This is a genomic window from Alteromonas salexigens, assembly GCF_025628895.1.
Taxonomy (GTDB): Bacteria; Pseudomonadota; Gammaproteobacteria; order Enterobacterales; family Alteromonadaceae; genus Alteromonas; species Alteromonas salexigens.
The window spans coordinates 1-57,671 of the sequence record NZ_JAOTJC010000002.1 but is presented as its reverse complement, the minus strand read 5'-3'; the positions used below and the strand labels follow the sequence as shown (position 1 = coordinate 57,671).

Annotated in this window: 46 protein-coding genes and 1 pseudogene (1 of these 47 running past the window's edge); 26 read left to right on the top strand and 21 right to left on the bottom strand. The window is 53.4% G+C overall.

Translation table 11 applies throughout. The features are described 5' to 3' along the window. From OCL06_RS00240 to OCL06_RS00230, 3 genes are all read left to right on the top strand, one after another. Positions 1-135, top strand: the end of a protein-coding gene (locus OCL06_RS00240; protein ID WP_262991711.1) for a hypothetical protein. Its footprint begins 795 nt before the window's first position; 135 of the gene's 930 nt are visible here — the last part of the coding sequence; its start codon lies off the left edge, out of view; the stop codon is at positions 133-135. A 167-nt stretch (positions 136-302) separates the two neighbouring features. Next, complete coding sequence (locus OCL06_RS00235; RefSeq protein ID WP_262991710.1) at positions 303-1,397, top strand: PepSY-associated TM helix domain-containing protein; 1,095 nt, start codon at positions 303-305, stop codon at positions 1,395-1,397. Positions 1,398-1,462: 65 nt separating this feature from the next. Further along, positions 1,463-3,586 carry a TonB-dependent receptor gene (locus OCL06_RS00230; protein WP_373318417.1) on the top strand — a complete coding sequence of 708 codons (2,124 nt, stop codon included), beginning with the start codon at positions 1,463-1,465 and terminating at the stop codon, positions 3,584-3,586. 203 nt (positions 3,587-3,789) lie between these two features. Here the strand turns inward: OCL06_RS00230 and OCL06_RS00225 are convergent, their stop codons facing one another. Continuing rightward, a complete protein-coding gene (locus OCL06_RS00225; RefSeq protein WP_262991708.1) occupies positions 3,790-5,187 on the bottom strand; it encodes a PhoH family protein in 1,398 nt (465 codons plus the stop codon). 488 nt (positions 5,188-5,675) lie between these two features. On the opposite strand from OCL06_RS00225, the gene rapA reads away from it, so the two are divergent. From rapA to OCL06_RS00195, 6 genes are all read left to right on the top strand, one after another. Beyond that, on the top strand, positions 5,676-8,501 hold the full coding sequence (gene rapA, locus OCL06_RS00220; RefSeq protein ID WP_262991707.1) for an RNA polymerase-associated protein RapA: 2,826 nt from the start codon (positions 5,676-5,678) through the stop codon (positions 8,499-8,501). A gap of 11 nt (positions 8,502-8,512) precedes the next feature. Next, entirely contained in the window at positions 8,513-9,223 is a 711-nt protein-coding gene (gene rluA, locus OCL06_RS00215) for a bifunctional tRNA pseudouridine(32) synthase/23S rRNA pseudouridine(746) synthase RluA (protein ID WP_262991706.1), read from the top strand. An 88-nt stretch (positions 9,224-9,311) separates the two neighbouring features. Next, entirely contained in the window at positions 9,312-10,172 is an 861-nt protein-coding gene (locus tag OCL06_RS00210) for a DUF3530 family protein (protein WP_262991705.1), read from the top strand. Positions 10,173-10,320: 148 nt separating this feature from the next. Beyond that, the gene (locus tag OCL06_RS00205) at positions 10,321-10,644 is read left to right on the top strand and encodes a hypothetical protein (RefSeq protein WP_262991704.1); all 324 of its coding nucleotides are present in this window, start codon (positions 10,321-10,323) and stop codon (positions 10,642-10,644) included. A gap of 72 nt (positions 10,645-10,716) precedes the next feature. Continuing rightward, entirely contained in the window at positions 10,717-12,078 is a 1,362-nt protein-coding gene (locus tag OCL06_RS00200) for an AmpG family muropeptide MFS transporter (RefSeq protein ID WP_262991872.1), read from the top strand. 120 nt (positions 12,079-12,198) lie between these two features. Next, entirely contained in the window at positions 12,199-14,385 is a 2,187-nt protein-coding gene (locus OCL06_RS00195) for a response regulator (RefSeq protein WP_262991703.1), read from the top strand. Between the two features lie 4 nt (positions 14,386-14,389). On the opposite strand, the gene OCL06_RS00190 is transcribed toward OCL06_RS00195, so the two are convergent. From OCL06_RS00190 to rppH, 9 genes and pseudogenes are all read right to left on the bottom strand, one after another. Then, the gene (locus OCL06_RS00190) at positions 14,390-15,349 is read right to left on the bottom strand and encodes a sensor domain-containing diguanylate cyclase (RefSeq protein WP_262991702.1); all 960 of its coding nucleotides are present in this window, start codon (positions 15,347-15,349) and stop codon (positions 14,390-14,392) included. Continuing rightward, positions 15,346-16,371: a response regulator gene (locus OCL06_RS00185; protein WP_262991701.1), complete on the bottom strand. Its 1,026-nt coding sequence runs from the start codon at positions 16,369-16,371 to the stop codon at positions 15,346-15,348. Before OCL06_RS00185 ends, OCL06_RS00190 begins: the two co-directional genes overlap by 4 nt. A 9-nt stretch (positions 16,372-16,380) precedes the next feature. Beyond that, positions 16,381-17,214 carry a thymidylate synthase gene (locus OCL06_RS00180; RefSeq protein ID WP_262991700.1) on the bottom strand — a complete coding sequence of 278 codons (834 nt, stop codon included), beginning with the start codon at positions 17,212-17,214 and terminating at the stop codon, positions 16,381-16,383. Positions 17,215-17,231: 17 nt separating this feature from the next. Beyond that, positions 17,232-18,038, bottom strand: coding sequence for a prolipoprotein diacylglyceryl transferase (gene lgt / locus OCL06_RS00175; protein ID WP_262991699.1), 807 nt, complete (start codon positions 18,036-18,038; stop codon positions 17,232-17,234). Positions 18,039-18,041: 3 nt separating this feature from the next. Further along, a complete protein-coding gene (locus tag OCL06_RS00170) occupies positions 18,042-18,848 on the bottom strand; it encodes a sulfite exporter TauE/SafE family protein (RefSeq protein ID WP_262991698.1) in 807 nt (268 codons plus the stop codon). A gap of 70 nt (positions 18,849-18,918) precedes the next feature. Continuing rightward, on the bottom strand, positions 18,919-19,416 hold the full coding sequence (locus OCL06_RS16185; protein WP_373318421.1) for a methyl-accepting chemotaxis protein: 498 nt from the start codon (positions 19,414-19,416) through the stop codon (positions 18,919-18,921). A gap of 24 nt (positions 19,417-19,440) precedes the next feature. Next, positions 19,441-20,211: pseudogene (locus tag OCL06_RS16180) on the bottom strand (PAS domain-containing protein); the annotation flags it as partial. Between the two features lie 150 nt (positions 20,212-20,361). Then, entirely contained in the window at positions 20,362-22,653 is a 2,292-nt protein-coding gene (ptsP, locus tag OCL06_RS00155) for a phosphoenolpyruvate--protein phosphotransferase (RefSeq protein WP_373318420.1), read from the bottom strand. 35 nt (positions 22,654-22,688) lie between these two features. After that, positions 22,689-23,219: an RNA pyrophosphohydrolase gene (rppH, locus tag OCL06_RS00150; RefSeq protein ID WP_262991696.1), complete on the bottom strand. Its 531-nt coding sequence runs from the start codon at positions 23,217-23,219 to the stop codon at positions 22,689-22,691. 105 nt (positions 23,220-23,324) lie between these two features. Between rppH and mutH the strand changes: the two genes are divergently transcribed. Continuing rightward, positions 23,325-23,999, top strand: coding sequence for a DNA mismatch repair endonuclease MutH (gene mutH / locus OCL06_RS00145; RefSeq protein ID WP_262991695.1), 675 nt, complete (start codon positions 23,325-23,327; stop codon positions 23,997-23,999). Positions 24,000-24,018: 19 nt separating this feature from the next. Here the strand turns inward: mutH and OCL06_RS00140 are convergent, their stop codons facing one another. After that, positions 24,019-25,131, bottom strand: a complete 1,113-nt coding sequence (locus tag OCL06_RS00140; RefSeq protein ID WP_262991694.1) for a DNA mismatch repair protein — start codon at positions 25,129-25,131, stop codon at positions 24,019-24,021. A gap of 39 nt (positions 25,132-25,170) precedes the next feature. Beyond that, on the bottom strand, positions 25,171-26,676 hold the full coding sequence (locus tag OCL06_RS00135; protein WP_262991693.1) for a CYTH domain-containing protein: 1,506 nt from the start codon (positions 26,674-26,676) through the stop codon (positions 25,171-25,173). A 233-nt stretch (positions 26,677-26,909) separates the two neighbouring features. On the opposite strand from OCL06_RS00135, the gene OCL06_RS00130 reads away from it, so the two are divergent. Beyond that, positions 26,910-27,512: a TIGR04211 family SH3 domain-containing protein gene (locus OCL06_RS00130; RefSeq protein ID WP_262991692.1), complete on the top strand. Its 603-nt coding sequence runs from the start codon at positions 26,910-26,912 to the stop codon at positions 27,510-27,512. A gap of 96 nt (positions 27,513-27,608) precedes the next feature. On the opposite strand, the gene putA is transcribed toward OCL06_RS00130, so the two are convergent. Continuing rightward, the gene (gene putA / locus OCL06_RS00125) at positions 27,609-31,409 is read right to left on the bottom strand and encodes a bifunctional proline dehydrogenase/L-glutamate gamma-semialdehyde dehydrogenase PutA (protein ID WP_262991691.1); all 3,801 of its coding nucleotides are present in this window, start codon (positions 31,407-31,409) and stop codon (positions 27,609-27,611) included. A gap of 445 nt (positions 31,410-31,854) precedes the next feature. On the opposite strand from putA, the gene OCL06_RS00120 reads away from it, so the two are divergent. The 10 genes from OCL06_RS00120 to rpoS all read left to right on the top strand — a co-directional run bounded on the left by OCL06_RS00120 (position 31,855) and on the right by rpoS (position 40,207). Then, positions 31,855-33,564: a TIGR03545 family protein gene (locus tag OCL06_RS00120; RefSeq protein WP_262991690.1), complete on the top strand. Its 1,710-nt coding sequence runs from the start codon at positions 31,855-31,857 to the stop codon at positions 33,562-33,564. A gap of 128 nt (positions 33,565-33,692) precedes the next feature. Next, positions 33,693-33,983 carry a cell division protein FtsB gene (ftsB, locus tag OCL06_RS00115; protein WP_262991689.1) on the top strand — a complete coding sequence of 97 codons (291 nt, stop codon included), beginning with the start codon at positions 33,693-33,695 and terminating at the stop codon, positions 33,981-33,983. A 3-nt stretch (positions 33,984-33,986) separates the two neighbouring features. Beyond that, complete coding sequence (gene ispD / locus OCL06_RS00110) at positions 33,987-34,682, top strand: 2-C-methyl-D-erythritol 4-phosphate cytidylyltransferase (protein WP_262991688.1); 696 nt, start codon at positions 33,987-33,989, stop codon at positions 34,680-34,682. Between the two features lie 20 nt (positions 34,683-34,702). Further along, a complete protein-coding gene (gene ispF, locus OCL06_RS00105; protein WP_262991687.1) occupies positions 34,703-35,188 on the top strand; it encodes a 2-C-methyl-D-erythritol 2,4-cyclodiphosphate synthase in 486 nt (161 codons plus the stop codon). Further along, on the top strand, positions 35,179-36,246 hold the full coding sequence (gene truD, locus OCL06_RS00100; protein ID WP_262991686.1) for a tRNA pseudouridine(13) synthase TruD: 1,068 nt from the start codon (positions 35,179-35,181) through the stop codon (positions 36,244-36,246). The genes ispF and truD overlap by 10 nt, the downstream gene beginning before the upstream one ends. 12 nt (positions 36,247-36,258) lie before the next feature. Further along, positions 36,259-37,002 (top strand): 5'/3'-nucleotidase SurE, encoded by a 744-nt coding sequence (surE, locus tag OCL06_RS00095; RefSeq protein ID WP_262991685.1) that lies wholly within the window; start codon positions 36,259-36,261, stop codon positions 37,000-37,002. Positions 37,003-37,058: 56 nt separating this feature from the next. After that, positions 37,059-37,694 (top strand): protein-L-isoaspartate(D-aspartate) O-methyltransferase, encoded by a 636-nt coding sequence (locus OCL06_RS00090; protein ID WP_262991684.1) that lies wholly within the window; start codon positions 37,059-37,061, stop codon positions 37,692-37,694. Beyond that, positions 37,691-38,269, top strand: a complete 579-nt coding sequence (locus OCL06_RS00085) for a YqaA family protein (protein ID WP_262991683.1) — start codon at positions 37,691-37,693, stop codon at positions 38,267-38,269. The genes OCL06_RS00090 and OCL06_RS00085 overlap by 4 nt, the downstream gene beginning before the upstream one ends. A gap of 10 nt (positions 38,270-38,279) precedes the next feature. Then, positions 38,280-39,134: a peptidoglycan DD-metalloendopeptidase family protein gene (locus OCL06_RS00080; RefSeq protein WP_262991682.1), complete on the top strand. Its 855-nt coding sequence runs from the start codon at positions 38,280-38,282 to the stop codon at positions 39,132-39,134. Positions 39,135-39,265: 131 nt separating this feature from the next. Continuing rightward, positions 39,266-40,207: an RNA polymerase sigma factor RpoS gene (rpoS, locus tag OCL06_RS00075; RefSeq protein ID WP_373318419.1), complete on the top strand. Its 942-nt coding sequence runs from the start codon at positions 39,266-39,268 to the stop codon at positions 40,205-40,207. Positions 40,208-40,358: 151 nt separating this feature from the next. Here the strand turns inward: rpoS and OCL06_RS00070 are convergent, their stop codons facing one another. The 5 genes from OCL06_RS00070 to rplU form a co-directional block, all read right to left on the bottom strand. After that, on the bottom strand, positions 40,359-40,589 hold the full coding sequence (locus OCL06_RS00070; RefSeq protein WP_262991681.1) for a hypothetical protein: 231 nt from the start codon (positions 40,587-40,589) through the stop codon (positions 40,359-40,361). A gap of 22 nt (positions 40,590-40,611) precedes the next feature. Continuing rightward, positions 40,612-41,106, bottom strand: coding sequence for a type 3 dihydrofolate reductase (gene folA / locus OCL06_RS00065; protein WP_262991680.1), 495 nt, complete (start codon positions 41,104-41,106; stop codon positions 40,612-40,614). 13 nt (positions 41,107-41,119) lie between these two features. Further along, entirely contained in the window at positions 41,120-42,280 is a 1,161-nt protein-coding gene (gene cgtA / locus OCL06_RS00060) for an Obg family GTPase CgtA (protein ID WP_262991679.1), read from the bottom strand. 298 nt (positions 42,281-42,578) lie between these two features. Next, positions 42,579-42,836, bottom strand: a complete 258-nt coding sequence (gene rpmA, locus OCL06_RS00055; protein ID WP_262991678.1) for a 50S ribosomal protein L27 — start codon at positions 42,834-42,836, stop codon at positions 42,579-42,581. A gap of 15 nt (positions 42,837-42,851) precedes the next feature. Further along, positions 42,852-43,163, bottom strand: coding sequence for a 50S ribosomal protein L21 (rplU, locus tag OCL06_RS00050; protein ID WP_262991677.1), 312 nt, complete (start codon positions 43,161-43,163; stop codon positions 42,852-42,854). 486 nt (positions 43,164-43,649) lie between these two features. Between rplU and ispB the strand changes: the two genes are divergently transcribed. Both ispB and OCL06_RS00040 read left to right on the top strand, forming a co-directional pair. Then, positions 43,650-44,624, top strand: a complete 975-nt coding sequence (ispB, locus tag OCL06_RS00045; RefSeq protein ID WP_262991870.1) for an octaprenyl diphosphate synthase — start codon at positions 43,650-43,652, stop codon at positions 44,622-44,624. 221 nt (positions 44,625-44,845) lie between these two features. Further along, positions 44,846-46,894: a S9 family peptidase gene (locus OCL06_RS00040; protein WP_262991676.1), complete on the top strand. Its 2,049-nt coding sequence runs from the start codon at positions 44,846-44,848 to the stop codon at positions 46,892-46,894. 38 nt (positions 46,895-46,932) lie between these two features. Here OCL06_RS00040 and pepQ read toward each other — a convergent pair whose 3' ends face one another. Both pepQ and OCL06_RS00030 read right to left on the bottom strand, forming a co-directional pair. Beyond that, entirely contained in the window at positions 46,933-48,252 is a 1,320-nt protein-coding gene (gene pepQ / locus OCL06_RS00035) for a Xaa-Pro dipeptidase (protein ID WP_262991675.1), read from the bottom strand. Positions 48,253-48,502: 250 nt separating this feature from the next. Next, positions 48,503-50,524, bottom strand: coding sequence for a transglycosylase SLT domain-containing protein (locus OCL06_RS00030; protein ID WP_262991674.1), 2,022 nt, complete (start codon positions 50,522-50,524; stop codon positions 48,503-48,505). A 469-nt stretch (positions 50,525-50,993) separates the two neighbouring features. On the opposite strand from OCL06_RS00030, the gene fadB reads away from it, so the two are divergent. From fadB to OCL06_RS00015, 3 genes are all read left to right on the top strand, one after another. Further along, on the top strand, positions 50,994-53,144 hold the full coding sequence (gene fadB, locus OCL06_RS00025) for a fatty acid oxidation complex subunit alpha FadB (protein WP_262991673.1): 2,151 nt from the start codon (positions 50,994-50,996) through the stop codon (positions 53,142-53,144). Positions 53,145-53,162: 18 nt separating this feature from the next. After that, on the top strand, positions 53,163-54,326 hold the full coding sequence (gene fadA / locus OCL06_RS00020) for an acetyl-CoA C-acyltransferase FadA (protein ID WP_262991672.1): 1,164 nt from the start codon (positions 53,163-53,165) through the stop codon (positions 54,324-54,326). A 125-nt stretch (positions 54,327-54,451) separates the two neighbouring features. Beyond that, on the top strand, positions 54,452-55,369 hold the full coding sequence (locus OCL06_RS00015) for a cupredoxin domain-containing protein (protein WP_262991671.1): 918 nt from the start codon (positions 54,452-54,454) through the stop codon (positions 55,367-55,369). Positions 55,370-55,420: 51 nt separating this feature from the next. On the opposite strand, the gene OCL06_RS00010 is transcribed toward OCL06_RS00015, so the two are convergent. Next, positions 55,421-56,389, bottom strand: coding sequence for an integron integrase (locus tag OCL06_RS00010; RefSeq protein WP_262991670.1), 969 nt, complete (start codon positions 56,387-56,389; stop codon positions 55,421-55,423). Positions 56,390-57,671 lie beyond the last annotated feature (1,282 nt).

Genomic DNA, 57,671 nt, shown 5'->3' with positions numbered 1-57,671 from the left:
ACCTTAAAACACAACAACCGTGACTTCGTGCTGTTTGACCCCACCGGCCCCGCGCAGTTGCCGTTCGGCCAGGTCTCCCCCGATACCGTAATGGCAGTACGCAACCAGCGTTACGTACTGGAAGCCATTCAGTAACCCCTTTTTAGAGCAGAACTGCGTACATTGCGATCCCGCAGGCCAAACGCTGATGAAAGTCAACGGCTCAAACACGCAAATGAAAACAATTACCATTAACATTTGTATCAGTTTCTGTATAGTTGGAGCCGATAACACCGCTTATTTCAACTAACTCAGAGTCTCTTGTGAACGCAAAAGTTATTGTCAGAAAGTTTCTGCGTCATTGTCACCTATGGATTGCATTAACTACCGGATTATTTGTCATTACCCTTAGCGTCACTGGCGCATTACTTATTTACGCCAAAGATATTCAGGGCGAGATTAATCCCCACTACTGGACCGTGCCCACCCGCTCGGCGACGATGAATGTTGATACGCTGATAGAGAGGGCCGAAGCAGTCAAAGGCTCCCCGGTAGCAGCCATCAGCCTTGAACCCGACCGCGAGAACTGGGCCTGGCAGTTCAGGTTTCAGGACGGCGAGTACGCCAGCGTGAATCCTTATACCGGCAGCGTATTATTAACCTACGCATTCGAAGACCAGCTGTATGGCTTTCTAATGGCCACTCACCGGTGGCTGTTACTGCGTGACGATGGGGGCGCGACTCCGTTGCGTGATTGGGTAAGCGTCATCGCGGTACTGCTTATGTTCGAAGTGCTGGTGGGTTTCGTGTTATGGGTGATGCCTAAAAAGCGACTGAAAAGATTAACTGTCAGGTTTTCAGCCAAGGCGAAAATAGTCATCTATCAGCTGCACACGGTAGCGGGCGTGATGCTGTTTGTGCCTTTACTGCTAATCAGCTTTTCAGGGATCGCGTTTAACTGGAAAGTCCCCACCACAGCTGTAGTAAATACGTTATCGCCGGGTACGATTGCACCACGCCCCGCGCCGCCACTCATTGACAGTGGAACAAAACCCAATATCGACCGGGCCGTCAAAAACGGGCTTCAGGCCTTACCGCAAGCCGAATTATTCCGTATCTATTTGCCTGCTACCCCTACTGAGCCGGTCGGACTCAGGGTCAAAATGCCGCAAGAATCACATGCCTACAGCTGGATTTGGAGCGACCCGTATACCGGCGACACTCTGCCAGTGTACGACGCCTCACAAACCTCCGTTGCCACACAGGTATGGAACTTTAAATACAAATTTCATATTGGCGACTTCGCCGGCCCGGTAGTGCAGGTGGTATGGCTACTCATCGCGCTATCGCCGGTATTTTTTCTTATTTCAGGGGTTTATTGCTGGGCCAAGCGAGAATCTGGCCGTAAAAAGAAATAGATGCAATTGATAATAGTTATCATTTGAATTACCATTACGCTATTCCCTCTTCAGGAAATAGCATAATGAAATCAACAATAAACCCCTTAAACATACGAGTGTTTGCCCCCCTGCTTTGTAGTGCTTTCATAGCAAACGCTATGGCAAATGAGAACGTAGAGCGCATCGTGGTCACCGGCAGTCGTGTGGTTGAGAGCATTGATGAAGTGCCGGCTTCGGTGACAATTATAAGTGCGGAGGAAATTCAGGAGCATTTACGGGTTACCCCGGAGCTACAGAGCTTACTGGCCATCTATGTTCCCGGTATGGGCCCGGATACTGGCAGCTCCAGTAATACGGGGCAAACATTGCGAGGCCGCGCGCCGCTCATCATGATTGACGGCGTACCCCAGTCTACCCCACTGCGTAATGGGTCGTTGGGCGTAAAAACGCTGGATCCCAGCGCTATTGAACGCATCGAGGTCATTAAGGGTGCGACGTCTATTTTCGGCAACGGCGCGGCTGGCGGAATTGTTAACTACATCACTCGCTCCTCACAGACAGAGGATGGCATATCAGGTGAGGTGGCTGTATCCAGTCGGTTCAGTGCCGTGCGGGCAGATGAAAGCGCAGGAGTACGGGTTGAGGCCGCTGTAACTGGCCGAAGCAACAGGTGGCAGTATCTGTTTACCTCCAGCGTTGAGGAAAACGGTGTGCAACGGGATGCTCAGGGAGATATTCTGGGGCTGCAATATGGTTTGTCTGATACCGTTTCACAAAACTATTTCGCGAAAGTCGGCTTCGATATAGATAACGATAAAACATTTCAGGTTGCCTACAACTATTATCGTTCCCAACAGAAAACCGACCTGGGAGACGTCAACGACGGCCACAAAGATCTCGCCATACACGTTGCCAGTCCTTTACAAAAGCAGGGGGAACCACAAGGACCAGATGGCAATACCAACCTGATGGTCACGTACGAAGATTCAGACATCTTTACGAATACCGAGCTGGTAGTCGATTATTACCAGCAGAATATTGAAAATGTGTTTTTCTACTCCCCTAGTCTGGCCAACCCTGCCGAAGGGTACGATGGCGGGCAATCCGTCATAAAATCTCAGAAAAAGGGACTGCGCGCCACCTTCAGTAGCCAGCTTGACTACAGCGGTGTCGAAGCCACATTTATCTATGGCATAGATGCTCTGAACGACGTTACCTCTCAGCCACTGGTAGATGGGCGGGTGTGGGTGCCCGAAATGGATATGCAGAATCTGGCTGGCTTTCTGCAATCTAAATGGCTGTTCGCAGATGATTTTATTCTTAAAGCGGGGATCAGAAACGAACACATAACATTAGGTGTAGATGACTACACTACCCTGCGGTTATGCCGGCAGGCAGACCAGTGTTCAGTCTCTGTAGCGGTAGACGGAGGCGAAATTGACTATCAGGCGACCACCTATAACCTGGCGCTTAAATACCAGCTGAACGATGCGTTTCACCCCTTTATCAGCTATTCCCAGGGTGCCGATATCTCCGATACCGGCCGATTATTACGAACTGCTACCGTCACGGATATAACAAATATAAGAACGGAAGCCTCTGTAATCGACAACTATGAGGCTGGCTTTACCTCCCAACTGGGCGCCGATTTGCGCGTTGAATTCTCCGCTTACTTCAGTACATCGGAACTTGGCACGTCTACACGATTCGATGCAGAAACCGGCGTTTATCTGCCCGTTCGTGCACCACAAGAAATCTGGGGCTATGAAGGGCTGGTAAATTATCACTTTTCGTCTTCGATTGACGTAACCGCTACCTACAGCTACGTGGAAGGGAAAGATACACAGGAGGACGTGTATCTGGGCGGGCGAACAATTAACCCGCCAAAGGCCACAGTGATCGCTAACTGGCGGCCTGACGACCGCACCAGACTCGCCGTCGAATACCTGTTCGTGGGTGATCGTGACCGGTTCGAACCCGACACAGAGGGTAACTACAGCACCGATCAGGCACCGGTTCATAGTTACCATGTGGTTAACCTGAATGGTCACTATACCTTTGCAGATAACTTGCGGGGCTTCTTCGGTGTTCAGAATTTACTGAATGAAGATTACTTTCCGGCCAGGGCACAGGCCTACACGTATGGCGGATACCGTGTTAAAGGCTTAGGCACCACGGTGAACCTGGGGATGGAATACAGCTTCTGACAGTAGGCGGGGTGCCCCCGGGTAGCGGTGAACGATGACTGGCCAGTGCGTGCTGCATAGCTGAGTGCGACCGGCAGCTGTGTGGCCCTGTTGCAGTCCCCCATGCAAGATATCGGGGGCAGTGGTGCCGCCCCCTTATTTACTGTTACGTCGTTATACTGCTGCCCGGGTGCAATTGCACTCCCCCGGGCAGCAGACCCGATCTACAACTGCTGTTCCGCAAACTCCGCCAGCCGCGAACGCACTACGCCATCCAGGTTGATGGTGGCACTGCCGGAAAAGTCCTTAAACTTCTCTACCAGATATGTTAAGCCTGAGGTCACCGCAGACAGATAATTACTGTCAATTTGCGCCAGGTTCCCCCCCACAATCAGCTTGGTGCCTTCACCACACCGGGTAATGATGGTTTTCAGCTGGGAGGCCGTCAGGTTTTGTGATTCATCCAGGATAACAATGGCGTTCTGAATACTGCGTCCCCGCATGAAGTTGACCGATTTATACTGAATGTTGGCTTTCTCCATGATGTAACTCATCGAGCCTTTGGTATTTTCATCGTGCTTGTGCAGCACTTCCAGTGAGTCGGTTATCGCGGCCAGCCAGGGCAGCATTTTTTCTTCTTCGGTGCCCGGCAAAAAGCCAATCGACTCGGCAATTTCCGGGGTGCTGCGAGTCACGATAATTTTATCGTACATGTTACGTTCGACTACCATTTCCAGCGCTGCCGCCAGCGCCAGCAGTGTCTTCCCACTGCCCGCCGGGCCCGTGAGAATGACCAGGTCAATGTGCGGGTCAAGCAGCGAATGCAACGCCATTGCCTGGCCTATATTTTTTGGCGTGATCCCCCAGGCATGCCGGCCCATCAACCGTTCATAACCTAAGTCCAGGACTTCCAGAGAGTCACTGGAAGCCGACTCAACCAGCCCTGCAAACTGCTCGGTGTCATCCAGCAGGAACTCGTTTACGTAGGCTTCGGGCAGCACATTACGGGGAATAGTATGGATAGTGTCGCGCCCCTCGGAGCGACTGTCCACACTCTTGACCTGTTCCCAGAAGTTTCCTTCAAACCGGTGATAGCCACGGGACAGGTACTTGATGTCACTGATTAACTGATCGGTGCGGTAATCTTCCACATGCGCGAGCCCGGCGCCTTTGGCCTTTAGCCGCATGTTGAGATCTTTGGTGACCAGTATCACCTGTTGTGGCGCGTAGGTTTTTTGCAGATGCAACGCCACATTGATAATACGGTTGTCGTTCTCGTTGCTGGTAAATACCTGCTGCGACTCCACCATATTGAGATCGGTGAAAATAGACAGGCTACCGGTAGGTGCGGTGTCACCGGCGCCGATGCCTTCCATAGAGACACCCGCCAGCATGTCCTCGGGGGTGGCATCGTGCAGCAAGTCTTCCATTGCGCGAATGGATACCCGGGCATCACGCGCCACGTCCTTCTTACTGTCTTTGATGTAGTCGAGCTCTTCGAGTACCGTCATCGGCACTACCACGTCGTTTTCTTTAAACGACAAAAATGCGTGCGGTTCGTGTAGCAAGATATTGGTGTCTAGGACGTAGATTTTGGTTTCGGTTGATTTTTGTCTTGGCATCCGTCGCTCCAGTAGGTAAATCAGGCCCGCCTAATTGCTGACGTGCAACGAGGAGTCACGCTCTGGAGCAGTTGTGGGTCGATCCGGACAACCACTCCGTGTCGCGTCGACTTACAATTTCACCATAATCTAGTTTGTGCCGATGCGCACTTTTTTTCTGCAAGTTTTTTTACACGCGCCGGGCGACCCCACACTCCCGAATAGCTGCCAGCAATAAAGTGCTCGGCTAACCGCATAATGGTAATACGGGTGAATGTTCAGCCCCTGTGCTCCCTGGGGTCGAACCACTCTCAGCCTTCCCGCGTATGCTACACTAGCAGTAACTGGCGTCCTGCCTGTGCTGCTGAGCAAAAAGCAGGCTGGGAGCCGCTGACCCGCGGCAGTCACCCGGCCAATTTAACCCGAATCAGACATGGCTGATAATCAGCGCTTTTCAGGCTTGGCGGCAATGCGTACAATACCGCCCCCATTTATCAGGTTGGTGAGATATGAGTGTAGATAATTCGTTTTCAGTGGGTCAGCGCTGGTTGAGTAACACTGAAACAGAGCTGGGGCTGGGTGCTGTCATCAGCGTCGATTTTCGTTCCGTTGAAATGCTATTCCCGGCAACCGGTGAAAGCCGAATCTACACTAAGCAGGAAGCGCCGCTGACCCGACTGACGTTTGAGGTGGGTGAAACCGTAAAAAGCCAGGATGGCTGGACAATGACGGTCACCGACACCGAAGAGACCCAGGGCGCACTGATCTATCACGGCCTGCGCGAAGATACCAAAGCCGACGCACGGCTGTCTGAAGCCCTGCTCGACCCGCATATCCGCCTTAACCAACCGGAAAAAAGGCTGTTTAACAACCAGCTGGATAAGCCCAAATGGTTTGATCTACGCCTGAATTCGCTGAATCATCAGTATGAATATCAGCGCTCCTCCACCATTGGACTTGGCGGTGCGCGTATCTCGCTTATCCCCCATCAGCTTCACATTGCCTCAGAAGTAGGTAATCGTCACGCCCCCCGGGTGCTGCTGGCAGATGAAGTAGGACTGGGTAAAACCATCGAAGCCGCACTTATTCTGCACCGGCAGATGAAAACCGGCCGAGTCTCCCGCGCACTCATTGTAGTGCCGGACTCCCTGGTGCATCAGTGGCTGGTGGAGATGCTGCGCAGAGTCAATCTGGCGTTCTCTATTTATGATGAAAGCCGCTGTGAAGCACTGGACGAGGAAGGTGAAAACCCGTTTGAAAATGATCAGCTGGTGTTATGCAGTATTGATTTTCTGAGCAATAACCCACAGCGTCACGAGCAGGCGATGGCAGCCGGCTGGGACATGCTGATTGTCGATGAGGCTCATCATTTGGCCTGGTCCGCCGACGCACCGTCACCGGCGTACCAGTGCATTGAAAGCCTGGCCACCGCCACGCCGGCAGTACTGCTGCTTACTGCGACGCCGGACCAGCTGGGTCATGAAAGCCACTTCGCCCGTCTGCGCTTACTCGACCCTGCACGTTTTCACGACTATAACGCCTTCCTGGACGAGGAATCCCGTTACAGTCAGCTGGCCGATGCGGTCGCACCGCTGTTGTCGGATACCCAGCCAGATGCCCATCAAATGAAAGTGCTCAACGACTTTGCCCCTGACGTGATGGCGCACACCGACTCTCTGGATACTGGCGAGGCTCGCTATGCCCTGTTGCACCAGCTCATTGACTGTCATGGCACGGGCCGGGTGCTATTCCGTAACCGCCGGTCAGGCATTGACGGGTTTCCTGAGCGTCATCTGTCGTCCTATCCGTTACCTGCTCCCCAGGCTTATGACGGGGCCATTCACGGCGGCGATTTAACCGACGCCCTCTATCCGGAGCGCCAACCCAGTGTGGTTTCTGACTGGACCAGTCTGGACCCGCGGGTAGACTGGCTACTGAACTTTTTACCCGAGGTTAAACCGGAGAAAGTCTTACTTATCTGCGCCAGCGCAGTGACCGCGCAGCAACTCGGTGAAGTTATCCGCCAGCAGTCGGGGATCCGGCACAGTGTATTCCATGAAGGCATGAGTATCGTCGAGCGGGATAAAGCTGCCCACTATTTTTCTGAAGAGGAAGACGGCGCACAAATTCTGCTGTGTAGCGAAATCGGCAGTGAAGGACGTAATTTTCAGTTCGCCCACCACCTGGTGCTGTTCGATTTGCCCCTTACTCCTGACTTGCTGGAGCAGCGCATCGGACGCCTCGATCGCATTGGCCAGCTTCAGGATGTGAATATCCACGTGCCGTACCTTGAACATACCGCCCAGCACGTGTTGCTGGACTGGTATCACGAAGGGTTAAACGCGTTTGAGGAAACCTGTCCTACCGGCGCGGGTGTGTACGAGCAGGTCGCAGACATGCTCACCCATGCGTGCCTGTCTCCCGATGACATGCTGGCCAGCGCCGAGCTGGTAGAAACCAGTCAGACGCTTAACCGACAGCTGAAGAGTCAGCTTGAAGCCGGGCGGGACCGCTTACTCGAACTCAACGCCTCCGGTGAAGGACGGGTTGAACAGTTATTAGAAGACATTATTGAGCTGGACAGTTCGCAGGACCTGTCCCGGTTCATGGGGCGCCTGTTCGACGCCATTGGTGTGCAACAGGAAGAACAGGGGAACGACTGTTTTATTCTGCGCTCCACCGAGTCTATGGTATCGCAGTTGCCTGGGCTGGATCCCGAGGGCATGACAGTGACCTACAAACGGCGCGCAGCCACCACGCTGGAACACGTCCACTTTCTGAGCTGGGACCACCCGCTGGTGCATAACGCCATTGATATGATCCTGACCGATGTGCATGGCAAGGCCAGCATTGGCTTTATTAAAGATGCCACACTGCCCAAGGGTGCCTACTGGTTAGAAGCCTTATTTACCCTGGAGGCCAATGCACCGAAAAGCCTGCAGCTGGGACGCTTCCTGCCCCAGACGCCTATTCGTATCTGTCTGGATGCCAACGGCAAACAGGCCGACCACAGCTTTGATGTACACCGGCCAGCCGGGCGCAAAGTCGCCCATCAGTTGACCAAAGCCCTGCATCAGCCACTTACGCTGCAACTGGAAACGGCCCGCAAGCTGGCCCACCAGCAGGCCAACCAGATCCAGCACGACGCCCTGACGGCGATGCACAGCACTCTGAATGGTGAAATCCAGCGTTTGCAGGACCTGCAAAAGCGTAATCCTGCGGTGCGTGACACTGAGATCGCCTTCATTGAGCAGCAGCTGCAGGCGCTGGACAAGGTCATTCAGCAGGCCGATGTCCAACTCGATGCACTACGCGTTGTTGTAAACAACCCATAACGGAGAGCCAAATGCCGTACAATCCGGATTTTGTTTACCAGCCGCCCTACTCGCCCTACCTCACCCTGGTTTATCAGGATGATCATATCGTGGTCGCCAATAAGCCCAGTGGGCTATTGAGTGTGCCCGGCCGAGCGGAAGCGCACAAAGATTCACTGGCCCGCCGGGTGCAACAGGTATACCCGACTGCCACCGTGGTTCACCGGCTGGACCTGGCTACCTCGGGTATTATGATCATGGCCCTGAACAAAGCAGCGCACCGCCATATCTCCAAGCAGTTTGAAACCCGTAAAACGCGCAAACGTTACTATGCCCGGGTTTACGGGGAAATGAAGGTCTCTCAGGGTGAGGTCGCCAAGCCACTGATAGTAGACTGGCCAAACCGGCCTAAGCAGAAGGTTGACCATAAGAACGGTAAGCCATCACTGACCCGCTACGAGCGCATTGACGGCAATGATAAAGAAACTACCGTTGCGTTATATCCGGTCACCGGTCGCTCACATCAGCTGCGGGTGCATATGCTGGCTATCGGCCACCCTATTCTGGGCGACCGTTTATATGCCAACGAGGAAGGCAAAGCTATGGCTTCCCGCCTGCAACTGCATGCTGAGAGTTTGCAGATTACCCACCCGCATACTGGTGAAACCATGCTGTTCACGGCCCCCGTGCCGTTCATGGACACCCAGCCCGAACCACTGCCTGCCACCTCACCTTTTTGTTAAGCTGACGGTCGCCTCAGCGCTACAGGATTTCGACGGCCGGGCGATAACCTGTCACAGTAGGGTAAGTAATTAACTGACCGTGAAGAGTATGAACAGGCGACTCACACAACTAGCTGGCGCACTGGCGCTAATCCTGACAGCACTGGCCAACACCGCCGGTGCCAGTGTGCGTGCTGCTGATGTAGCCCGGCAGTTTTTTCCCGGCGAATACCAGACGGTCCTGGCCGGTGAACAAACGGTACCGGTGTTATTTTCCGAAGCTTCCCTGCCACTGGTGCGCGGCGTGATCATTATTCTGGTAGAGGAAGGCACGCAGAACCTCAACCTTGCCTCAGCCCGGGAACTGGCGTTTGCCCTGAACACGAAGGGCTGGCATACCCTGGTGAGTCCGTCGTTGCTGGTAACAGGCGCCCCGGCGACGCAGACGACAGAGACTACCGGCGAGACCGCCACTCAGCCTCACCCGATGTCGGCGTCAGTCACACCCGCGGTCAATTATGCAGCCTCGCAGGCGCAACTGCTGCAGCTAATGACCGCGCTCAATAATTATCTGACCTCCTACAAAGGCTACCGGCTGGTGGTTGCCAGTGGCATGACCGCCGCGCAGTTATTGGCATTGTCCGCATCAGACACACTCGCACCGCCAGACTCCATGATCACTATCGCCCCCTTTTGGCCACAACGTGAATACAATCATGAGCTACCTGGCCTGATGGCACAGACTGGCTTTCCGCTGCTTGATATCAGTACCAGCATGGCTAATCCCTGGCAACGGGACACCGCCACCAAACGCCGCAATGCGGCACGCACCGCACTTAAGCTTCAGTACCGTCAGCGTCAACTCCAGGCGGTTAACACGGCCAGTGCCGACGGGCGCTCTGCGAACGCCCCCTTTGTTAACTGGCTTAGCGGTGAAATATACGGCTGGATCAGTTACTTAGGCTGGTGACCCTCCCCCCATAGAGCGCATGCTGGTAACAATTTATTTTTTTATTTCGTGTTTTCCTGAGTCTCATACTAATTTTACGGTGTGATAACGCAATCCCTGGCGTTGCAGACTATAATTAACCGAACTGAGGCACACAGGTAGTTTTATTGTGAAAGTCGAACCCTTCATTGCATTAAAAGCCCGGCAGCTCTGCTTCTATCTTCGAAACTTCTGGTCTGGTGACCTCCCGTTTGCTGAGCTGGATCTGTTTTTCTGGGACACACTGGAAGAATGGGCACAGGTTCAATACACCCTCGAGCACCCTTATACGCAAAAAGAGCGGGTATTCTGGCATTTGCTCCACCAAACCCACTACTGGCCGGAAGATAAGCTCAGATACGACACCTACCTGGTGGAAGAAATGACCACCTGCATGCTTTATCTCGAAGATAAGGGAATTTGCCCCTTTGACTGTATAGGCATTCGTCCATAACCCTCGTCAGGGTTGCACCCTCTGCGGATACATGATCCAATAGCGCAAACCTTTTTTCCAGGCTGAGTTGTGTTGTTATCTACCCTGCGTGCGTTTCGCGACCGCCGTCTTCTGAGTATTTTTCTGTTCGGCATTGCCAGTGGCTTTCCCTGGGTAATGATTGGCTCGGTATTATCCGCGTGGCTAAAAGATGAGGGTCTGTCCCGGTCGGCTATTGGCCTGTTCGGGGCTATTTTTGCTGTCTATTCGGTGAACTTTTTGTGGTCGCCGCTGCTCGACCGTATACGCCCGCTATGGTTAGGTCAGCGCCGTGGCTGGATTAGCCTGATGCAGTTAGGGATTGCGCTATGCTGCCTCATCATGTCCCAGCTCAGTGCCCAGAGCGCGCTATTTTATCTGGCGTTCACCGGCTTGCTTATCGCCATTTGTTCTGCCACTCAGGACATAGCCATTGATGCGTACCGCATCGATGTCATTGAAGAACATGAAAAAGATAAATTGTCAGCGGCGTCCTCACTGGCCACGGCCGGTTGGTGGACCGGTTACGGCGGACTCGGGGCTATCCCGTTTTTCCTGGCCGACACGGCCAGCTGGTACTGGCCGGATATTTACCTGGTGTTGGCTGGCACCATGCTCGTGCTGGTGGTGGCTACGTTACTGGCAAAAGAGCCTGATATAGACCGTGAGCAGGCTCATAAGGATGCCATGCTGCGCTACGAACACGTACTCGGCGAGAACGGTGATAAAGCCATAAAACGGGTCTCTGCGTGGCTAATGGTCACCCTGGTAGAGCCCTTCCGTGATTTCTTTACCCGCAACGGAGTACGGATTGCCCTGTCCATGCTGCTGTTTATTTTTCTGTTTAAAATCGGCGAGGCATTTCTCGGCCGCATGAGTATTGTGTTTTACAAGGAAATCGGTTTCAGCAATACCGATATCGGCACCCTCTCTAAACTGCTCAACTGGTGGGTCACGATTGTGTTCTCGTTAATTGGCGGGATGGTCAACATCCGTTATGGAATTTACCGGGGGCTGATGATAGCCGGGATCGCCATGGCCGCGTCAAACCTGATGTTTGCGGTAATGGCACAGGCCGGTCCTAATAAGCTATTGTTTGCCGCTACGGTGGTCGTCGACGGCTTTACCGCTGCCTGGAGCGCGGTCGCCATGGTGGCATTTATATCGCTACTGTGTAACAGGGCGTTCAGTGCCTCACAGTACGCATTGATGGCTTCGCTCAGCGTGGCAGGCAGGACCTTGCTTGCCTCTGGCAGTGGCTTTATCGTGGATGGTCTCGATGGTAACTGGAGTGCATTTTTCATCTTAACGGCGCTGATGGTGATCCCAAGCCTGTTGTTTTTGCGCAGCATCCGTCACCACGTCATCCGGCTGGAGCAGGTTAATACCCCCAAAAGCCCCCGCAACCCGGCGTAATCTGCCGGGTTACCAGCCACCTGCACGCATAGACAAGTACAAATATTCACCGCATTTTTATTGCCAAGTCCCTGCGATCCGGTCTATTGTTGAGAAGATGTATTGGCATGGACAGGCTACATGGACGCCCCCGACCCGCTTCGCAGAAAGGTTACCCGAACCTACGTTATCGCGCTAAGCGTTATCGCCGTGGTAATGACGGCATTCGTGCTTTTTTTCCAGTACACCCACGTTGCCAAAGAGCCTTTGCCCGCGCTGATTAATATAGCCGGCAAACAGCGTATGCTCTCCCAGCGAATTGCGCTGCTGCAGCATAATGTGGTGGAAAGCTCCGTTATCCAGTCTATTACCCCGCTCCAGAACGAATTACGCACACTCACCGAAGAGTTCCTTGCTAATCATGCCGTATTATCCGGCAGCCGGACATTCCAGGGTCGTCTTGTCAGTTTGTCTGATGCCCAGCATGAACACTATTTTCGCGGTTTGTTGTCACTGGACAACGTGGTCAATAACTATGCTGCACGGGCGCTGGAAATCGCAAACCGCGACCCTGCGTCACTGACATTAGTCAAACTCCCCCGTATTACCGAAACCCGCCGACTACTGGAAAGACTGGATCGAGCGGTGGATTTATACGAAGAACGGCTGAACACGCAGTTACACAATCAACGCTGGTATGAGGCCACTATGTGGATCACCCTGATAGTCTTGATGTTGTTGTCGGTATGGTTGCTGTTCAGGCCGCTGGAAACCATTATTTCGCGGCAGTTTTCTGAATTAAATACGGCCCGGCGCAATGCTGAGCGGGAACGTCAGAACACGCTAATGGCGCATCGTACGAAGGTCGATTTTCTGTCGAAAATGAGTCATGAATTTCGGACGCCTATCAGCGCCATCATTGGCGCCCTTGAGCTGATACCCAATATGCGTTCGAAGCAGGAAACCCTGATCCAACAAGCGGAACAGGCCAGCTTTCGGTTGCTGGCAATGACGAATAATCTGCTGGATATCATTGATGTCAGTAGCGCCAACCACAAGCCGGTAGAAGAGCAGTTCGACCTGATAAAACTGATGGAAGAGTGCTTTGCTCCCATGTCTTCCGCCTGTCGCCAGAAAAGTCTCGACTTCACGATGCGCTGCGAAAGCCAGTTGCCCCAGTTTGTCACCGGGCATCCGTCGAATATCGGTAAGGCCATTAAAAACGTGCTCGACAATGCGGTTAAGTTTACCGAGAAAGGCTTTGTCAGCGTGCTGGTTACCCTGAAAGTTGAACAGGGTAGTTTTCTGTTAACCGTGAAAATCACCGATACCGGAATTGGCATTGCAGAGTCTGAGCAGGAGCAAATTTTTAAACGTTTCTACCAGGCTGATGCCGGTGAAACCCGCCGCTATGCCGGTGCCGGCGTGGGCCTGACCCTGGCGCAGCAGCACCTGGAAGCCATTGGCGGCACGATCAGTGTGTCCAGCCAACTGGGGGTGGGCAGCGAATTTATGCTCACCATTCCCCTGCACCGCAGCACGGCGGCGCCCACGCCCCGGGTAGAACAAAGCGATGCGGTTTTTGCGGTGGTCGATGATCTGGAAATCAGTCGTCTCTACGTGGGAAATATTATTGAAAGCGAAGGTTTTCGGGCGGATACCTTCAAATCAGGCTCTGAGTTACTGGCGCGTCACGATGACATTGCCCACTACGCGGGGATCATCGCCGACTTCTACATGCCCGGCATCAGTGGTATCGAACTGGCGCGCACCATCAGTGCGATGTTCGGCAAAAAGACTCCGCCACTCATTCTGATGAGTGCCACTCCGGATATTGCCAACATTGTGGCAAATAGTGAGGTCTCGGCCTGGCAGGTGTTTATTAAGCCCCTCGACCGCTCCCGGTTTATCGACACCCTTCACCAGCTGGCATTACCCGACCGCGACCTGACGGTGCGTCTGTTTGGCAAACGCATTCTGATTGTTGAAGACGAGCCCATTAATGCAGAAATTATTAATACCATGGTGAGTAATCTGGGCTATCAGCCTGACCTGGTATTCACCGGGGATGATGCGCTGAACGCTTTACGGGAAAATGTCTATGATGCGGTTTTACTGGATATTAACCTGCCCGATATCAGTGGTCTGGATGTGGCGCGAATTGTGCGGGAAATGGGCATGACAATTCCCATCATTGCCACTACTGCCAATGCCTTCGAGTCTGACAAGGAAAAGTCTTACAACGCAGGGATCCGCTATCATCTGGTTAAGCCCATCACCTATCAGGAACTGAAAAACACCTTGCGTCTGGCGCTCACCGTAAGCTGACAGGCTATGCTTTGCCGTGCACCCGATACTGATTACGGCCGTTCTGTTTGGCGGCATACAATGCCTGGTCGGCCAGCTCCAGCCACGCCAGTGACGAGGGATGTTGTTGGTTAAATTCAGCCAGCCCGAGACTGACCGTGAAACGGATGTGCTGCCCGTCATGTTCAACGGTTAGCGCCTCTGCCTGCTCGCGGATACGCTCGGCCACCTTGGTGGCATTGTCCAGGCTGGAGTCGGTCAGTATCACGGCGAACTCTTCGCCGCCGTAGCGTCCGGCCAGATCCGTTTCCCTGACACTGTTTTTGACTACCTGAGCCAGAGCCTGAATAACTTTATCCCCGGCCTGATGGCCATAGGTATCGTTCACGGCTTTAAAGTGGTCGATATCCAGCATCATGGCCGTGGTAGGTTTATTACGGCGCTGCGCGAGCTTGAAGGTGTAGTCGAACCGCTCCTGCCAGTAGCGGCGGTTGTACAACCCCGTGAGCCCGTCTACCCGGCTCATCACCTTAAGTTCTTCATTCAGTCGTTCAACCCGCCGCTTGCCCATCGCCTGGTCGGTCACGTCATACACCAGCATACACAAGCGCTCCACTTCACCCGTTGTGGAGGGCAGCGGGAACATAGTGACATTCTGAAACATGGTTTCAGAGTCTGAAGTAATTGGTCGGGTGCTGCCGAAACGAAACAGGTACTCCCGCTGTTCCCAAATCAGAAATACCGGGGTTTTCAGTGAAAACACCGGGTCCGCTTTGGCCCGCAGCCAGGCTTCGTCGATTTCAGGAAAATGGGAAAACAGTGGCGTATTGCAAATGCGGCTGGGCAGCAGTCCGGAATGGTTTTCCATGAACTGGTTCCACACTTCCACTGTGAAGTCTTTGTTCAGCACCACAATGCCCACTTCGATGGAACTGAGCAGTTCATGTTGCCAGTGCAACTGAGAAAAACCGGTCGCATCACTCATGATAATGGCTCCTCGGATGCCACCAGCCGACTATAGATATGCTCCATCGCTTCGTCAGGAAACAACAGCAGTAAATCGAAGCTGATATCACGGCTTTTGATGGCGTAACCTATTTCCACCGCCATGATTTTATTCCAGCGGGATACATGGCCATGCAGAAGTGCATCTAGGCCCTGATGACGCCCCAGCAGGATTGGGTGGGAATGACTGAAGTGTACGTTGAGCTGATCAGACAGCGCGTTCAGACATGCGCCAATCAGAATATTAGACACATCCATGAGTGCTTCCAGTTCCAGCTGAGCTGAGGGTTGCCGGGTATCGTAACCCAATAACTCCACGATGTTCGCGGCATTGGTGTCATTGAATATTACCAGCGCCTCCCCCTTAATGCCGGCGTTCATAAACCCTTTGGACACCGCCGAGACACTGTCATTGTGATTAATTTCGGCAATGGCCATATGCAATTCATTGCTTTCAATGACATTCACATTGGGGATGGGTAAGTCAATAAACTCCCCCAACAACTTAGCCAGGTTTTCTCCCGCACGGCCCATGGCCACGTTCACCAGCTCACGGTATGCATCCAGTTTGTCATCTTTACCTAAGGCGGCATCGCTGGCTGGCAGGTTTTGACGGGCATTCGCCTGACTGTCTCCACTGTAAATGCCGTACTGATTAAGTAAGGTTGTCAGCGTGGCGTTATCAATGGGTTTACGGATAAAGTCCAGCGCACCCAGCGCTAACATGCGCTCCCGCGCTGCCGGCTGTACGTCCCCCGACACCACAATCACCAGACAGGGTAAATCCTGTTCGCGGATCACCTGCATGGTCTGGTAGCCGTCCATTACCGGCATGTTGAGGTCCAGAAACATAATGTCCCCCTTGCCCTCGCGGATCAGGGTGAGCGCTTCTTCGCCGTTGCCGGCAAAGGCAATGTCGACGTCCCAGCCATCCGGAATAGACCGCGCCATCTGGCGGCGGGCGAAGCCAGAGTCGTCGCAGATAAGCACGGGAGTAGTCATAGGTAGCTCCTATACGGCAACCGGGGCTTTAATGGGAGGGTGCGACTGATAGCCTTCCAGCGTGAAGTCATCGTAGGTAAAACCGAAAATATCCCGCACCTCGGGGTTCAGCTTCATAGTGGGCCTGGGGAAGGGCTCCCGGGCTAACTGGGTATTCACCTGCTCCAGATGGTTAAGGTACAGGTGAGCATCGCCTAGGGTGTGAATGAACTCGCCCGGCTCGAGGTCGCAGACCTGCGCCACCATCAGGGTTAACAGAGCGTAGCTGGCAATATTGAACGGCACGCCAAGAAAAATATCCCCGCTGCGCTGATATAGCTGACAGCTTAATTTTCCGTTGAGTACATAGAACTGAAACAGGGTGTGACACGGCGGCAAGGCCTGTTTACCATTTGCGGCATTCTGCTTGGGGCTGTCGTCAGCATCGGGCAGTACAGAGGGATTCCATGCACTGACCAGTAAGCGCCGGGAATCAGGGTTGGTTTTAATTTGCTGAATCACCTCAGCAATTTGATCCACGACAGAGCCGTCGCCAGCATCCCATGACCGCCACTGGTGACCGTACACCGGCCCCAGTTCGCCATCTTCCGTGGCCCATTCATCCCAGATAGACACACCATGTTCCTTCAGATAGGCAATATTGGTATCGCCTTTCAGAAACCACAGCAACTCATGAATGATCGATTTCAGATGGCACTTTTTGGTGGTGACCAACGGAAAGCCTGCGGCCAAATCGAAGCGCATCTGATACCCGAACACACTCAGGGTGCCGGTACCGGTGCGATCTTCTTTCTTCACGCCGTTGTCACGGACATGTTGCATCAGTTGCAAGTATTCTTTCATACTGGAAATCTTTCTTGTTATTGTTTTTTAGTGGCAGCAGGGGTGCTTCGGTAAGCACGCACCAGCAGCCAAATGCCCAGTGCAATCATGGGTAGACACAGTAGCTGCCCCTGGCTCAACCCCATTTGATAAAGGCCGATATGGGCATCGGGCTCGCGGAAATACTCCACAATGAACCGGAAGCAACCATAGCCTAGCAGGAACAGACCACTCACCGCTCCCACCGGACGGGGCTTAGCTGAATATAACCATAAGATGGCAAATAAGACTACCCCTTCCAGCGCAAACTCATACAGCTGAGAGGGGTGACGGGGCTCGCCACCGGCGCCGGGAAAGATAATCGCCCAGGGAACGTCGGTGGTGCGTCCCCACAGCTCCGCATTCAAAAAGTTACCAATGCGGCCGGCCCCCAGACCTATGGGTACCAAGGGCGCAACAAAGTCGCCCACTTCCAGAAAGCGGGCTTGCATGCGCTTTGACTGCCAGTACAGCGCGGCAATGACGCCCAGCAGGCCACCATGAAACGACATGCCGCCGCTCCAGATTTTAAACAGGTACAGCGGATTATCCAGAAACATACCAAACTGGTAGAAGAGCACATACCCCAGACGGCCACCGACAATCACCCCCACAAAGCCCCAGAACAGCAGGTCGCTTAGCTGATCCTTACTCCAGTTGGTGTTTTCCAGCCGCTTATGGGCCAGTAAATAGGCGGCGATGAACCCCACCAGATACATCAAACCGTACCAACGCACGCTCAGTGGCCCGAGACTGAATATCACCGGGTCGATACTGGGAAAAACCAGATAACTGCTGTCTGTCATGAACTATTCCAATCCTGAAATCATACGGATACTCACCACTACCAGCAGGGCAGCCAGTATCCACTTTAACACCCGCGTATTGGTTTTCTGGCCAAGTTTGGCCCCCCAGTTCGCGGTAAATATAGAAGTTGCTACAATACCAAAGGTGGCAGGCAAATAAACATAGCCTACCGCGCCTTCCGGCAGTGCCGGGTTACCCCAACCGGCCAGCACGAAGCTGGCGGTACCAAATAACGCAATAAACAGGCCACTAATGGCTGCACAGCCTATGGCATGGCGCATATTAACCTGGAAAAATATCAGCAAGGGCACCAGTAATGCGCCGCCGCCAATGCCCATCAGCGCGCTGATCACCCCGGTAAATAACCCCACTATTGCCAGAATGGGCCGGTTGGCGGGAAACCGGGAGGCTTCCCGTTTATTAAATATCATCTGCGCCGCAATTAAGATAACCAGTACGGCAAAAATATTTTTCAGTAACAAACCGGAAATACTGCTGGCGACCTGCGCGCCGATTATCGCCCCAAGGGCGATGGCCACGCCAGTGGTAACAACCAGTTCTTTTTTCAGATTTCCCAGCCGATAGTGGGCCAGTGCAGAGGAGCTACCGGTAAAAATGATGGTCGATAAGGAGGTGGCCACAGCCACCGGCATAACGATGTCTGCTGACAGAGGGAGCAGATGTATCAACAGATAGGACAGTACCGGCACAATGATGAGGCCACCGCCAATCCCCAGCATGCCGGCAAGCAAGCCGACAACCGTTCCCAAAGCCAGGCAGCTGAGGAAAATGATTGTGATGGGTTCCATTAGCGCGTCCTTATTATTTGCCCGTAGCGTACCACAAAGCTACCGGCAAATAATCGACTTTCGCTGTGGATTACTGAATAAGCTGCTTCACCGCGTTGACGAGTTTATTCACGCCGTGTTTCACCTGTTCAACGCTGGCTGACACCGACGAGACCGCTTGCTGACCGTCGGATGCACTCTTATCGATATCCTCCATTTGGATATGTATATTGTCGATAAGCTGCGCGTTGATGGCCACCACATCTTCTATGTCTTCGGTGGCCGAACTGGCTCTTCCCGCCAGTGTGCGCACTTCATCGGCAACCACCGCGAACCCACGCCCGGCTTCACCGGCCCGCGCCGCTTCGATGGCAGCATTCAGGGCCAGCAAATTCGTCTGTTCGGCAATGCTGCGGATGGTGCCGACGATGTTGCGGATATCGGCAGACTGAGCAGCGAGCTTTTCGCTGCTGGTGTTGGCCTGGGTGACCTGTTCGCGAATGGCGTCAGAAATAGATTCTGCCGTGTTCAGTGACCCGATGGCGTCTTCGGTATTTTTCGCAGACGTCACCGAGGTATCTGTCGCCATCTGGATCGCATGTTGCGCAGCCTCCACCCGGGAGGTGATATCTGTGGCGAACTTTATAACCTTGGTGACCTTTCCGGTCTCATCCCGGACCGGGTTATAGGTCGCTTCCAGCCACACCGTTTTACCCTCGCCATTAACGCGTTGATATCGGCCGGTCTGGAAATCGCCGCTGGCAAGCTGTTGCCAGAATTGCGGGTTTTCACGATAAAACTCATCACTGCAGAACTTACGGTGGTGTTTACCTTTGATCTCATTCAGTGAGACTTTCATGGTGGTCAGAAAGTTTTCGTTCGCATCCAGAACATGACCGTCTGTGGTAAAGGAAATCACTGCCATGGACTGATCCAATGCGGCCAGCAGCGCCTGGTTATCGGTTGCCTTTACGTGTTTTTGGGTGATATCAGTCGCCAGTTTGACTACCCGTAACACCTTGCCATGGTCATCTATTACCGGAAAGTAGGTCGCTTCCAGCCAGAGCGTGTCACCCCGTTTATTGACCCGCTGGAACTGGCCGCTGAATGACTTACCGGCGGCGAGGTCGCGCCAGAACTGTTGATATGCGGTGGAGGCCACCAGACTTGGCGGGCAAAACTGCTTATGGTGTGTGCCCAGCACTTCATCCCGGGTGTAACCTACCGCTTCAAGAAAGGCCTCGTTTACATCCAGCACCTCGCCATCCAGACTAAAGGCAATCATTCCCATATTGGCGACAATGGCACTGAAGTTTTCCAGACGCTCTTTGGTGAGTGGATCCTTCACCGGCTCAATGTCCAGCTTCCTGCGTGAAAACAGCATTACGACTCTCCCTTTCATAATCGGCAAGTATTCTTATAGCACACCCGGGGCAACCAACAAGGCAGGGCAGCACTTTAATTAAGATTCGCTGTTATCGGCGGGCAGGTTGGCCCCTTGAACAATTTTCAACCAAGCTTGTTGAACAGAAACTCAGGCGCCGGCGCGGATGAGGCCACCCAGACCTTTGCGTTCAAGGTATTGATTGATATGTCTGAACACATCGTCCTGCGAATGGGCGGTGAGCGCACAGGCCAGCAGACCTTTACTTTCCTCCAGACTGACATTGCGGATCAGCCAGTTTATTTTGCGTATATTAAACGCGTTCATACTCAGCTTACGATAGCCCATGCCCATCAACAGAATGGCGCCACCGGGTTCGCCGGCAATTTCTCCGCACACGGTCACCGGCACCTCTGCTTTGTTAGCCTGCTGCACAATATCGTACAAGGCGCTGAGTACCGCCGGGTGGTAGGCATTGTAGAGGCTGGCTACCCGGGTATTATTACGATCCACCGCCAGCAGGTATTGTGTTAAATCGTTGCTGCCTACCGAGAAGAAATCGACGTAGCGCGCCAGTTGAGGCAGCAGGTACAGCACCGAAGGCACTTCCAGCATGATCCCAAGCTTGGGCCGGATGAGGGTTTGGTCTGTGCCCCGGATTTCGTCACTGATTTCATAAAAAGCCTGCTCTATGAGCCGGCGCGCCTCCTGCACTTCGCCCACTGAGGAGATCATGGGCAACATCATCTGCAAGTTCCCCAGCCCGATACTGGCCCGTAGCATGGCACGAATTTGTACCAGGAAAATTTCCGGATGATCCAGGGTCAGGCGAATCCCCCGCCAGCCAAGAAAGGGGTTTTCCTCGTTAATCGGAAAATAAGGCAGCGGCTTGTCGCCGCCCACATCCAGCGTGCGCATGGTAATTGGCAGTGTAGGCGCCGACTCCAGCACCTGGCGGTAAATTTGAACTTGCTCCTGCTCGGAGGGGAACCGCTCCCGTAACATAAAGGGTATTTCGGTTCGGTACAGCCCGATACCGTCGCCACAGGCGCCGGCGTGCAATTCGATTTCGGCAGACAGGCCAGCGTTCATATACAGGGCGATCCGGCAACCATCAGAGGTTTCACAGGGCTTGTCACTGTCGGCATTAATCCGCTCGGAAATGGCCTCTTCTTCTTCAATCAGATGAATAAACTCATTGCGGATATTACGTTCCGGGGAAACCACCACTTCGCCGGAATACCCATCCAGCAGAATTTCCTTGTCTTCTACCAAACCCGGCGACACGTTCTGACAGCCCATCACCGCAGGCACCCCCATGGCGCGGGCGAGGATAGCCGCGTGGGAGTTATTCGAGCCACGAATAGACAAGATGCCTTTCAGTTTATCCCGGGGAAATTCAGCCAGCATGGTGGCGCTGACTTCCTGGGCAACCAGAATACTATCTGCGGTGGGCTGCCGCTCAACGATAGTGTGGCCGCGGGACTCAATCAGAATATTAGTGAGGATACGGTTAGAGAGGTCGATAATATCGATGGCCCGCTCGCGCATGTAGGAATCGTCCATGGCCTCAAAACGGGAGGCGTACACTTCTACCACCATTTTCAGCGACGAGGCCGCATCCCAGCCCTCGCGAATTTTGGCTTCCACTTCCCGTCCTAAACTATTGGCATCGAGCAGGTGATGATAAAGCTGAAAAATGGACTTCACATCGTCGGGAATATTTTCATCCAGCCGCCCTGACAACTCATCCACATGGCTGCGGGTAACTTCCACGGCTTTACGGTAGTGGTGAATTTCGGTGTCGATGTCGTCGGTATGCCGCACCATCCAGTCGCGCAGGTCGATTTTGCGGTCAGGGGCATAACCAATACCAATGGCCAGCCCCGGAGAGCCGGCGACGCCACGCACGTTCTTCTGTGCCGGCACGGTGTTTACCGCCGAAAGATTCGACAGTGCACCGCGAATTTCCGCATTGGTAATTTCCAGTGCAAGCTGGGCCGCCAGGGTAACTAAGAACGCTTCTTCATCTTCACTGAAGCGCCGCATGTCCTGCTGCTGCATGGTGATCACGCCCAGCACCTTGCGCTGATTGATAATCGGCGTGCCTAAAAACGCGTTGTAATTGTCTTCGTGAACTTCAGGGTAGTGTTTAAAGCGGGGGTGCTCGTGGGCGTTTTCGATATTCAGCGGTTCTTCACGCTGCCCCACCAGACCAATCAGGCCCTCGGAGAAACCAATGCGTACCTGTTCCACCGCATCCGGATGCAGGCCGTCAGTTGCCTTAAGCACGAATTCCTGGGTGTCGTAGTCGGCCAGGTAGATGGAGCAGGAATTCACCTGCATGGTTTGTTTTACGCGGGTAGCCAGGCGGAACAGCGCCTTGTCGAGCTGCGGGATTTGGGTAATCTCCTGCACGATGCTTTTTAGCGTCGTCAGAATACTCCCTTTGCCGGCTTGCTGTTCCACCCTGCCCCCTACATACGTCTGCGCTTTCGCTGACGCCTGTTGTGCTGATGCGGTTGCCGTTGTACGGCTGGCATGGCGGTCCCCACGAATTCTTTCATTACCCGTCGGTACACGTCACGCTTAAAGGACACCACATTACGTATTGGATACCAATAACTTACCCAACGCCAATCGTCAAATTCAGGATGGCCTGTTTTCAGTACATCGACATCACTGTCGTTGCAGTCCAGTTGCAGTAAAAACCACTTTTGTTTTTGTCCAATACATACCGGGTTACTACCCTGGCGGATAAGCCGCTTAGGTAGTTTGTATCGTAACCAGTTGCGCGTTACGTTGAGTATGGTTACGTCTTTTGGCGTTAACCCTACTTCCTCATGGAGCTCCCGATACATCGCTTGTTCTGCAGTTTCCCCGTCATCAATTCCGCCTTGAGGAAACTGCCATGAATGCTGACCATAACGCCTTGCCCAAAATACCTGACCCATTTTGTTGCAAATCACTATGCCCACATTCGCACGGAATCCGTCGGCATCTATCACATAGACTCCCGGGCACGATAAACTTTTCTATTCTGGCATTTGACCATAAACTGTTGCCCTTTCAAAGTATTAATACTTACCCATTGGTAAACACGAAGGTGACTTATGCAGCCCCCTCACACGCCGCCTACCTCTGCCGACGACTTGCTGGCACGCTGCCAGGCCATAGCCGGGCTGTCTCTGGGGGAATTAGCCAGCCTCGCAAACGTGGCCATTCCGGCTAACCTGCAGCGTCACAAAGGCTGGCCGGGGATGCTGATTGAAAAGTGGCTGGGCGCCACCGCCGGCTCTAAACCGCAACAGGATTTTCCTGAATTGGGTATAGAACTGAAAACTATCCCCATTGATGCGGCCTTCCGCCCGCTGGAAACCACCTATGTGTGCTATGCGCCGCTGGCCGGGCAAACCGGGGTAACCTGGGAAACGTCAAACGTGCGCAATAAACTGCAACAGGTGTTGTGGCTCCCCCTGGAAGGCGACCGGCAGATCCCGCTGGCTGATCGCCGGGTGGCCAGCGGTTTTTTGTGGTCGCCCGACGCAGCAGAAGATCTGGAACTACGACAGGACTGGGAAGAGCTGACTGAAATGATCGCGCTGGGCAAGGTGGAGGCTATCACCGCGCGTCAGGGCAATGCGTTGCATATCCGTCCCAAGGCCGCCAGCGGCAAAGTGCTCACAGACGCCTTAAATGAAGATGGCGAGCGCATCCAGACCCGCCCGCGCGGCTTTTATCTGCGCAAGTCTTTCACCGAAGCCATTCTGGCGCGGATGTTCGGATAACACCGCACTGAACGAAGACTTACTCGGCCACCGCCTTGGTAGTGCTCGTTGCCTGCGGGCTGCGACCCGGGTCAGGATCCTGTAAATGCCGGGCCAGCGCATCACAGAGCCGTTGGTCTTTATCGATGCCTAATCGCCTTGTCACTCGAGACAGACGGATATCTGAGCGCAACAACACTTTTTTGGCATATTCGAAGCGGTAGTGAAACACCCACGCGCGAAAGCTTTTTTGCTGCTGCACCCGCAGTGCCACCGCCAGCATAGTCGGATCCACGTCTGCCGCCTGACAAAACTGACGCAGGGTAAGGCCTAATGGCTTATAGAGTTTATCTTCAATAATGGTGCGCTCGGCTTTTGCCAGCGCAGCGCGCATGGCATGTTGATCAGCCTCACTGGCTTCCAGCACCGTATAATCAAGGGGACTCGGAGAGGATACATGCGAGGCCGTCAGACTAAACAATACCCCGATTGACCCCCCTGCCATCACCAGATGATTCAGGGTTTGCCAGTTAGCCAGCGGCAAAAAGCCGAAAGCGGCCGCGGTGACCACCAGAATACTGACAAATGCCAGCCCGACACTTAAGCCTGCGGCTGTTGTCAGGCCGCGTATGCGGTAGCGGTGAGTGTCCACGACCTGATGATTCAGATAATGATGGTACTGCTGCACCAGTTCGGTCATCAGAATGCCGTACAACAACACAGCGAAACCACTGGCCATATTTACCATATACACCGGCCACCAGCTCAATGGTTGTCCCACCGGTGAGGTGTCCAGCCAGCCTTGCCGTGCTTCAAGAGGTATGAAAATGGTGGCCGCCTGGAGTAACACAGTTATCCATGCCGGGATCCACAATCTGGCACGTTGACTTACCGGCCGCGCCAGTACCAGCAGCTTGGTTGCGCGGTAACCGCATGCCATCACCAGCGGCGCGATAAAATCGCTCAGTCCCAGCAGCCATGCCAGTTCGCTGAGCTGATGATACCTGAGCCACTCATCGGCTAACAGCAGAGGCCATAACAGCCCCGCCACTAATAACCACCTGCGCCCGGGCAGCTGCTCATGACAGACCCAAAACCGAATCAGCACCACCACATACAGGGTGGTGCAAATGAACAGTGTGTAGTGAACCATCCGTGTGCGTTCCTATGTTGTCCTAATTGATGATTCAATCTACCAGTACATATCACCCTGCATCGCCACCTGCCGGGTTTGTTCCATGACCTTAAGCAGGTTTGCCATTTTTTCATTTATCCAGTTTTCCAGTTCAAGCATACCTTCAGGCTCAGCTTCCCGCACTGTGGTGCGCAGCATCAGTAAGGCCCGGAGTTCGTCGATGCCCGTCAGTAAGTCGAGCCAGGGTGCCCGGAAGGTCCCTCGTTCTTCCACAAACAGGTCAGCCAATAAGAAGCCGTTCCACAAGGTTTGCCGAAGCATAATTTCAATAGAGGTGTAATTGGTCGCGGTCATATCACGGTTGGCGGGCATGCTTTGCTGCACGGTTTGCCAGCCCTGCGACAGCCACCCTTTCGCATGCTCCATCACAGGCATGTCGTAGCCCTGAGCATCACTGCGCCACGGGCGGTTATTCAGGATAGCCGAGGCCGACAGTTTGACCGCCGTGCCGTGCGTACCGAAAAACAGCGCTTGCGGGTCGTGTGCCTGCAACAGTCCGGCCTTGCGGCCTTGCAGGTAACTCATCAGGGACGGGTGGCGAGCCAGGGTTTTATTAAACAGACTCTTTTTCGACAACAGATACCGCAGGCTTTGGAGATCATCCTGCCATAGCCATTCCTGCGCATAGTTTAACAATTGCTTGTGCAGCGACAGCATGGCCGGACATTGCAGAACCGGCAAAAACAGGGATACGCTTTGCAGCATCAGGCGCAGACTCTTTGCCACCTCTGCCAGCATTTTAATTGAGCCGGTAGCCATAAACAGATGTTCGTGGGTTTGCCAGTGTGACAGCGCGCAGTGCAGTGCGGCAGCAAACGCGTCTTCGGTGGAACAGTTACGGCTAAGCGGCAGAAAGTCAGGCAGCGGCTTAACCTGAGGCCGGATACCGTGCAGTAGCTGATAGCCCTGGGCGGCTTTCGACACATCACTTAAGCGTACGGCCAGGGCATCGTTAATTGCCCGGGCAATCCCAAACAGGCCGCTGACATCACCTGATTTCAGCTCCAGCTCGATTTCATAAATCGGGGCATCCGCTTTGCCGGTAGTCACCTCGCCCTCATCCAGCACCACTTCCACCACGGTATTCTCCACCGTGACATCGTAAGCCGTGCGGTTAAAGTCGGTGGTAAACTGACGAGTCAGGGTGCCCGTCACCGAACTTACATCAAATCCCGCCGGCCAGATCCTGTCATCGAACAGGGTCAAATCCGGCTGACTGTTGCGCAGCGGCACATTGTATTCCGCCCGCTCGTGCAAGCCACCACTGACTTCGCCGTGAGTTTTCAGGGTTTGTTCGAACTCGCCATCGTTGCCGCGCACCCGAAAGCCCATTTTACGCGCCTGAAAATCATGTTCCGGGGTGTCGTAATAATCGTTTTGCAGGCGCATCTGCCGGGCTGCGGAAACCTGCATCCCCTGTCGCTTAAGTTCAGGAAGCACCTTGTCTTTGAAAGGCGCAGTGACACTTTGCTGGGTAACAAACTTTAACTCTATTTCTGCCATGCCGGGACTGTCATTACTTATGTTGCGCTAACCTTACCGCTGTCGCCGGGGATTAGCAACGCCGGCGCCCCCGGCCTGCGTGCCCACCCTACCCGCTGTTTCTGCCCCCATTAAGGGTAGAAATACGCCTGTGCAGAGGCCCTGAATTCGCGCGGCAGACAACGGCAGACTTGCCTTTAGCGCAGGCAAGCCCTACCATCGTCAGTGATTTTTTCTTAGCGTATGGATTAACTATGATTCGAAGGTGGCTTTCGGTCGCACTGATTGCGATGTCATGTCAGGCATTTGGCCTGCAGGATACCAGCAATTTAGAGGCGTCCTCTTCTCACTATATCCGGGACGATCTTTTTGTGTTCATGCACGCGGGACCCGGCCGCAACTACCGTATTCTGGGCTCGATTGAAGCCGGCACGCCGATTACGGTGCTGCAACGTAACCAGGAACAGGAATTTACTCAGATCACCGATGATGAAGGTCGTGAAGGCTGGGTAGAGACCAAGTATGTCAGTAATACCATGTCGATGGCCGAACAGTTGCCCATGATCAGTGAGCAACTGGCTGACAGTCAGGCCAGCCTGCAGGCAGCGCAACAGGAAACCACCCGGTTACGGCAACAACTGAATGAAGCCCGCCAACAGGTGGCGCGGTTAACTAAACAAACCGATGAGCAAACTGAGGAAATTACCCAGTTGTCCACCAAGCTCGATCGTGCCGATCAGGATGAACTGGTGCGCTGGTTTACCCGCGGGGGGCTGGTTGCCGGGGTAGGCATTATTCTGGGTGTATTACTGACCTTCATACCGAAGAAGCGTCGCCGTAACGACCAGTGGATGTAATGACGTAATACTGCTGCCGTGCAGATGGTTTCATTAGCAATAAAAAAGCGCGACTGAGTCGCGCTTTTTTTGTTTCAGCCTGCGGTTAAGCGGGCATTATTCATCGTCTTCCACCAGCGTCATCAGCGAGGTGTTACCGCCGGATGCCGTGGTATCAATACTGATGGTTTTTTCCGTCATCAGTCGCTGAATAAGCTTGTCGTTATATTCCGCGGTAATCACCGGCAATATAGCGCCTACCCGTGACGACAGCATGGCAGAGATTCTGGCTGTCCGTTCGGTGCTGGAATCTACCACCACGCCTGACAGGTTCTCGTCCATCAACAGGGCGTCGAAGTATGACAGCTTGGCCACCTGGAAAATACCTTTCGGTGCGCCGGTGGCTTCCAGATTACTCTGGAATTCCAGGGCCTCTTCATAGAAGATTTCCGAGACCACTGACACCACCACGTTACCGGTTGCCAGTGCAGTGACGATGGAAAGCATCCAGTACTCGAAGGTCACGTCTTTATCGGCGAAACACAACAGCACGCCACGGGGCTCCAGGTAGAGTTTATTCGACTCACCGGTTGGCCCTGGCAGCTCGGTTGGCTTAGCCAGACGGCGCTCGATAGAGGTCAGCTGCTGACGAGATGTAGCCAGGGTGCGATTCAAATCGTCCGCCAGCTCGTCCATGATGTCCACTTTGGCGACTTTGGCGAGCAGCTGACGCACCATGGATAAGCGGTCGTTAAGTGGCGTATGACGCCATTTGTCTTCCACCTGCATGGCATTTTTCATCAGTTCTGCGGCCTGGTCGGACACCCGGTCGTCACCCATCAGTGCCGTATCTTCCCCTTCCACATCGTCAAGCTGGGTAGGTTTAGGTGTCGCACGTTCCATCATCAGACGAGGCAGGTAGTTGGGACCACCGGCCTTCGGCCCGGTACCCGATAACCCGCGCCCACCGAAGGGCTGCACACCTACAATGGCACCAATCATATTGCGGTTAATATATACGTTACCGGCGCGACTCTTCGCGGCCAGTTCGTGGCCCCGCTCTTCAATCCGTGAATGCACACCCATGGTCAGGCCGTAGCCGGTACTGTTGATTTGCGCAAGTACATCATCCAGTTCTTTGGCCTTGAAGCGGACGATATGCACTACCGGACCAAACACTTCCTTCTCCAGCACATTGATGTTGTCAATTTCATACAACGTGGGGGGGAAGTAGGTGCCATTATTGGCGGTTTCCGGGAGGTCCGCGCGGTACAGCAGTTTGCCTTTGCCTTCCATGTACTCTACATGGTCGGTCAGGGTGCCCAGAGCCTTACCGTCGATTACCGGACCAATGTCGGTATACAGATAAGCCGGGTCGCCGACATGCAGCTCTTTCATCGCGCCAATCAGCATTTCGGTCAGCTTATCGGCAATGTCTTCCTGCACGAACAGCACCCGCAGGGCAGAACAACGTTGTCCGGCACTCTGGAAACCAGAATGCACCACGTCATCCACCACCTGTTCAGGCAGCGCAGTGGAATCCACGATCATGCAGTTCTGACCGCCTGTTTCGGCAATCAGTGGTACCTGCTCACCACCGCGGTTTGCCAGGGTTTGTGAAATCAGCGTACCGGTTTGGGTTGAGCCGGTGAACATCACCGCCTTAATACGCTCATCCGGCAGCAGGGTTTCACCCACGCCTTTCCCGGGTGAGATGATCAGTTGCAGCGCATCTTCCGGCAAGCCCACCGAATGCATGATCTCTACCGCACGTTTAGCGATGATACTGGTTTGCTCGGCTGGCTTGGCCAGAACCGTGTTACCGGTCACCAGGGCCGCTGCAACCTGCCCCATGAAGATCGCCAGTGGGAAGTTCCACGGGCTGATACACAGGGTGGCACCACGGGGTAACAAGCGCTGATCTTCTGACAGTTCCTGCGCACGTACGGCGTAATAGCGGCAGAAATCGACGGCTTCGCGCACCTCGTCAATGCTGTCCTGCGCCACTTTACCGGCTTCCCGCACACAAATGGCGATAAGCTCAGCCATGTGGCGTTCAAGGGCATCCGCAGTGCGGTTAAGAATTTCAGCACGTTCTTCCACCGCACGTTTTGACCATGCCTGGAAGCCCTCGTGGACTTTGTCCAATGACGCCAGCATGTCATCTTTGGTGGCATAAATATGATAACCCACAATATCACTGTGGTTAGACGGGCTGCGTACCGGCGTCGCCCCTTCAGGCAGCTCGCTTTCTTTTACCTTGTAGAAGTCTTTCCAGCGCGCCAGCTCATGTTGTAACGCATGAACCGCATTCACGTCAGTCAGGTCCAGACCACGGGAATTGTCCCGCTCCGGCGCATACAAACCGCGCGGCGTCTTAATCAGCTTGTTGTAACGTACTTTAAGACGTTGGGTTTTCTCTACCGGGTCTTCCAGTAGCGACTCCACCGGTTTTTCGTCATCTACAATGGCGTTAACAAACGACGAGTTGGCGCCATTTTCCAGCAACCGGCGAACCAGGTATGCCAGTAAGTCTTCGTGCTCGCCTACCGGTGCATACACCCGGCACTGAATTTTTTCTTCGGTTACCACCTGATCGTACAGGGTATCGCCCATGCCGTGCAGACACTGGAATTCAAACCCTTCTTTGTCGTCACCGGCCAGTTCGATGATCACCGAGGCGGTGTACGCATTGTGTGTCGCGAACTGCGGGTAAATAGTATCGCGGTAGTCCAGCAGACGGTTGGCGCAGGCGTGATACGACACGTCGGTAGACGATTTGCGGGTAAATACCGGGAATTCTTCCAGTCCGCCCTGTTGCGTCAGCTTAATTTCGGTATCCCAGTACGCGCCTTTCACCAAGCGTACCTGCAAGGTCCGGCCAACCCGCAGGGTCAGCTCGCGTAGCCACTCAATCACGTGAATCGCGCGTTTTTGGTATGACTGTACCGCCAGACCAAAGCCGGACCAGCCGTCTAAGTCATCGTCGCTGAAGACTTTTTCGATAATGTCCAGTGACAGATCCAGGCGGTCGGCTTCTTCTGCATCGACGGTCAGGCCAATGTCGTACTCTTTGGCCATCATGCACAAGTCTTTCAGCCGCTTGGGGATCTCTTCCATCGCCCGCTCGCGCTGCAGAAACTCAAAGCGCGGGTGAATGGCGGATAGCTTCACCGATATACCCGGTGAACGTTTGGGACCACGTCCTTTTGCCGCTTTACCGATGACCTTGATGGCTTTCACGTACGCATCATAGTAACGGTCGGCATCCTTCATAGTGCGGGCACCTTCGCCCAGCATGTCGTAGGAATAAACGTAGCCTTTCTTTTCCTTTTCCTGAGCGCGATCGACGGCGTCTTCAATGGTTTCACCCATAACGAACTGACGTCCCATAACGCGCATGGCAATGTTCATTGCCCGGCGGATCACCGGCTCGCCGAGCCGACCCAGAGTTTGCTTAAGCAGACCGAACTGTTCTTTTTTGCGCTTATCGGCATAGTTCACCATGTTACCGGTAAGCAACAGGCCCCACGCCGAGGCGTTAACAAACAGAGATTCTGAGTTGCCCAGATGGGGGGTCCACTGGCCTTTTGATAATTTGTCCCGGATCAATTCGTCCTGGGTTTCCTGATCTGGCACCCGCAATAATGCTTCGGCCAGACACATCAGTACCACACCTTCTGCGGTGGACAGAGAATATTCATGCAGCAGGGCATCTACGCCGCCGTGACCTTCCTGATCACGACGGATCTGCAGCACCATTTTACGGGCCCGTTCCCAGGCACGGCTGCGTGCACGAGGGTTTACCTCGGCAATCGGAAGGATCTGGTCAATGGCTACTGACTCGCTGATTCGATAGTAGTCGCGTATCCGTTGCCGCAGAGGCGTTGTTGTATAAAGATCGTCGTTCGTGAGCATTGCAACCCTTATGTGTTAAACCGGTTTGAAAAAATGCTTCCCTGTGGAAACCGATAAGTGCCATCGTGGCAAGGTTTTCGCCACGGTAGCGGGTAAAAAAATTGTCGCGGGCAGACCGCGTCCTAACCCTTTTAACTACCACTACCAACAGGAAGATCAAGATAGCGCTGAATTGTCGCGGATACTAGCACAGTCGCGGCATCTGGGAAGCCCGTTGTGTCAACTTTTGCGGGCAGTTTGCCGCAAACATTAAATCGTATATTAAGCGGTGATCTGAGAGGATCCCATTGCTGTGGAAGACGAGCTTATATCAGCGTGACTGGCCGTGGTCTGAATGATCACTTTCCCCGGCCGTCCGGTATATGTAATCACCGGCTATTTTACTGCGTCAGAGCAATCGCATACACTGAGAATCGCATTGTGCGAGCAGGGTTCAGGAGGAACTATGAGCGGAAAAGTTAAGCGTCGTTATATTGTACTGGCAGTCATTATTCTGCCGGTGGTTGCCTATTGGCTGTTTGCCAACGTCATTATTAAAAGTATTGTGGAAGGCAAGCTTTCGGAATCTTATGGCGCGGAAGTCAATATTGCTGAGTTTGATCACTCCCTGTACCCCGCCGAAGTGGAAATGCAGGGCATCGGCCTGACCGATGCCGCCACGCCTTCCCGCAACAAAGTGCTGGTGGGCACCGCCCGCGCTGATGTTGAACTGCTGCCCTTATTGTCAGACCGGGTCATTGTCAATAATCTGGACTTGCTGGATGTGCAGTTTGATCAGCCCCGCGAGACCCCGGGAGAGGTGTATCGCCAGCCCACTAACTCACTCTCTTTCGACGAGATAAAGGCCAAGGCTCAGGAGGCGATCCCGACCGTGGACGAATTGCTGGCGCGCAACCCGCTTAAAACCTCCGCGGCAGTTGAGCAGGCACAGCAAACTTACGCCAAGTACGCCGACGGTCTGAAAGAAAATTATGAAGCATTACCCGACAGCGAACGCCTGGATTACTACAAGACCCAAATTCAGCAACTAAAAGACACCGATCCCAAAGATCCACAGGCGCTTCTCCAGGCCCGGGAAACCCTCGACAAGCTGAAAGAGGAAATTCGCGCAGACAAAGCGCAAATTAGTCAGTTCACCACGAACGCCAGTGAAGCCAAAAAAGCCCTGCGGGAAAGCGTGGCAAATCTGAAAGCAGCGCCTGCTCAGGACTACGAGTTGCTGAAAGGCATTGTAGCCGGCGATTCCGCCGCGCTGGAGCAGGTAACTCAGTTCGTGTTCGGTGACAAAGCCGCCGAATATACCGAATACCTGATGGCTGCTGTGCAAATTGTGCTGCCCCTGATTCAGGAAAAAGAGGGCGCTGCGGAAGAACCCACCGACCTGCCCTCGATTCTGGTGCGCCAGGCTGATGTGACCGTAAAGTGGAAGGAAGAAACCATTTCAAGCGTTTGGCAGAACATTACCAATACTCACCCCCTGGTCGGCGAGCCCACTACCTTTAGCATTGCGGCCGCTGGAGAACTGTTAAAACAGTTCGAGTCCAGTGGTCAGTTCTGGATAGACAGTGACGGTGTGGATGCTGCACAGGAATGGTCACTGGCCGGCGTCAGCCTGGCGGATATTTCGTTTAGCCAGAGTGAAAAACTGTCCGCCATGTTGCAAAAAGCCCTGATGGCAACCTCAGGCTCTATGACAGTGACGGATAACGCCCTGACCGGCAGCGGCAATATCGATTTGCGTGAACTGGTAATGGAGGCCTCCGGCAATAGCGAGATCACCCGGGGCATCGCACAGGCATTGCAGTCACTCAGCAGTCTGGACATTAACATGCAACTGAACGGCACCCTGGCTGACCCGGACTTCAGCATTAAATCGGATCTGGATAACCAACTGGCCCAGGCCGCGCTTTCCCAGCTCACCGCTTCCCAACAGGACAAGCTTAATGAGCTGAACAGCAAACTGAACGCCATGGTCAGTCAGCAACAGGACGCTGCGGCCGCACAACTGGTGGATGTTAATGCCATGCTTAGCGCTGCTCAGGGCGACTCGGAAGCGCTGGAAGCCTTGCTGGAAACGCAACTGACCAGCCTGATCGATGCCCAGAAAGGCAAACTGTTCGACAAACTGAAAAGTAAACTGGGAAACAACAACTAACCCGGCAAGTGGTTCTGTTTGCATTGACCGCACATCGCGGCATAATAGCCCTCATGCAGGCGCAGAAGGCACTGCGTCTGCGTTGTACTTCGCATTACACCACTTTCTGATTACAACAGGTGAAAGCCGTGTGGCAAGATAAATGGGTTACCATAGTATTAGTGCTGTTGCTGGTATTGCTGCAGTATCGGCTATGGTCAGGCAAAAACAGCATCCCCGACTACCTGGCACGTAAACAGGAAGTACACGATCAGTCTCTTCAGAACGCCAATCTGGTGCAGCGCAATGCTCTGCTCAAGGCCGACATTAACGACCTTAAAATCGGTCTGGAAGCCATTGAAGAAAGGGCCCGCAACGAGCTGGGACTGGTCAAGGAAGGAGAAACCTTTTATCGTATTCTGCCAGCCGAAAATGAATAACTTATGAGCACCAAACCCGCCATTTATGCTGTTATCCCTGCCGCTGGCATTGGCACCCGCATGCAGGCAGACCGTCCGAAGCAATACCTGACACTGGCTGGTAAAACCATTCTCGAACATACCCTGAACGCGCTGGCCTCCCATGCAGCCATCAGCGAAGTGATTGTAGCGTTACATCCAGACGACCCCTACTTTACCGACCTGCCAGTAGCCGGCAGTCCGTGGCTGACCACAGTCACCGGCGGTAACGAGCGGGCCGATTCAGTACTCAATGCCCTGCGGGCCTTATCGGATGACAGTTGGGCGCTGGTACATGATGCTGCCCGCCCCTGTCTGGATCATGAGGATATCGATCGCCTGCTTACGGTCACCGATCGCGATGATGTAGCCGGCGGGATCCTGGCCACGCCGGTGCGGGACACCATGAAACGGGCTCATGCCGGTCAGGCTACCGTGGCCCACACAGAAAGCCGCGACGACTTGTGGCACGCCCTGACCCCGCAGTTATTCCCCACTGGCCTGCTCAGACAGGCGCTGACCGATGGTCTGGCAGCCGGGCAGCCGATTACCGATGAAGCATCGGCAATGGAACTGGCCGGGTTTGAGGTTGCGCTCATTGACGCCAATCCGGCGAACATCAAAATTACCCGCCCGGCCGATTTGCCGCTGGCGGCATTTTATTTACAACAACAGACTTAGCGAATCACACAGGTTATTTAATGCGAATAGGACACGGTTTCGATGTACATAAGTTTGGCGGCGATGGCCCCATCACCGTAGGCGGTGTACAGATTGAACACAGCCAGGGCTTACTGGCTCACTCCGACGGTGACGTACTTCTGCACGCACTGTGCGATGCGCTGTTAGGCGCCGCGGCCATGGGTGATATTGGCAAGCACTTCCCGGACACTGATGACGAATTTGCCGGCGCCGACTCCCGGGGACTGCTCCGTCACGTGATGGGTTTGCTTGGCGAGCAAGGCTATCAGCTGGTAAACGCCGACATGACCATCGTAGCCCAGGCGCCCAAAATGGCCCCTTTCATCGACACCATGCGCGCACGCATTGCCGAGGACTGTGGCAGCAGCTTGGATGCAATTAATGTGAAAGCCACCACCACTGAAAAGCTCGGTTATACCGGCCGTAAAGAAGGCATTGCCGCCCATGCGGTGGTGCTTATCCAGAAGGAGGGCTCATGGAGCTAACTACCCAACACTGGGAATACCGATATGGCCATCCGGTATCCACCGGTATCTTTAAGTTTCAGGCCGATGACTTTCAGGTCACCGAAGATCTCGGTTATCAGCCTTCCGGCGAGGGCGAACACCAGTTCATTTTTGTAGAAAAAGAAAATACCAATACCGCTTATTTAGCCGAGCAGATCGCCCGCCATACCGGGTTACCGTTGCGTCAGGTGACCTATGCCGGACGCAAGGACAAATATGCCGTGACCCGCCAATGGTTCGGCCTGCACGCCCCCGGCCAGGATGACTTTGATTTTTCCGGTTTCAACCTGGAAGGAGTACGGGTATTGCGTCACACCCGTCATCACAAGAAACTTAAAACCGGGCAGTTAAAAGGCAATGCATTTCAGATTCAGCTTCGTCAGGTTATTAACCCCGAAGCCGTCGAAGAAAAGCTGCAGCAAATCAGTACCCAGGGCGTACCGAATTATTACGGCGAGCAGCGCTTTGGTGTGATGCGGATGAACGATCAGGGCGAAGTCATGCGTGGCGGCAACCTGGTGTTAGCTGAGCGTATGATTGCTGGCGAAACCATTCGTCACCGCAACAAGCGTTCAATGGCCTTGTCGGCGTTGCGCAGCTGGTTGTTTAATGAAGTCATTTCCCACCGGATTGCTACTAACACCTTCGACACCGTGCTTCCCGGCGACGCGGTTATGCTACAAGGCTCCAACAGCTTTTTTGTCAATGATGGCACCGACAGCGAATTGCAGGCCCGCTATGAAGAGGCCGATCTGTCTCCGACCGCCCCGCTCTGGGGGGACGGCGAGCTGCCCTCCCAGTCGCAGGCCCGGACCATGGAAAGTAATCTGGCCAGCACTTATTCCCATGTCTCTGACTTTTTGCAGACCACCGGCTTTGAACAGGAGCGCCGCCCTATAAAAATCTGGCCGCAGCAGCTTGAATGGGTAACTAAGGGTGATACATTAACGCTGTCTTTCAGCCTGCCCAGCGGCTGCTTTGCCACCTCTGTACTGCGTGAGTGTATTGAGACAGTAAACCCGATCAACAGCGTGTAAACAGGTAAGCGAATGAAAATTTTAATGAGTAACGATGACGGTGTCTTCGCCAAAGGTTTGGCGGTGTTACACGAGACCATCGCCAGCGAGCATGACGTCACGGTAATTGCGCCGGATCGCAACTGCAGTGGCGCGTCTAATGCCCTGTCATTACATCAGCCCTTGCGCATCCAGCGCATGGAAAGCGGCTTTTATTCGGTAAATGGCACGCCCTCTGACTGTGTCCACCTGGGGGTAAACCGGTTTTTAAAAGAAGATCCTGAATTGGTTGTCTCCGGCATTAATCACGGCGCCAACCTGGGTGACGATGTGATTTATTCAGGCACTGTTGCAGCAGCCACCGAAGGCCGGTATATGGGCCTGCCTGCCATTGCCGTATCCTTGGTGGGCAAAGAAGGTAAACATTTTGAAACCGCTGCCAGAGTGGTGCTGGACATTATTGCCAAACTGCAACGGCATCCGTTACCGGCGAATCAGATTTTAAATGTGAATGTCCCGGATATTCCCTACGAGGAATTGCAGGGCATTAAAGTGACCCGTCAGGGCCGCCGCCACCGTGCCGAAGGCATGGTGGAAGATACCGACCCGTTTGGCCGGCAAATTTTCTGGTACGGCCCGGCTGGTGCTGAACAGGACGCCGGTCCCGGCACCGACTTTGAGGCGGTAGCCAGCAATTACTGTTCAGTTACACCGCTAAGTGTTGATATGACCGCGTACCAGAGTCTGGACGATATGAAAGCGTGGATGGCCAAGTAAGGATACAGGCCGCCGCGTACACCGACTGGGTTTAATAAGGAAAACGATAAAAAACCATGAGAACATCGAGAAAAGGCCAGGCTTTGGCAGAGCTATTGTATGCGGAAGGGATAAGAAACCAGAATGTGCTGAACGCCATTGCTGGCACACCCCGTGACGCCTTTTTACCTGACGCCCTTAAGCACAAGGCGTATCAGAATACCGCCCTGCCGATTGGCCAGGGGCAGACCATCTCCCAGCCCTATATAGTCGCGAAGATGACAGAGTTACTGCTGGGTGCGCCCAACCCGCCGCAACGGGTACTGGAAATTGGTACAGGCTCGGGCTATCAGACCGCTATTCTGGCCCAGTTGTTTGATAAGGTGTTCTCAGTAGAGCGCATAAAAACTTTGCAGTTTCAGGCCAAACGACGCATGAACCAGCTTGATTTGCACAATATTGCGATGAAGCATGGCGACGGCTGGAAAGGCTGGCCCTCGAAAGGGCTGTACGATGCCATTATCGTGACCGCAGCGGCCAGCAGTCTGCCGCAGGATCTGTGCGATCAGCTAAAAGAAGGTGGGCGCCTGGTCATTCCGGTGGGGGATGAACAACAATCATTGCTGTGTATCGACCGCACCGACGGCGAGCTTATCACCGAAACCGTAGAAGCCGTGCGCTTCGTACCGCTGGTTGCAGGAGACCTGATGTGAAAATTTTCCAGCCTTGCTACGACATGGCTATCCGTTGGTCCCGCCACCGACATGCCAGCCGCTACCTGGGCGGTCTCAGTTTTGCTGAGTCCATGTTCTTCCCTATTCCCCCGGATGTCATGCTGGCGCCCATGGCGCTCTCTCAGCCCTCCCGCGCGTGGTATTTTGCGCTGCTGACTACGCTGACCTCAGTGCTGGGCGGTATTGCCGGGTACGTGTTGGGCTATTTCGCCTTTGAGGCCTGGTTGCAGCCGCTGATTGTGTCGGCGGGCTACCAGCCCAAGCTGGATCAGGCCATGCACTGGTTCACCGAGTATGGCGTGTGGGTGATATTCCTGGCGGGCTTCTCACCTATTCCCTATAAAGTGTTCACTATCAGCGCCGGCTTTTTGCAAATGGCCTTTCTGCCCTTCGTGCTGGCCTCTGCGGTGGGCCGCGGTGCGCGGTTCTTTTTAGTGGCCGGTCTGATGCGATGGGGCGGCTCTGCTATGGAAGCTAAGCTTCGCCAGTATGTGGAAGTGCTCGGCTGGCTGGTGGTGGCGTTGGCGATACTGGCCTACCTGTTACTCAGATAAAGGCCTGACCATGAAGTTCGCAGGAGGCGTCGCATACACCAGTATTTTACTGGCCTTACTGGCTCTGAACGGGTGCGGTAGCACACCGCCCGCGCCCGTGGTTATTCTGGATAGCCAGCCTGAAGAAGACCAGGGCTATACCGACAGTACCTATCAGGTGCAAAAAGGCGACACCCTGTACGCCATTGCCTGGTACACCGGCAGCGATTACCGCGATATTGCACGGTATAACAACCTCAGCCCGCCGTACCCGATCTATCCGGGCCAGACCCTGCGAGTGACCCCGCCACCGAAAATTGCTAAAAAAGCAAGTTCAGCCCCTAAAAAAACAGGTCAGACCACGACTAAAGTATATACAAATACTGTTGACCGGCCAAAAGAGCAGGCGTATGGTGAAAGTGAAAAAATTGTTAATAGCCAGCCACTTAAACGTGCCAAAAAGCCGTCTAAAAGCGTCAAAAAACGGTCGACAAAGGGCTTCCCGAGCAAGGTAGAACGCTGGGTGTGGCCGACCACCGGAAAGTTGGTAGCAACGTTTAGTAAGCAGGAATCCGGCAATAAAGGTATAGATATTCAGGCCGCCAGAGGCACAGCAATTCTGGCTGCCGCCGATGGGAAAGTAGTCTACTCCGGCAATGCGCTGAGAGGGTACGGAAATCTAATCATAATAAAACATACCGACACCTTCTTAAGTGCATACGCGCACAACGACAGCGTCGCCGTGAAAGAACAGCAATGGGTGACCGCCGGTCAGCAAATTGCCACCATGGGAAATAGCGGAACAGATTCGGTAAGGCTTCATTTTGAAGTGAGATATCGTGGCAAGTCATTAGATCCACTGCGGTATCTGCCAGCACAACGCTAACATAACAATAAACAATAATAAGAAATGAAAGGAGATAACGTCATAAGGTAACCAATTAAGCAGGAGATGCAGTTGTGGGTCATATTAAAAATGCTGTAATCGAACCAAAATCTCGCGATGAGTTAGATGAAATGGAAATGTCAGCCCAATTGAAAGCTGGCGAAACCCTTAACGAAGACGCTGAAACCGATAACGAGGACATCGTCGTAACCCCCGAGGAACTTCCCAAGAACCTCGACGCCACCCAGCTGTATCTGGGTGAGATAGGCTACTCGCCACTCCTGACCGCAGAAGAAGAAGTGTATTTTGCACGTCGGGCACTACGCGGCTGTGAAGCCTCCCGCAAGCGCATGATAGTCAGTAACTTGCGCCTGGTGGTAAAAATTGCCCGCCGTTACAACAATCGCGGTCTGGCACTCCTTGACCTCATTGAAGAAGGCAACCTTGGCCTGATCCGGGCCGTTGAAAAATTCGACCCCGAACGCGGGTTCCGGTTTTCTACCTATGCAACCTGGTGGATCCGGCAAACCATCGAGCGGGCGATTATGAATCAGACACGTACCATTCGTCTGCCCATCCATGTCGTAAAAGAGCTGAATATTTATCTGCGTGCCGCCCGTGAATTGTCCCAGAAACTGGACCACGAGCCCACTGCCGAGGAAATTGCAGACGCGCTGGAGAAGCCGGTAGAAGACGTTAGCCGTATGCTGCGACTGAATGAGCGTATTACGTCGGTGGACACGCCAATTGGCGGGGAGAACGACAAGGCGCTGCTGGATATTCTGGCCGATGAAAAAGAGTACGGCCCGGAAGAAAACCTGCAGGACTCCGACATTAAATGCAATATTGTAAAATGGCTGAAAGATCTCAACCCTAAACAACGGGAAGTACTGGCTCGCCGGTTTGGCCTGATGGGTTATGAGCCGTCCACACTGGAAGATGTGGGTGCGGAAATTGGCCTGACCCGGGAGCGGGTGAGACAAATCCAGGTGGAAGCGCTGCGACGTCTGCGCGACACGCTGGGTCATCAGGGACTGACGCTGGAAAACCTGTTTGCCAGAATGAACGGCTAACCGGTTTTACACTCACGCGGTTAACTGCACGCGCTTAGATGAGCGCGGGCGGGAAACTGTGTAAATGGAACCTGCTTACTACCTTTACTGAGCCGCGGTCGTCGCGGCTTTTTTACATGTGAATTTTGACGGGCGCACCCGTGCCGATGGCTTAACTCTCGCGGTTACCGAACAGCGCATTGAGCGCGGCCTGAATAAAACCTACGGTAAGATACTCGCCGTTACTTCGGTCGCTACGGGCGGGGGTAATGTTGCCAACCCCCTCCATGTCGTCACGTTGTTTCTGAGCTGCATTTTCTACCGTTTCGTAGACCAATTGCTGAGGGGTAGCGCTGCAGCCGGCCAACACCAGCACGCCAACCAACACCATTTCCTTATGCATGTGTTTATCCTGAACTTAACGGCTATAAGCGTTTTAACGTCACAAAGCGACAGGCGTACTCATTACGCTCATCTGCCGCCCGGTGCTCACTGGCGACTTCCCGCCACTGGCCAACGGCTTCATAGTCGGGGAAACGGGTGTCGCCCTCAACATTAGCCTCGATGTGAGTGAGGTACAGGGTATCGGTGTAAGGCATAAACGCCTCATAGATGGTGCCGCCACCAATGATCATCACTTCATCAGTCTCGGTGCGCTCAGCCAGAGTGAGCGCCTTGTCCGGATCACTTACTATCTGCGCATCCGCCAGCTGGTAATCAGGCTGGCGGGTGATGACGATATTAGTGCGGCCGGGCAGCGCCCTGCCGATAGACTCATACGTTTTGCGCCCCATGATAACCGGTTTCCCCATGGTCACCGACTTGAAGTGCTTCAAATCCGCTGGCAGATGCCAGGGCATTTCATTATTTGCACCAATAACCCGGTTGGCTGCCATAGCGGCAATCATCGCAATGCGCATGATGTCTCCCTGTTTACTTCCGGTATTCTACTTCAACGTCGTAATCGTCTTCATCCCAGTCATCGTCGTCATCATCGAAGTCTTCGGTGTTTTCGATGGGCTGTTGCGGGCTGGTATCCCATTTGAAGTCTACATTGCCTTCTTCCTGCTCGTCTGCCTCTTCAGCGGGCATGTTCTCCAGGAAGGTCATGATTTCATTACACAAGGGATCTAACCCTATCTTCTGGAATGCAGAGATTTGATAAACCGGGCCTTCCCAGTTCAGTGCTGCTACCACGTGCTGAATTCTTTCTTCTACTTCGTCTTCAAGCAGCAAATCTACTTTGTTGAAAACCAGCCAGCGCGGCTTGCCAGCCAGCTTGGGGCTGTATTTTTCAAGTTCAGCAGTGATGGCTTTGGCATTGTCAGCCGGGTCGCTTTGATCGGCCGGCAACAAGTCGACTATATGCAGCAATATGCGGCAGCGTTCAAGGTGTTTAAGGAACTGGATCCCCAGGCCTGCACCTTCGGCCGCGCCTTCGATAAGACCGGGTATGTCGGCTACCACGAAGCTGCGTTGCGCCGTTTGTCTTACTACGCCAAGGTTAGGCACTAACGTCGTAAACGGATAATCTGCCACTTTAGGTTTAGCCGCCGATACCGAACGAATGAAGGTCGATTTACCGGCATTTGGCATCCCCAGCAAGCCAACATCCGCCAACAGCATCAGTTCAAGCTTCAGATTTCGGATTTCACCGGGTGTGCCATTGGTCTTCTGGCGAGGAGCACGGTTAGTACTGCTTTTAAAGCGCGCGTTGCCCAGACCGTGAAAACCACCTTGTGCGACCTTCATTTTTTGCCCGTGACGGGTTAAGTCGCCCAGTACTTCGCCGGTTTCCACGTCGGTCGCCCGGGTGCCTACTGGCACGCTTAACGTCAGATCAGCACCAGCACGGCCTGTACAGTCGCTACCCTGGCCATTCTTACCACGCTCTGCGCGGTGGAAGCGTTCGAAGCGATAGTCGATCAGGGTATTGAGGTTTTCATCGGCTTGCAGGTAGACGTCACCGCCATCACCGCCGTCGCCGCCATCAGGGCCCCCTTTCGGAATGTATTTTTCTCGCCTAAAGCCAACTACGCCGTTGCCGCCGTCGCCAGCTTCAACACGAATTTCAGCTTCATCTACAAATTTCATCTATCGCTCCGCGTCATAATGACTGTGAGTTTGTTGCCGACCGCGCCGGCGCATGAGTCATACCCAATTCATCTGGTGACCTGGTGTTTTCACCACATGACCTGCACGACACTGCCTGTGCCTGCGAATTATTTAAGGGGTATGCATATATTTTACACCATTGGCCCGATGTGAGCACAAGGTTTTAGGCCGTTTCTGGTAATCGTGCCAGTACCGGCGGTGCGAGCCATTGTACAAAAACAAAAAACCCCGCGAGTGCGGGGTTTTTTCAAAACCTGTTCGGTGAGTGCTTTCGCGCTTACTCAGCTACGATGCTCACGTACTTACGATTTTTAGCCCCTTTCACGTCGAACTGGACTTTACCGTCTTTCAGTGCGAACAAGGTGTGGTCTTTGCCGATACCCATGTTGTCACCGGCGTGGAAACGCGTACCACGTTGGCGAACAATGATGTTACCCGCAAGCACAGACTCACCACCGAAGCGCTTCACACCAAGGCGTTTACTTTCGGAATCGCGACCGTTTTTGGTACTACCACCAGCTTTTTTATGTGCCATGTGTTCGTGCTCCTATTATGCGTTAATGCCAGTGATCTTCACTTCAGTGAACCACTGACGATGACCCATTTGTGAACGAGAGTGCTTACGACGACGGAACTTAACGATTTTTACTTTATCGCCACGACCGTGAGTAATCACTTCTGCTGTCACTTTACCACCTGCAACGATAGGCGTGCCGATTTTTACATCGTCACCGTTGCTAACCATTAATACTTTGTCGAATTCAACCGATTCGCCTGGTGCGACTTCGATTTTTTCAAGACGAACGGTTTGGCCTTCGGCCACACGGTGTTGTTTACCGCCACTTTGGAAAACCGCGTACATACTAAACTCCGCTCTGCGCCACTTGGCGCTTCAATTCAAAAAACAGGGCGCGAATTGTACGTGAAACATCCGGGGATCACAACCCTGAAAACCATAAAAACCGATTATTTTTCACCCGTTGTGAGAATTTCGTCACGAGGGGCCTGAAAAGTCAGTTCTCATATCGATATATCTCACCGGGCGATTCGGTAAACTGCTGATCATTATACTGATACTTTGCCCTCCCGGCTAGTTCAAAAACACGCCACACTCCGCAGCCACCGGTGTGATCACGGAATGATCCCAAGCGATCCGGGGAGCGGTGGCTGCGTACTCTACTGCGCCGCTTGTCTGGCATTGCCGCAAACGGTCAACTACTAACGTAGCCATTCGCAGACAGATAAATAAGGTAAGTGAGGTGTTTTATGGGTCAATCAGGTGGATAGTCGCACTGTTTCAGGTACAATCAGCGTCAACAATAGCCAGACTGAAAAGTTACCCTCGCCTATGGACTTAGACCAGATCCGTTCGCTGACTCATGACGACATGCAAGCGGTGAATGCCCTGATTCAACAACAAGTTGATTCTGACGTTGCATTAATAAACCAACTCGGATTTTACATCGTTAACAGTGGTGGTAAGCGCCTGCGCCCGTTACTGACAGTTCTGGCCGCCCGGGCTATGGGTATTAACAATACACAGCACCACACGCTGGCGGCGATTATTGAGTTTATTCATACCGCCACGTTGCTGCACGATGATGTGGTAGACGAGTCTACCCTGCGTCGCGGCAGAGAAACCGCCAACGCTATCTTTGGCAATCAGGCATCGGTGCTGGTAGGTGATTTTCTGTATACCCGCTCTTTTCAGATGATGGTGAGCCTGCAGCGTATGCGGGTAATGGATATTTTGTCAGAAGCCACTAACCAGATCGCCGAGGGCGAAGTGCTGCAGCTGATGAACTGCAACGACCCCGATACCACGGAAACCCGCTATTTCGACGTGATATACGGTAAAACTGCGCGCCTGTTCGAAGCCGCTACGCAGCTGGCTGCGGTCCTCACCGAGCAGAACGAAGACATTGAACGCGCCATGCAGGAGTACGGTAAGCATTTAGGCACCGCGTTCCAGCTGGCCGACGATATTATGGATTACACCGCTGACAGTGATGACATGGGTAAGAATGCCGGGGATGACCTTGCAGAGGGTAAGCCAACGCTGCCGTTGTTACACGCCATGTGGCATGCTGACAACGAGGCTGATCGTACGCTTATCCGCAGTGCCATTGAAAACAGCGACGGCCTGGCGCACTTAAAACGCATTCAGGGCATTATGGCGGATACCGGCGCCATTGAATACACCACGGCTCGGGCAAATGAAGAAGTGACCATGGCCATTGAAGCCCTGGCGCCGATTACCGACTCTCCTTACAAACAAGCCCTTATCAGTCTTGCCCACCTGTCGGTAGCACGCACCAATTAATCGGATGGCACCGTCCATAACGGTGCCCGCTTCCAGTTTTCAATACCAACAATTTACCCTCTAAACCCTCTCTAGCCCTGCCCGGCCATGCCCTCTGCATCAACACCTCAGATTTGCGGTGAAATTTTCATTTTGTGCTATATTTTTCAGGCGACGAGTTAGGGACAACGAGTTCACTCATGCCGTATTGGCCCTTGTTATTCAACATTGAGGGCCACCCCATGAAACAACTATTTTATTTATTCTTACTCACGGTATTTACTGCCATGCTCACTGGCTGTGCCAGTGACAATAATCGGCTAACCAGTACCAACGACATAACACCCCCCCCGCTCATTGAGCGTGATGTATTGTTCGGCAACCCCACCCGCTATCAGGGCCGGCTGAGTCCTGATGGAACGAAAATGAGCTTTCGTGCCCCTGTAAACGGGGTGATGGAAATTTGGGTAGGCGACCGTGACAATTTTAATAGCGCCGAACCAGTTACCCATGATGGCAATCGGGGCGTGCCTAGTCATTTCTGGGCGCTGGACAGCGAACATGTCCTGTACATGCAGGATCAGGACGGCGATGAGAACTGGCATTTGTACAGTGTGCATCTCAACAGCGGAAAGATTACCGACTTAACTCCCTATGCAGGCGTGCAGGCGCAGCTTATCAGCCAGAGCCGTACGGTTCCCGGGGTGGTGCTGGTGGGTATGAATGATCGTGATGCCCGATGGCATGATGCCTATCGCGTTGATCTTGCCACCGGCAAGCGCACGCTTGAGGCAGAAAACCCTGGCGTGGCTGAGTTCTATGCCGATCATAACCTGAATGTCCGGCTGGCTATGCGGGCGCTGGACAACGGCAGTACCGAAATATTGTCTCAGCACAACGGGCAGTGGAAAACCTGGTTGTCCATTCCCCAGCCCGATGTACTGACCACAAAGATTCTTGGCTTTGATGCCGACAATACGGGCGTGTATATGCTCGACAGCCGCAACCGTGATACCGCTGCATTAGTCCACCTCCCCCTCGGCCAGGACACCCCCACGGTGATTGCGCAGAGCGACAAAGTAGACGTTACCGGTGTACTGATGCACCCGCAAACCCATGCTCCGGTAGCGTATGTGCTGGATTACATTCAACCTGTTTTTCACCCGGTTGAGCGCCGCTATGCAGCCATGATTCAGCAGCTGAATGAAAAGGTGAGCGGCGGCACCGAAGTGCTCGCGCAAACGCTGGATAACCGGTACTGGACTGTGTATGTCGACGAGAGTGATCGCTCGCCGGTCTACAAAATCTATGACACGCAAACCGGCACACTCGATCAACTGTTTGTTACTCAGCCCCAACTCGACAACCATCAGCTTGCGCAAATGCAGGGAGTGGTGATCCCGGCCCGCGATGGGCTTGAATTGGTCAGTTACCTCACCCTGCCACTCACCGCCGACCCTGACCAGGATGGCAAAGCAGAGCATCCGGCGCCACTGGTAATGCTGGTGCATGGTGGCCCGTGGGGACGCGACAGCTTCGGATATGACGCCATAGCTCAGTGGCTGAGTAACCGTGGCTACGCCGTGCTACAGGTAAATTTCCGGTCGTCTACCGGATTCGGTAAAGCCTTTTTGAATGCCGGCAACCACGAATGGGCTCGTGCCATACACAACGACATTCTGGATGCTAAAGACTGGGCGATAGCCAAGGGAATTACCCGCGCTGACGAGGTAGCCATTATGGGTGGCAGCTTTGGCGGTTACGCCACACTGGTCGGCATGACGTTTACGCCGACCACCTTTAGTTGCGGGGTGGATATTGTGGGACCGTCTAATTTGGTCACATTACTTGAGTCCATCCCGCCATACTGGGAAAGTTTTCGTACCGTTTTCCACAATGCTATTGGTGACCCCAATACCGAGGAAGGGCTGGCGATGCTGAAAGAGCGTTCGCCACTGACCCACGTAGATAACATACAGCGTCCATTGCTGATTGCGCAGGGCGCCAATGATCCACGGGTGAAGCAGGCTGAATCAGACCAGATAGTGACAGCCATGAAAGAGCGGGATATTCCGGTCACGTATGTACTCTACCCCGATGAAGGCCATGGCTTTCAGAAACCAGAAAACCGGCTGTCATTTTTCGCAGTGGCAGAATCGTTTCTGGGTGAGTGTCTGGGTGGACGGGTTCAACCGATAGGAGATGATTTTGACGATGCCAGCATTCAGATAGTGCATGGCGGCGAGTATCTGCCTGAGGTTAAGCAGAGCTTACAGGCGTCGGTGCAATAACAGTAAAGGTGAGGGCGTTGCCCTCACCTTCCTAATGCTTATTCCAGCCCCAGGTCCCGGGTCATATTCTCATTGCGGTCGCGATGCACAATAATGTCATCTTCAATGCGAATTCCGCCATAAGGGCGGTACTTGTCGACCGTTTCCCAGTTAATGTATTTAGATGCCGGGGTGGCCTTCAGGTCGGCCAGCAGGCTATCGATGAAGTACAACCCAGGTTCAATGGTAAATACCTGACGGGGCTCAACCACCCGAGTGCAACGCAGGAACGGATGGTCTTCCGGTGCCGGTTTCGGGGTACCGCGATCATCATTAACCAGTCCGCCCACATCATGCACCTGTAGGCCAAGGAAGTGGCCAATACCGTGCGGGAAGAAGGTGCGGGTGATCCCCTGCTCCACGATTTCCTGTGCCGGTAAATTCACAATGCCAGTGTCATGCAGAATCTGGGCAATGCCATCGTGAGCCAGAATGTGAATGTCGGTGTACGCGACACCCGGCTTCAGCGCTTCACCTAAGGTGACGGTGACTTTATCCACCGCGCGAATAAGCTCTGCAAAGTGATTATCTTCCATGGCATAGGTACGGGTAATATCGGCCGCGTAGCCATGATAGGTCGCACCGGCATCAATCAGGAACGAACGGTTTTGTTCAGGCGCCACCTTGTCACACTGCATATAATGCAAAATAGAGGCGTGCTCGTTGAGTGCCACTATGCTGGTGTACGGCACGTCGTTGTCACCCTGCCGGGCCGCTTTGGCGTAGGCCAGGTTAATATCAAACTCGCTGTCACCGTTGCGGAAGGCTTCCGCCGCGGCACGATGACCAGCGACCGCCAGCTTATTCGCTTCGCGCAGGCAATCCAGCTCGTAATCGGTTTTATACGCCCGCTGATAATGGAGGTAATGCAGCACCCGATCGGGGTTCACATTCTCGAAGCCCAGCGCACGGGCAACTTCGATGTACTCACCAATATAAGCCAGCCGCTTCTTGTCGTACGGCAGGTGTTTTTCCACCGCATCGGCCTGCTTAAGCAGCACAATGTCGAAGCAGTCAGTCCAGAAATCGTTTGGCTCAGGCGGTACTTTATGCCAGAAGTCCACCGGCCGGTAGAAAATCAACTTCGGCTTATCAACCCCGTTTACCACCAGCCAGCAGTTTGGGTTGTCTACCACCGGTAACCAGGCTTTGAACTGCGGGTTTACCTTAAACGGGTAGTGGTTATCATCCAGAAACAGTCGTTTACCCTGCCCTGAGTGGATCACCAGGCCGTCCAGTCCTTCCCGTTGCAGGGCTTCGCGTGTACGCGACTGCAACTCTTCAATGTGAGCCTGATAGGTTGCGGTGTGGTCAGTCATAAAACCTCGTTGCTTAGTTACCAAGTACGCCCGGTGCACATGCCCGGTGCCTGCAAGAAACTGTGCCTCGAAGTGCCCTTGGCCGAGTAGGCCGGGTCGCACCCTGTAGCACACAATTTCCGTTTAAAAACGCCCAACAGGGTAACACATCTGGCGGTAAAAGTGACGTATGGTCCCGCCAGCCGCCACTCTCAGCATTAGCAAATGGAAGGATCTGCTGACGCACCGGCCCGAACAGGCCGGGTGCTGGTTATTGCGGTGCCAGCTGCAACTGTCCGGTAGACTGGCTCTCGACGATGGAGGTGGCAGCCGGAATAGGACGGGTGGCCAGCTCATTGAACAGTTCCGAGGGTTCGCCAAGTTGCTGCTCATAGATATACCGGTACGCCAGCACCGCTTTCACATAATGGCGAGTCTCCCGGTACGGGATATTTTCAATCCAGATGTCGGTGGGCAATGCCTGCTTTTCCGGCAACCATTTCAGCACCCGTCGCCAGCCCGCGTTGTAGGAAGCCGACACCAGCACCGGGTTGTCATCCAACTTATCCATCAGGTAGCGCAAATATTGCACCCCGAAGTCGAGATTTTTGTCAGGTTCAAACAGGGTTTTGCGGTTAACCCGTTGCTCGGCAATATACTGTGCAGTGCCCGGCATAAGCTGCATTAGGCCGGTAGCACCTGCCGGTGAGACTGCATCTGACATAAACGAGCTTTCCCGGCGGGCAATCGCCATGGCAAAGGCGCGGGGCACGTTATATGTCTTGCCGACAGAGGAAAACTCCGGCTCGTAGGCCAGCGGGAAGCGCCGTTCCACATCATCCCAGTAACCGCTGCGGGCAAAACTGACAATGGCCTGATCGTACCAGCCCCACTCGCTGGCCAGGATAGCCGCATCTTTTACCCGGCTGCTGTCCAGATTTAACAGCAGGTGGCGCCATTCCCGACGGGCGTCAATGAGTCTGCCTAACTGCAAGAACTCATAGGCACGTTTCGCCGCCGGCTGATTTCTGATTTCGGCAATGGCGTTAGGATCCCGTGGGGTGGGACGGTGCATTAATGAGGGCTTCTTGGCCAGTTTAGCACTGGCCAAGAAGCCGTAGAAACTGCGCTCCCCGGCCAGCGTTTCGTAAAAATACGAGGCCTGCTGAGGCATGCCTAAAGCATCAAAGCTGCGCGCCCGCCAGTACTGAAAGTTGTCTTCGTCCTGGCGCGAGTCTGGCGCATTGCCGATGACTGTGAGCACCTGCTGCCACTGTTGCTGGCGCAGCAGATACGCCACGTGCCAGCGTTTGACGTCTTCATCGGCGCCAGGCGCGTCGGCTTTCATCAACCATTCCCGGGCATCAGGGTGATTATCAATGGCCATACTCAACGCAATGGCGCGGTGAATGTCTGTCAGCTGGTCAGCATTGAAAACACCTTTCGGCTGCCACAAGAAATACCCTTTCACGGCGTCATCTGCCGACTGCCACGCCAGCCGTTCCAGCGCGTAGGCCAGAATGCGGGCCTCTTCAGCTTTGTTAGTCAGCGGAAACCGGGACTTTTTGAGCGCGGTCCGCGGTGCCCGGCGAACCTGCTCCCATAGATCGGCTAAGTAATAATTTTCGTCAGCCAGCCGCTTTTGCAGGTAGGGCACCAACCGGACATTGCCGCCCGTTGCCGCTTTACGAATACGGGTAAGCAGTTTTTCATCGGTCATCAGGCCCTGCTCGCGCCACCGTGCAAACAAATCGTCGCACTCATTTGGCTGAGATTGCCCGGATAACCAGATGTCATCCACTTTGGACAGCCAATACACCGGATTGGTGGCTTCTTCCAGCTGATATTCCAGATACTGGCAGGTAATTGCTGCGCCCATATTGTCGCGGTAGCTGGCAAGAAATGCCTCTTTATGGCCTTTTTCGGCCAGGTATTGCAGCCAGCGCCGGCGGAAACTATAAACGAAGGGGTCGCCATCGTAAGCCGATAAAAACTGCTCCACTTCGTTGCGCTGACGAATGTTCAGCTGGCGTAACAGCCGTTGGCGCACCAAATAGGGGTACAGGGGGTACCCTTCCAGCGCCTCAAACTGACTGTTTAACTGGGGAAACTTGCTGGTTGGGGTGGTATGAATGGCCTTTTCCAGGCTTACAAACGCCTCGCGCTGGGCATCTTTGCCGTCTTGCGGTAACAACGGGGCAGCGTCGGCCAGACCGGCGACCACCAAACATAACATTACTAACCACCCGCCTGTGCGACGGATATATCCTGCTTGTTTTACCTCTACTTCCATTATTGCCATCCTACCCGAGAATTCCTGATAACTTCTGAGCATGCGGGTGAAATGCATGCGACTTTCGTACCGCCTCGCAGCCAACTCACTGCCGAAGGACACCTGCACAAAAAGTGTAACGTGTGCGTTCCGAGTTTGCTGACGGAACCTCTTGCCTTCCGCTGTGCTCTATATGGTGGTTTGTTATTGTAAGGATTGGCTATCACCATGAGTAACTACCATTATACTAGGTAGCTGGATGAATTCGAGCTTGAATTATGTTCACAAGCCGCCATCTTTTGCGTAAATTAAACAGTTGTTTGAATTTTTCATTGAAATTTCGTGTGGCTTTGACAAGAATCAATCCACCCTAACGCGTCAGCACAGATAACCGGGGAGAGATGAGGCGGCGAAATGCCGTGCTTTCCACCTTGTACCCAACACCGGGCAATACGTGCTGGCACCCTGGCCAATGCCAAAGGAGATGATAATGATATACGAAGGCAAGAGTCTGACCGTCAGCCTGCTTGACGACGGATTTGCAGAGCTGGTGTTTGATGCCGCCGGTTCGGTTAACAAATTCGACCGCCAGACCGTAAGCGAGCTGGATGAAGCCACTCAGGCACTGAAAGGCCGCGACGATGTGAAAGGCGTTCTGGTACGCAGTGGCAAGTCTGCATTCATTGTGGGCGCCGACATCACCGAATTTACCGACTTATTCAGCAAGAACGATGACGAAATCCTTAGCTGGGTAGGCAAAACCTCCCAGGTTTTCGACCGCTTTGAAGACTTACCCTTCCCTACCATTGCTGCCGTGAACGGCTTTGCACTGGGTGGCGGGTGTGAGATGACCCTGGCTTGTGACTTACGGGTAGCCGATACGTCGGCGTCGATTGGTCTGCCAGAAGTGAAGCTGGGGCTAATGCCTGGCTTCGGTGGCACGGTGCGTCTGCCACGTCTGATTGGTTCTGACAATGCACTGGAGTGGATGACCACCGGTAAAGATCGCAAAGGCCCGCAGGCGCTGCAGGAAGGTGCCGTGGATGCTGTAGTCGCGCCCGATAAATTGCGTGACGCTGCACTGGCTATGCTGAAAGATGCTGCCGCCGGCAAAATTGACAGGGAAAAGCGTCGCACAGCGAAAAAAGCGCCTTTGTCACTGAATAAAAACGAAGCCACCATGAGTTTCTCTACCGCACAGGCTATGGTTGCTGCCAAAGCCGGTAAGCACTACCCGGCGCCGCACATGATGGTGGAAACCGTGAAGAATGCTGCGGGACTGGATCGCGACGGTGCGCTGAAGCTGGAAAATGAAGGCTTCGTGAAACTGGCCAAAACCGATGCGGCCAAAGCACAAATTGGTATTTTCCTGTCTGACCAACTGGTGAAAGGCAAAGGAAAGAAGCAGGCGAAGGCCTCTGACAAAGCCATCAACCTGACCGCCGTGCTGGGCGCAGGCATTATGGGCGGCGGTATTGCTTATCAGGCGGCGTCTAAAGGCCAACCTGTGGTCATGAAAGACATTAACCGCGATGCCCTGGATTTGGGTCTCAAGGAAGCCGCGAAAATTCTGGGTAAAGGCATGCAGCGCGGCAAAGTCGACGCGACGAAAATGGCCTCCACCCTTAATGCGATTACTCCCACACTGGAATATTCCACGCTGAAAGATGCCGACCTGGTCATTGAAGCTGTGGTAGAAAATCCGAAAGTGAAAGGCATGGTGCTAAAAGAAGTGGAAGAGACGGTGGCCGACGATGCCATTATCTGCTCAAACACTTCAACGATTTCCATCGATCAGCTGGCCGGTAACCTGAAGCACCCCGAGCGCTTCTGTGGCATGCATTTCTTCAACCCGGTTCACCGTATGCCGCTGGTTGAAATTATCCGTGGCGAAAAAACCTCAGACGCTACCATCAAGGCAGTGGTTGCGGCCACGCTGAAAATGGGCAAGACCCCGATTGTCGTGAACGATTGCCCGGGGTTCCTGGTTAACCGCGTGCTATTCCCTTACTTCGCCGGTTTCAGCAAGCTGGTACTCGACGGTGCCGACTTTGCGAAAGTGGACAAAGTGATGGAAAAAGACTTCGGCTGGCCAATGGGCCCTGCCTACCTGCTTGATGTCGTCGGCATGGACACTGCGGATCACGCCGCCGGTGTAATGGCCGACGGTATACCAGAGCGGATGCAGAAAATTGGCAACGATCCGGTCACTATTCAGTTTAACGCTGAGCGATTGGGCCAGAAAAACGGCAAAGGCTTTTACGAATACGGCACCGACAAGCGCGGTCGTCCCACCAAAGAAGCCTCGCAGGATGCATATGGTCTGATGCAATCGCATGTGGCTGACAGCCGTGATTTTGACAAAGACGAAATTATTGCCCGCCTGATGGTGCCCATGGCCAACGAAGCCATTCGTTGTCTGGAAGAAGGCATTGTAGACAGTGCCTCGGAAGCCGACATGGCGCTGCTGTACGGTTTAGGCTTCCCGCCGTTCCGTGGGGGCATTTTCCGCTGGATAGAAACAATTGGGTTAGCGAACTTTGTTGAAATGGCTGACAAATACGCTCACTTAGGACCGATTTACCAGGTAACAGACGGCGTGCGCCAAATGGCCGCCGACGGTAAATCTTACTTCGCATAACCCCAAAGGAGACTGAACATGAAAGACGTCGTAGTAATCGATTGCATTCGAACCCCGATGGGGCGCTCCAAAGGTGGGGTATTCCGTAACGTGCGCGCTGAAACGCTGTCAGCCCATCTGATGAGCGCGCTGTTGGCGCGTAATCCGAATTTAGACCCTACTGAGATTGAAGACATCATCTGGGGCTGTGTACAACAGACCAAAGAACAGGGCTTCAACATTGCCCGGAACGCTCAGCTGCTGACCGACATCCCGCGCAGCACCAGTGCCGTTACCGTTAACCGCCTGTGTGGCTCAAGCATGCAGGCCCTGCACGATGCGGCCAAGGGCATTATGACCGGCAACGGTGATGTGTTCATGATTGGTGGTGTGGAGCACATGGGCCACGTGCCCATGACGTTCAACGTAGACTTCCATCCTGCGCTGGCGAAATACACCGCCAAGGCGTCGGGCAATATGGGCATGACCGCCGAATTGCTGGGCCGCCAGAATGGCATCAGCCGTGAAATGCAGGATGAGTTCGGCGCCCGCTCACACCAGCGTGCGCACCAAGCACATCTGGAAGGCCGCTGGGACAATGAAATTGTGCCGGTGGAAGGTCACGATGCCGACGGCGTGCTGAAAATGGTCGATCATGACGAAGTGATCCGCCCGGAAAGCACAGTAGAGACCATGGCATCGCTGCGCCCGGTATTCGACCCGGTAAACGGTACCGTGACGGCGGGCACCTCGTCTGCCATTTCTGACGGTGCTTCGGCCATGCTGCTGATGTCTGCCGATAAGGCCAAAGCCCTGGGTCTGACGCCGCGGGCGCGCATCCGTGCGATGGGCGTGTCTGGCTGTGACGCGGCGATTATGGGTCAGGGGCCGGTACCGGCCACCCAGAAAGCACTTAAGCGCGCGGGTATGACCATGGACGACATTGAACTGGCCGAGTTTAATGAAGCCTTCGCTGCGCAGGCGCTGTCATGCATTAAACAGCTGGGCTGGCTGGACAAATACGACGAAAAAGTGAACCTGAATGGCGGTGCTATTGCACTGGGTCATCCACTGGGTTGCTCTGGAGCGCGTATCAGTACCACCCTGCTTAACCTGATGGAGTCCAACGATAAGAACGTTGGTCTGGCCACCATGTGTATTGGTCTGGGTCAGGGTATTGCCACTATCTTCGAGCGCGTGTAAACCGCTCGCGATGAGGAAAAGGGCCTGCGGGCCCTTTTTTATTGCCTTTAGGCAAGTTGATATCCCATGCGTTTAGACTAGGCTTATTCGCATATATATGAAGCAATCCTGTTACGGAGCCTGCCATGAACGCGCTACGCCTGATCAAAGGAGGAGTGTTTGGGTTATTTCTAATGGTGTTTACCCTTACCAGTCGCCACGCCCTTGCCAACCCACAACATGGTGATGTAGTGCCCATCATCACCACAGAATACGAAATTCAAGCACCAGATAGCTTATCGATGGGCTGGAACACCTTCTCATTTTCCAATAAGGGTAATCAAGTACACTTCGTAGCTATGTATCGTTTGGCGGACGGTAAAACTATCGAAGACCAACTTGAGCATGTTGTCCCTGTCTTCGAAACGTTAATGGAAAGTTTACGCGGTGGTGAATTATCAAAATCGGATATTGGACCTTTTTTTGAACAAAATATTCCCGAATGGGGCCTGCAGATGACATGGGTAGGAGGGGTTGGTTTATTATCACCTGGCCGCACTTCCAGTGCGACATTCAATATTCAGCGACCAGGAACATATCTGGTTGAATGTTACGTAAAGGCGCCAGATGGTAAATGGCACACGGCCATGGGCATGCTTAAGCAAATAGAGGTGGGCTCATCACCATTAATTAAATCGCCTCCGAAAGCAGATTATACCTTAACAGTCACAAATTCAGGGGTAACCGGCCCCCGCGAAATTCCGCCGGGTAAGTATACATTCCGCATAAACATTGACGAAGATCCCGATGGATTTATGCCCTATGACCTCAATCTGGCCCAACTGGGGTCTACTCCCGATTTGGAAAGACTTTATTTCTGGATGGATTGGACTAACGTTGGTGGGTTGCGCGCTCCGGCTCCGGTGAATTTTCTGGGCGGGTTGGAACACATGCGAGCAGGAAATCATGGCTACGTGACCGTTGACCTTCGGGTTGGCAACTACTTATGGGTTTCAGAAGTCAATGCAGCAAAAATTAATTTGCCCTTTGTAGTAAGAAATTGACGGTATAACGGGGCCGGTAACGAATAGGGTTAATACTAATCTCCAAGCCATCTAAAGAGTAAGATTCGATAATGGGCTGACCACCCCGTGCGCGCCCTGTTGCAGTATGTGAGTATAAATTTGGGTTGTGCGTACATCGGCATGCCCGAGCTGATCCTGCACGGTACGGATATCGGCACCGGACTGTAGCAAGTGGGTGGCAAAGGAGTGGCGCAGAGTATGCGGCGTTACATGCTTGATAATACCGGCATCATTGGCCGCCCGGCGCACTGCCCGCTGGATTTGCTTTTCGTCGATATGATGGCGGCGCAACTGATTACTTTCGGGATCGATACTCAGCTTGTGCGAAGGGAACAGGTACTGCCATTCCAGTTTACGGTTACGGGCCTGGTATTTTTTGCGCAGGCCGTCAGGTAGCCAGGCACCGGCGAATGCGGGTACCTGCACATCGCGCTCCAGTAACTCAGTGGCTTTTGTAATATGGGTTTCCAGCAGCGGAATAAGCGACTCTGACAAGGTGGCTACCCGATGCTTGCCGCCTTTACCGAACCAGATGCGTACGCATTTATAATCGAAATCGATATCCCCCACGCGCAGTCGCACACACTCCATGAGCCTGAGTCCACTGCCATACAGCATGGCAACGGCCAGGTAATGTTGCTGGCTAACACGCCCCAACAACGCTTTCACCTCTTGCTGAGTAAGCACCACTGGTAATTTACGCTCGCGCCCGCTATTAATAAAATTCATTTCCTGCGGCAGCGGTTGCTCCAGATACTTGGCGTACAGAAACACCAACGCATTCAATGCGGTGGCCTGAGTAGATGCCGCGGCCTTCCGCCGAATGGCCAGATGGGTTAAGTAAGCTTCTACGTGTGTCGCGTTTAGCTGCTCAGGGTGGGTTAGATTATGAAAGCGAATGTAATCGGCTATCCAGGTGAGATAGGTCTCAATAGTGCGCTTGGCATAGCGCTTCATAATCATGTATTCATAGAGAGCAGCGATAAACTTAGATTTCATAGGCGGTGGAAAATAAAAAGCAGCCTACCGGCAAAGTTTTTCGAAAAATACTGACCGTTGGCCGGGTTTCGGTACTCACCATGAGCAAAGTACACCACCAAAATTATTCAGGCGTTTTGGTGTTTTTAGTTCATGAGCAGAAAGCCCCACGATGGTTTTTCACTTTCGTATTGGGGAATTATCGCGTAATCTCTGGTTATTATAAAAACTAAAAACCCCGTTTCGGTTTTGGGAATCAGACCGGTTGGGGATCTAGTAAATTGTTAGGTGAAACTGGAATGTTTACCTTTGGATTGAAGAAAAAAGATATCGCTTGCTGTTTGCTTTGTTACAACGAGGCGGAATATGTCTTTTCAAAAAACATATGGAATGCGCTTCTTTCAATTGCACTAATCTTTTATGCCATTGCATTTTTGTCCTTAGTGCTCTTTGCTCCTTCAATCTTGCAGGTGTTCATTGCAGGCATTGTCGCTTCGGTCTGTGGTATTTACACCAAACTTTTAATGTATGTAGAGCTTCGGTGTAAAAAATGCGGCAATTCACTGCTAATCCAACCCTAGGTTGTGTTTACTTTTCCACCTAACAAACGCATTAACACTCGCTGCGCTCGCTGGGGACAAAAATACGTAGGCTCCCTCGCTTCGCTTGGTATTGTAGCCTACGTATTTTTGCCCGTTATGCGGGTGTTATATGCCATAAGGATGTAATGGACATAAATTTCCCCAAACACAAAAGAGTCGCGCATTCATTGGCCCTTTTCGTATTGCCTGCTTTTTGTGTACTAGTTGGCTTAGTTTTTATGGGCGTAAATCTGTGGTTATCAGTTTTTCTATCTTTCTTGGCTGTTGGAGTTACGTTCTTTTTGAGAATATATCGCTATAGGCGACATCACTCAAAATTCTTAGACTGTTTCGGAAAAAGCATCAAAAATTCATATTTTTATCAGTCGGAATATGCAATTGGAGCAGTTCCTTTTGAAAATAAGTTTCTATCATGCTCTGCTAGGATAGATGGAGATAATTTGTTGTTCGGGCGGTCTAGACATTTTAGGTCAGTCGAATTGGGGAAAATAATTGATATAGAAATACTCCAATGCTTGGGGCACGAAGTAGCAAAGCTAGAGATTGAAGATAGCAAAGACAGTCGTCCACTATTCATTCCTTGGTCTCCTTTATTGGCAGAAAAGGTAAAATTTAGCAATGGCACTTAGTATCAACTCCCAAGTGCAACATTGATCACGCATAATCATTCTTCATCTCCCAAGGTGTTTTAAATCCATACC

Excerpts from the sequence above, each read along its gene's own strand:
- OCL06_RS00230 (WP_373318417.1), top strand. The coding sequence starts at position 1,463 with ATGAAATCAACAATAAACCCCTTAAACATACGAGTGTTTGCCCCCCTG.
- OCL06_RS00030 (WP_262991674.1), bottom strand. The coding sequence starts at position 50,524 with ATGGAAGTAGAGGTAAAACAAGCAGGATATATCCGTCGCACAGGCGGG.
- OCL06_RS00130 (WP_262991692.1), top strand. The coding sequence starts at position 26,910 with ATGATTCGAAGGTGGCTTTCGGTCGCACTGATTGCGATGTCATGTCAG.
- rpmA (WP_262991678.1), bottom strand. The coding sequence starts at position 42,836 with ATGGCACATAAAAAAGCTGGTGGTAGTACCAAAAACGGTCGCGATTCC.
- rplU (WP_262991677.1), bottom strand. The coding sequence starts at position 43,163 with ATGTACGCGGTTTTCCAAAGTGGCGGTAAACAACACCGTGTGGCCGAA.
- rapA (WP_262991707.1), top strand. The coding sequence starts at position 5,676 with ATGAGTGTAGATAATTCGTTTTCAGTGGGTCAGCGCTGGTTGAGTAAC.
- ispD (WP_262991688.1), top strand. The coding sequence starts at position 33,987 with ATGAGCACCAAACCCGCCATTTATGCTGTTATCCCTGCCGCTGGCATT.
- OCL06_RS00210 (WP_262991705.1), top strand. The coding sequence starts at position 9,312 with ATGAACAGGCGACTCACACAACTAGCTGGCGCACTGGCGCTAATCCTG.
- lgt (WP_262991699.1), bottom strand. The coding sequence starts at position 18,038 with ATGACAGACAGCAGTTATCTGGTTTTTCCCAGTATCGACCCGGTGATA.
- cgtA (WP_262991679.1), bottom strand. The coding sequence starts at position 42,280 with ATGAAATTTGTAGATGAAGCTGAAATTCGTGTTGAAGCTGGCGACGGC.
- rluA (WP_262991706.1), top strand. The coding sequence starts at position 8,513 with ATGCCGTACAATCCGGATTTTGTTTACCAGCCGCCCTACTCGCCCTAC.
- fadB (WP_262991673.1), top strand. The coding sequence starts at position 50,994 with ATGATATACGAAGGCAAGAGTCTGACCGTCAGCCTGCTTGACGACGGA.
- OCL06_RS16185 (WP_373318421.1), bottom strand. The coding sequence starts at position 19,416 with ATGGCGACAGATACCTCGGTGACGTCTGCGAAAAATACCGAAGACGCC.
- OCL06_RS00180 (WP_262991700.1), bottom strand. The coding sequence starts at position 17,214 with ATGAAAGAATACTTGCAACTGATGCAACATGTCCGTGACAACGGCGTG.
- mutH (WP_262991695.1), top strand. The coding sequence starts at position 23,325 with ATGCAGCCCCCTCACACGCCGCCTACCTCTGCCGACGACTTGCTGGCA.
- OCL06_RS00070 (WP_262991681.1), bottom strand. The coding sequence starts at position 40,589 with ATGCATAAGGAAATGGTGTTGGTTGGCGTGCTGGTGTTGGCCGGCTGC.
- OCL06_RS00185 (WP_262991701.1), bottom strand. The coding sequence starts at position 16,371 with ATGACTACTCCCGTGCTTATCTGCGACGACTCTGGCTTCGCCCGCCGC.
- OCL06_RS00195 (WP_262991703.1), top strand. The coding sequence starts at position 12,199 with ATGGACGCCCCCGACCCGCTTCGCAGAAAGGTTACCCGAACCTACGTT.
- OCL06_RS00170 (WP_262991698.1), bottom strand. The coding sequence starts at position 18,848 with ATGGAACCCATCACAATCATTTTCCTCAGCTGCCTGGCTTTGGGAACG.
- OCL06_RS00015 (WP_262991671.1), top strand. The coding sequence starts at position 54,452 with ATGAACGCGCTACGCCTGATCAAAGGAGGAGTGTTTGGGTTATTTCTA.
- OCL06_RS00140 (WP_262991694.1), bottom strand. The coding sequence starts at position 25,131 with ATGGTTCACTACACACTGTTCATTTGCACCACCCTGTATGTGGTGGTG.
- OCL06_RS00135 (WP_262991693.1), bottom strand. The coding sequence starts at position 26,676 with ATGGCAGAAATAGAGTTAAAGTTTGTTACCCAGCAAAGTGTCACTGCG.
- ispF (WP_262991687.1), top strand. The coding sequence starts at position 34,703 with ATGCGAATAGGACACGGTTTCGATGTACATAAGTTTGGCGGCGATGGC.
- OCL06_RS00120 (WP_262991690.1), top strand. The coding sequence starts at position 31,855 with ATGAGCGGAAAAGTTAAGCGTCGTTATATTGTACTGGCAGTCATTATT.
- folA (WP_262991680.1), bottom strand. The coding sequence starts at position 41,106 with ATGCGCATTGCGATGATTGCCGCTATGGCAGCCAACCGGGTTATTGGT.
- truD (WP_262991686.1), top strand. The coding sequence starts at position 35,179 with ATGGAGCTAACTACCCAACACTGGGAATACCGATATGGCCATCCGGTA.
- fadA (WP_262991672.1), top strand. The coding sequence starts at position 53,163 with ATGAAAGACGTCGTAGTAATCGATTGCATTCGAACCCCGATGGGGCGC.
- OCL06_RS00010 (WP_262991670.1), bottom strand. The coding sequence starts at position 56,389 with ATGAAATCTAAGTTTATCGCTGCTCTCTATGAATACATGATTATGAAG.
- OCL06_RS00190 (WP_262991702.1), bottom strand. The coding sequence starts at position 15,349 with ATGAGTGATGCGACCGGTTTTTCTCAGTTGCACTGGCAACATGAACTG.
- OCL06_RS00225 (WP_262991708.1), bottom strand. The coding sequence starts at position 5,187 with ATGCCAAGACAAAAATCAACCGAAACCAAAATCTACGTCCTAGACACC.
- OCL06_RS00090 (WP_262991684.1), top strand. The coding sequence starts at position 37,059 with ATGAGAACATCGAGAAAAGGCCAGGCTTTGGCAGAGCTATTGTATGCG.
- surE (WP_262991685.1), top strand. The coding sequence starts at position 36,259 with ATGAAAATTTTAATGAGTAACGATGACGGTGTCTTCGCCAAAGGTTTG.
- rpoS (WP_373318419.1), top strand. The coding sequence starts at position 39,266 with ATGGAAATGTCAGCCCAATTGAAAGCTGGCGAAACCCTTAACGAAGAC.
- pepQ (WP_262991675.1), bottom strand. The coding sequence starts at position 48,252 with ATGACTGACCACACCGCAACCTATCAGGCTCACATTGAAGAGTTGCAG.
- ispB (WP_262991870.1), top strand. The coding sequence starts at position 43,650 with ATGGACTTAGACCAGATCCGTTCGCTGACTCATGACGACATGCAAGCG.
- putA (WP_262991691.1), bottom strand. The coding sequence starts at position 31,409 with ATGCTCACGAACGACGATCTTTATACAACAACGCCTCTGCGGCAACGG.
- OCL06_RS00080 (WP_262991682.1), top strand. The coding sequence starts at position 38,280 with ATGAAGTTCGCAGGAGGCGTCGCATACACCAGTATTTTACTGGCCTTA.
- OCL06_RS00040 (WP_262991676.1), top strand. The coding sequence starts at position 44,846 with ATGAAACAACTATTTTATTTATTCTTACTCACGGTATTTACTGCCATG.